This is a genomic window from Flavobacterium psychraerolatum (assembly GCF_025960985.1).
In the GTDB taxonomy this organism is placed as follows: Bacteria; Bacteroidota; Bacteroidia; order Flavobacteriales; family Flavobacteriaceae; genus Flavobacterium.
Genome location: NZ_JAOQMX010000008.1, coordinates 1 through 57,671 on the forward strand (window position 1 = coordinate 1; position 57,671 = coordinate 57,671).

Here is a 57,671-nt window from a genome sequence, read left to right on the forward strand (position 1 = left end):
CAGAGAACTCTATGAGATTTTGACCTTTAAAAATTTCCATTATTTCTATGTTTTTCAATACTTTAAAGATATGAATTTAACTGCTTACCTCAAAACAATTATTAGATTTACCTCTACTAATTCTGTATGTAAACAACAAATTAATTATCTTCTTTGGCGATACTATCTCCCTCGAATTCGATGATATAAATATCCTCACTATCCTTTTTCATAAAATATTTTTCACGAGCGTACTTCTCAATTTGTTCTGGATTTTTGAGTTGTTTTATTTGCTTCTCATCCTTCTTTATTTCTTCTTGGTAGTAAGTCCTATTTTCTTCTAATTCCGTAATTTGATTATCCAAAATACGGTGATCGAAAAAAGAATAGTTATCTAAAAAAACCATCCAAATACCAAAAAACAACAATACCCACATGTATTTATTGCTAAGAAACTTAAACCATGCTTTATCTTTGTAGGGATTGGCCATTGTACAGATTTTATTGTCAAAAAACAGCTGTAAATAAATCATCAAAATGATATAATTACTAAATGCTTTTAAACTTACTAATTGGATATAAAATTACAATAAATTAGAGTAATTTTTGATTTATTAAGGCACGAACTACTTCGATTGCAACACGATTGTGTCTATCATTCGGGATAATGATATCTGCAAATGCTTTTGTTGGTTCAATAAATTGCTGGTGCATTGGTTTTAAGGTATTTTGATAACGACTTAATACCTCGTCCATATCCCTACCTCTTTCTGAGATATCACGTTTCAAACGTCTAATTAATCGTTCATCCGAATCAGCATGAACAAAGATTTTTACATCGAATAAATCACGAAGTTCTGGATTGGTAAAAATCAAAATCCCTTCTACAATTAATACTTTACGCGGATGAGTACTCACATAATCCTCTGTCCTATTATGCGTCACAAAAGAGTAAATAGGTTGATTAATCGTTTCTCCTGCTTTCAAACCTTTTAAATGACTTACTAAAAGTTCAAAATCAATAGCTCGTGGATGATCAAAATTTATTAAAGCACGCTCCTCAAAACTTAGATGATGGGTACAATTATAATAAGAATCTTGGGAAAGAATGCCTACTTCTGCCTCTGGAAATTGATTTATAATTTGATTAACAACAGTTGTTTTTCCACTTCCTGTTCCTCCGGCAATTCCAATAATTAGCATATTTTGTTTATTTTCTGGTAATAAAGCACAAAAATAAGAATTAAAATGAATGCCCTTTTACTTTTACAATAAACATTTCAACAAGATTAATTTTAACATCAACTAAGAAATAAATATCCAAAGACTATATCTACAAAACATGGTTGACTTGTACTACACGTTTTGCGTAATAACTTTCTTTTACTGATGAAATGATCACACCTGAATTAGAGGCATGAATAAACTTAACATCTCCATCTATAGCTTCTACGACCATACCAACATGATTGATTCGACTCCCACCTCTGGTTTTAAAAAAGATAAGGTCTCCTTTTTTGGCATTATCAACCTCTACTACAGTACCATAGCGTGATTGCTCTAAAGAAGTTCGCGGTAATTGTATATCGTGGGCTGCATAGGTAACACACATTAAACCCGAACAGTCAAAACCATCTCTAGTCGTTCCGCCCATACGGTAACGAATTCCCAAGTTATCAGAAGCTGTAGAAACTAACCCATCAGCAAACTCAACACCATAATTGAATCCAGGTTTTTTATCCTCGGCCGCAGCAATTTCCATATTTCGCTGTTTTTCTTCTGAAGAAATATTCACCACAGTCGATTTTTGAATAGTTAGAACAGAACCTACAATCAATTTCCGATGTATTTTAGGATTCATTTCCTCTAATTCTTTAACTGTAATTCCAAAATCAGTAGCAATTCCGTACTTAGTTTCTTTTGCTAAAACAACATGCGTAATAAGAGCATCCGTTTTACTTTCAATAGTAGGATCAATAATCGGTTCTTGTGTAGCATTTTGATTTAACGTCTTTTTATCTTGAATAGTCGCAGTTAAATTCCCTGATGGAATAATCAACTTTTGCCCTATTCTAAGACCCTGACCATCAAATAAATAATTTGCTTTATCTAGATCCTCCACCGTAATACCATACTCTTTTGCAATACCATATTTTGTTTGCTTTGCTAGTACCTCATGTTCAATAATTTCACTTGGAGTAATTAATTGTTTTGAAGCTATAGTCTCAATTGTTTTTTCTGCCGTAATTTTCTTTTCAATAATAGCAGGTTTTATAACCTTAACCTCTTCAACAGCTTTTGTATCTACTACTAATTCTGGAATATATTTCTTGACTGGTATAACAATTTTTTGTCCAACTTTTAATTCTTCTGTTTGTAAAACTGGATTTGCAACATCCAATGCCGCTACAGTAATCCCATGTTCTTTAGCAATATTGTATTTGGTATCCTTAGGAAGAACCTCATATTCTATTCCGCTAACCGCCCCTACTATTTTTTCATCCGTTTTAACTACCGACTTATTTTCTATTTTCACGGGAATTTTAGCTGCTTCAGCAATAACTACTTCTTGATTTGGGACATACTTTTTCACTGGAATTAGTATTTTTTGGCCTACTTTCAAGTCTTGGGTTTGCAAAATAGGATTTGCTTTATCTAAGTAAGCAACGGTTATCCCATAATCTTTAGCAATACTGTATTTAGTTTGTTTAGGCAACACTTCATAATCAATTCCCTCAAAAGAACCCACAACTACCTCATTATTAGTCGGTTTTAGTGCAGGAACTTCAGTTTTTACTTCCTTACCACCTGAAATAATTATTTTTTGTCCGATTTGCAGCCCTGCATCTTTAATTGATGGGTTACTTTTGTACAACTCATCAACCGTTACTCCATACTTTCTTGCAATACTGTAAGGTGATTCTTTGGCTTCAACTACATGAGTAGTTTCATTAGAAATACTGGAACCCGTTTTAGCCGTAACAAAAGGAATTAATAATGTGGATTTAAATTTTATTCCTTTTTTAGCTTCGGGATTAAGCTCATAAATCTCTTTTATAGTAACATTATATTGTTGTGCTATTTTTGAGATTGTCTCACCTTTCGAAACAATATGTTCTGTAGTTTTTTGCTGTGAAAATGCCGTAAACCCTATTAATGAAACCGAAACTAAAATCCAACTATAACACTTCATACAATTAATTCGTTTTTATTATAAAAAAAATGGCTAAAACTAATACTACTTAAAAAGAAAGATTATAGTTTATTATTTAAACTTATTCTCGAAAAAATAAATTAACACCATTCACAGAACGCAAAATTAGCCCATTTATGCAAATATCGCACTTTTTTTAACAACTCTTTATAGTCCTTTTAATAATAATAAATTAAAAAAGCGCCCTGTTTACACAGAGCGCTTGAGAAATATAATTTAAAAAATATCTATGCTTCAGCAGCAATTAAGTTCAAAGCTGATCCCGCAACATACCAACCAATTTGACCTGCATTATAGGTATGGTTTGCTAAGATTAAATCTTTAGTTCCATCAGCATGTACAAATTCGATTGTCAACGGTTTACCTGGAGCAAAATCAACTAAATCAACAATATTAATAGTATCATCCTCTTGAATTTTATCATAATCAGATTCTGTTGCAAATGTCAATCCAAGAAGTCCTTGTTTTTTAAGATTAGTTTCATGAATACGTGCAAAAGATTTCACCAATACTGCTTTCACTCCTAGAAAACGAGGTTCCATTGCAGCATGCTCACGAGAAGAACCTTCCCCGTAATTATGATCTCCAACTACTATAGAAGGAACTCCTGCAGCCTTGTATGCACGGGCTACAGCGGGAACAGCATCATAAGTACCTGTTAATTGATTTTTCACAGAGTTTGTCTTTTGATTGAAAGCATTAACCGCACCAATCAACATATTATTCGAAATATTATCTAAATGCCCACGGAAACGCAACCATGGTCCAGCCATAGAAATATGATCTGTTGTACATTTACCAAATGCTTTAATCAACAACTTAGCACCTGTAATATTTTTACCATCCCAAGCTTCAAAAGGAGCTAATAATTGCAAACGATCAGAAGATGAATCAACTTCAATCTTTATAGCAGAACCATCTTGTGCCGGAGCTTGAAAACCATTATCATCTACCTCAAAACCTTTTTTTGGTAATTCATCACCATAAGGTGCCGTTAACTTCACTTCTTCCCCATTATCATTTAATAGAGTATCTGTAAGTGGATTAAAATCTAACCTTCCTGCAATTGCTAAGGCCGCAACCATTTCTGGCGACGTCACAAACGCATGCGTATTCGGGTTACCATCTGCCCTTTTAGAGAAATTACGATTGAAGGAATGTACAATTGTATTTTTTTCTTGTTTATCAGCACCTGCTCTATCCCACTGTCCAATACATGGCCCACAAGCATTTGTAAATACTTTAGTTCCCATTTTTTCAAAAGCGGCAATCATACCATCTCTTTCTATAGTGTAGCGTATTTGCTCAGAACCAGGATTAACACCAAACTCCGCTTTAGGAGTAATACCATGTTCTACAGCTTGATTCACAATTGACACTGCACGAGCCATATCTTCATAAGAAGAGTTGGTACAAGATCCGATTAATCCCCATTCCACTTTTACTGGCCATCCATTAGCTTTTGCTTCAGCTTTCATTTCAGAAACAGGAGTACCTCTATCTGGCGTAAAAGGGCCATTAATATGTGGTTCTAATTCTGATAGGTTGATTTCGATCACTTGATCAAAATATTGTTCTGGATTAGCATATACATCATCATCTCCAGTTAAGTAAGAGGCAACCTTATCAGCTGCATCTACAACATCTTGACGACCGGTTGCAGACAAATACCTTCTCATTGAATCATCATAACCAAATGTAGAAGTTGTTGCACCAATTTCAGCACCCATATTACAAATGGTACCTTTACCCGTACATGACATATTTGTGGCACCTTCACCAAAATATTCAACAATAGCTCCAGTTCCTCCTTTTACAGTAAGAATATCGGCTACTTTTAAAATCACATCTTTTGGTGCAGTCCAACCAGATAATTTACCTGTTAACTTCACTCCTATTAATTTAGGAAACTTCAATTCCCAACCCATTCCAGACATGACATCAACGGCATCAGCTCCACCAACACCAATTGCCAGCATCCCTAATCCACCTGCATTTACTGTATGCGAATCGGTTCCAATCATCATTCCTCCAGGGAAAGCATAATTTTCTAACACAATTTGATGAATAATTCCCGAACCTGGTTTCCAGAAACCAATACCATACTTATCTGAAACAGACGAAAGAAAATCAAAAACTTCACTGGATTGTTTTTTCGCAAATGCTAAATCTTTTTCGGCACCTACTTTTGCCAAAATTAAGTGATCACAATGCACAGTTGTAGGAACAGCAACATTTTTCTTACCTGCATGCATAAATTGCAACAAAGCCATTTGTGCAGTTGCATCTTGACATGCTACCCTATCTGGTGCAAAATCCACATAGTCAACTCCTTTTTTGTACGCTACTTGGGCTTTACCTTCCCAAAGGTGACTATATAAAATCTTCTCTGTCAAAGTAAGTGGACGACCTACAATCTCACGTGCTGCATCAACACGACTTGTCATGTTGTCGTACACTTTTTTTATCATTTCAATATCAAATGCCATATGTGTAGTTGTTTTTTATTATTGTATTTTGATACCACAAGATACAAAAAATAAAAAAAGCCTGAGTCATAGACTCAGGCTTTTTGATATAATTAACAATTCTTACTAATTATTGAACCAATAATTTATGAGATGGAGCAAATTGCGTTAGGTTAATTCCTTTTACAGCTGCTTTATATTCTTCCATAGTTGGTGTTCTACCTAATATAGTAGACAATACCACTACTGGAGTAGAAGATAATAAAGATTCTCCTTTTTTACCTTCAGAATCTTCCACTACACGCCCTTGAAAAAGACGAGTTGAAGTTGCCATTACAGTATCTCCTTTTGCTGCTTTTTCTTGGTTACCCATACATAAGTTACAACCAGGACGCTCTAAGTAAAGAATATTTTCATACCCAGTACGCGCAACCCCTTTTGGAGCATTATCATCAAATTCGAAACCAGAATATTTTTGCAACACTTCCCAGTCACCTTCTGCTTTCAACTCATCAACAATGTTGTACGTTGGTGGAGCAACAACTAATGGTGCTTTAAATTCTACTTTACCAAATTGTGCATCAATATTTTTAAGCATTTGCGAAAGGATTTTTAAATCTCCTTTGTGAACCATACATGATCCAACAAATCCTAAATCAACTTTTTTAGTTCCACCATAAAATGATAGTGGTCTAATAGTGTCGTGTGTATATCTTTTAGAAACATCTGCATTATTAACGTCTGGATCTGCAATCATTGGCTCTTGTACAATGTCAAGATCAATAACAACTTCTGCATAATATTTTGCATTAGCATCTGGGGTTAAAGCTGGTTTAGCACCAGATCTAATATCAGCGATTCTATTATCAGCGATAGCGATCAAACCTTTAAGAACTTGTTTCGCATTATCCATCCCTTTATCAATCATGATTTGGATTCTTTTCTTAGCAATCAACAATGATTCGATCAAAGTTTCATCCTCAGAAATACAGATAGAAGCCTTTGCTTTCATCTCTGCTGTCCAGTCTGTAAAAGTAAAGGCCTGATCTGCGGTAAGTGTACCTAAGTGTACTTCGATAATCCTACCTTGAAATACATTTTCCCCACCAAATTGTTTCAACATTTGAGATTGAGTAGCGTGAACTACATCACGGAAATCCATATAGGTTTTCATATCCCCTTTGAAAGTCACTTTTACTGACTCTGGAATTGGCATTGAAGCTTCACCAGTAGCCAATGCAAGCGCAACTGTACCTGAATCGGCACCAAAAGCAACACCTTTTGACATTCTTGTATGAGAGTCACCACCGATAATGATAGCCCACTCATCAACAGTAATATCATTCAATACTTTATGAATAACATCTGTCATTGCAAGGTATTCTCCTTTAGGATCACGTGCAGTAATCAAACCAAAGTCATTCATGAATTTCATCAATCTAGGAATATTTGCTTTCGACTTATTATCCCAAACCGATGCAGTATGACAACCTGATTGGTAAGCACCATCAACAATAGGAGAAATAACTGTAGCAGCCATAGACTCTAACTCTTGAGAGGTCATCAAACCTGTAGTATCTTGAGACCCTACAATGTTCACCTCTACACGTACATCTGATCCTGCGTGTAACACTTTACCAGGCGTTGTTCCAACTGCATTTTTATTAAAGATTTTCTCCACAGCAGTAAGTCCTTGTCCTTCAACAGAAACTTCTTTTGAAGCTGCAAAAACTGGAACAATAGCAATACCTAAAGTTTTTGAGGCAAAAGTTTGTAATTTTTTACCAAAAACAATAGCGTAAGAACCGCCTGCTTTTATAAATTCCATTTTTTGAGGAGTAAAAGCTTTTGAAATATCTTTTAGCTCCTTATCCCCATTGTATAATTTTTTTGTTTTAGTATTGATCGTAAGCACAGTACCTGTAGCGACAGAATATGCTTCTTCTAGAGCAACATCTCCGTTTTCATTACGAACGGCATTTCCTTTTTCATCAACTACTTTAACCCAGTTTTGAAGGTCTAACCCAATTCCACCAGTAACATCAACCGTAGTCAAGAAAATTGGAGAAATTCCGTTTGTACCCGCTACAATTGGAGCGATATTAATAAAAGGAACATAAGGACTTGCTTTTCTACCTGTCCATAATGCTACGTTATTCACACCTGACATTCTTGATGATCCAACACCCATTGTCCCTTTTTCAGCAATTAACATCACACTTTTATCCGGATGTTGCGCTTGCAAAGCTTGAATTTCAGCTTGTGCTTCAGGAGAAATCAAACATTTTCCATGTAATTCACGGTCAGAACGAGAGTGAGCTTGGTTTCCTGGAGACAATAAATCTGTAGAAATATCTCCTTCACCCGCTACATAAGTCACTACTTTAATTTCTTCAACAACTTCTGGAAGTTTTGTAAAGAATTCTGCTTTCGCATAACTTTCCAAAATTTCTTTTGCAACAACGTTTCCAGCTTTAAATGCAGCTTCTAAACGATCTGTATCTGCTTCGTAAAGGAAAAATTGTGTTTTAAGTACTTTCGCAGCTTCTGTAGCAATTGTAACATCATTACCTAGAGCCAAATCAAGCAAAACTTCCATTGAAGGTCCACCTTTCATATGTGATAATAATTCAAAAGCAAAAACAGGAGTAATTTCGTTCACAACAGATTCACCAAGAATAATTTCTTTTAAAAACACAGCTTTTACCGCTGCAGCTGGAGTAGTTCCAGGAACAACATTATAAGTAAAAAATTTAAGAGAATCTACGCGATCTGCGTGACCTGAATCTTTTATTTGTGCAATGATTGCGCTTAACAATTCAGCACCATCAATTGGTTTTGGATTAAGTCCTTGACCTTTTCGTTCTTCGATTTCTTGTAGATAATCGTTATAAATGTTCATAATAGATTTCTTTTCAATGTTAAAGGCTATTTATCTTGATCAACTCAATACAAAAAGCCATACTGTCTAGGTGTTTTTATTTATTTGTGTCGCAAATTTAGTTATTTAAGATGATATTTAAAAAAAATTAATTAATGTGATTTTTTTTATAACCAAATATTGCAAAATAACAATTTTGACTGTTTAAAATTATCAAATAATGCCTTTTTAACAACAATACTAATTAATCAATAATCAGTATCGTTTTTTCTAACAAAGTAGAAATGGAATGTTACATCAAAATACAAATCCACCACTCTAATTTACCTAAATATGATACTTCTTAAATAATTTTATTTTAAAGCAACTTCCCGATAATCATTTCTTCAGTAATCCCCTCAGCGTCTGCTTTGTAGTTTTTAATTATTCGGTGGCGTAATATCCCAACTGCGACTGCCTTAACGTCTTCAATATCAGGAGAAAACTTACCCTGAAAAGCTGCATGAGTTTTGGCTGCCAAAATTAAATTTTGTGAGGCTCTTGGCCCAGCTCCCCAGTCCAAATAGGTATTTACATACTCTGCAGCTAATACACTTTTAGGTCTTGTTTTACCCACCAAAGTCACTGCGTACTCAATCACATTATCTGCAACTGGAATACGACGTAATAATTGTTGAAAATCGATTATTTCTTGAGCTGTAAACAATGGCATTATTTGACTAACACTATCTGTCGTGGTTCTTTTCACTACTTCGACCTCTTCCAGAAACGAAGGATATTCTAGCTTTACTGCAAACATAAAACGGTCTAGTTGAGCTTCTGGTAGCGGATAGGTTCCCTCTTGCTCAATTGGGTTTTGCGTAGCCAAAACAAAATAAGGTAAATCCAATTTATAATTATGACCTGCAATTGTAACCGAACGCTCCTGCATAGCTTCTAGCAAAGCTGCCTGAGTTTTTGGTGGTGTTCTATTGATTTCATCTGCTAAAACAATATTAGAAAAGACAGGCCCTTTAATGAATTTAAAATGCCTATTTTCATCTAATATTTCACTTCCTAAAATATCCGAAGGCATCAAATCGGGTGTAAACTGAATCCTTTTAAACCCCAATCCCAATGCTTGGGAAAGTGTATTTACCATCAACGTTTTTGCTAATCCAGGAACCCCAACCAATAAAGCATGGCCACCAGAAAAAACACAAATCAATATTTGATCTACCACTTCATCTTGCCCTACAATTACTTTTGCGATTTCTTTTTTTAGCTCATTACGTTTCTGAACTAAATTATGGATTGCAGCTACATCTGACATTTGCGATATATTTTAAATTAAAAAAGAGTTAGTATTATGAAAACATAAAACTAACTCTTTTTATCTATTCAATAAAATTATTTCTTCAACCAATTGTTTGTAAAATCACAATCTCTATATTCTCCCAAAACCTTCACATAGGTTTCGCCGATTTTTTCATCAAACCATTTTCCGATTGCTTTGATTTGCTTTTCTTTCAAAGCCAAATCTTTGATTTTAATATAATCTTTTCCGTAATCTGCGGCATGCTCATTAATACGATTTGTTACCGTAATAAGCTTGTATTTTTTCTTTCCTTGTTTCTCTTCATCCATAATAGGCTGAGAAATCTCATTATCTTTTAAACTCGAAACTTCACCATACAAAACAGGATCCATTTTTGTTAATTCAAAACGAGTGTCCTGCGTCTTGGGATTAATCAAAACCCCTCCATTCGCTCTTGTTTCTTTTTCGTCAGACATTGTTCTTGCTGCATCAGCAAAAGTAATTTCTTTATCGATTATTCTTTTTCTAATTAAAGAAATTTTCTCTTTTGCCTCATCCAAAGAAGCTCTCGTTACTGCCGGAGCCAATAAAATATGACGTAATTCTAAATCTTGACCTTTAATTTTTTCTACTAATATAATATGATAACCAAACTCAGTTTCAAATGGCGCAGATATCTCCCCTTCTTTCAAAGCAAAAGCAATGTCTTTGAATTCCTTTACGAAAGGTGTTTTTCTATTCATTTTATAAAAGCCTCCACTTGATCTAGATCCCGGGTCTTCTGAATACAAAACTGCTTTTGTAGCAAAACTAGAACTTCCTGATATTATTTCGTCTCGAAAGGCATTCAATCTATCAATAACTTTTTGCTTATCTGCTTCAGAAACTTTAGGAGTTACTACAATCTGAGCTACTTCCATTTCTGCACCAAATAATGGCAATTCATCTTTAGGTATCCCTTTGAAAAAATTACGAACCTCTTCTGGTGTAATTTCTACTGCATCTACAATTTTCTTTTGCATTTCTGAAGTCAACTTATTTTCCTTCAAAATATCAAAGAAATAGGTTTTAAAATCTTCTTCAGAATCTTTTTTATAATATTGTACTACTTTTTCAATTGAGCCGATTTGTTCTACCATATAGTTCAATCGCTCTTCCATCATCCCTTTCACTTCAGCATCAGTTACCTTGATACTATCCTGAACGGCTTGATGAGCATATAACTTATCCTCCATTAATTTACCCAACATTTGACATCTTGTAATGTCTTTTGTAGAGTTCCCTTGGCTTGAAAGTTCCAAGAAGGACTTGTCTATATCTGAATCTAAAATAATATAATCACCAACAGTTGCGATAATACCGTCAATCTTTTGTCTTCCTGTTTTTACAGGCACTTTGACATCAACAGTATCTGTCTCTTTGATGATTTCTTGTGCACTAACAGAAAGGCTAGTAAACAACATTACAAAAAACAACAAGAGGGCTTTACTATTTATAAACTTCATTCGAATGATTTTAATTGGTATAATTTTAATATTAAAGTTGCCATATTGCTTTATCTCTACTATTATAAATTCACGACTAGCAACTAGCATCGTTAATGCGTTCAAATATACGGGATAACTATCGGTAAATAAAAATTTCCCCAATTTGATTTATAAAATAAAAACGAACAAAAATAACAATTCGTACTTATAATACAAGTTTAGCTACTACTATTAACATAATATTATCGAGAGCGTTTATTTCTTTTTTAAAAAAACTTACTAAGTAATTAAAAACATCTAACTAGCCCTGATGGAAGTGGCATCCTCTTGTGAAACGATAGTGTAACAAGAGAATAATGGACAGCAGGAAGGATCTTGATCGAAAAAAAGGATTTTCTGCTCCTAAAACTACTCCTATATATGCAAGGTCATTGTAAAAGAATCACCTTTTTTTTTTAATCGCATTTATAAATAGTACTTTTGCAATCCATTTACAAGAAATATGAGCTTTTTAGAAGAAATACAAAAAAGAAGAACTTTTGGAATTATCTCGCATCCTGATGCAGGTAAAACGACATTAACAGAGAAACTATTGCTTTTTGGTGGTGCCATCCAGGAAGCAGGTGCTGTAAAAAATAATAAAATTAAAAAAGGAGCTACGAGTGACTTTATGGAGATTGAGCGTCAGAGAGGAATCTCTGTTTCGACTTCTGTACTAGCTTTTATTTATAAAGACAAAAAAATCAATATTCTGGATACACCAGGACACAAGGATTTTGCCGAAGACACATTTCGAACACTTACTGCGGTAGACAGTGTGATTGTAGTAATTGACGTCGCAAAAGGGGTTGAGGAACAAACTGAGAAATTAGTTTCGGTTTGTAGAATGCGTAATATACCGATCATCGTTTTCATTAATAAAATGGACCGTGAAGGAAAGGACGCATTTGATTTGATGGACGAAGTGGAGCAAAAACTTGGTCTAACGGTTACACCATTGAGTTTTCCTATTGGAATGGGATACGATTTTCAAGGGATTTATAATATCTGGGAGAAAAACATCAATATCTTTAGTGGAGATAATCGAAAAAATATTGAAGAAACAATTGCGTTCTCTGATGTTCAGAATCCAGAATTAGAAAAGATTATTGGCGAAAAGCCTGCTACAACTTTACGTGAAGAATTAGAGTTGATCGACGAGGTGTACCCTAAGTTTAATCGCCAAGATTATTTGGACGGAAAATTACAACCTGTATTTTTCGGGTCTGCTCTTAACAATTTTGGTGTTCGCGAACTGTTGGATTGCTTTGTTGAAATTGCACCATCACCAAGGGCAAAAGAATCAGAAACTCGATTGGTTGATCCAAAAGAGGAAAAACTTACTGGTTTTGTTTTTAAAATTCACGCCAACATGGACCCTAAACACAGAGACCGTTTGGCATTTATCAAAATTGTATCAGGAACTTTTGAAAGAAACAAACCGTATTATCATGTAAGACAAAAGAAAAATTTAAAATTCTCTAGTCCGAATGCTTTTTTTGCTGAGAAAAAGGAAATTGTTGACATCTCGTATCCAGGTGATATTGTAGGTCTACACGATACCGGGAATTTCAAAATTGGAGACACACTTACAGAAGGTGAAATCATGAGTTTCAAAGGAATTCCAAGTTTCTCTCCAGAACACTTTAGATACATCAACAATGCCGATCCAATGAAAGCTAAACAGCTTGACAAAGGAGTGGACCAATTGATGGATGAAGGAGTGGCGCAGTTATTCACCTTAGAAATGAACAACCGTAAAATTATTGGAACTGTTGGAGCATTACAATATGAAGTTATTCAATATCGTCTGGAGCATGAATACGGTGCCAAATGTACGTATGAAAACTTCCCGGTTCACAAAGCATGTTGGGTAAAACCAGACGATGCCAAGAACGATCAGTTCAAGGAATTCAAACGTATCAAGCAAAAATTCTTAGCTAAAGATAAATATGGACAATTGGTTTTCTTGGCTGATTCAGATTTCACTATTCAGATGACTCAGAATAAATACCCTTCTGTGAAATTATTTTTCACTTCGGAGTTTGAATAAAATCAATTATTATTTCAATAAGAAAGCCGTCTCAAAGTCAACTTGAGACGGCTTTCTTGTATTATTACCAACAAATTTTAATTTTTTTACAACTTAAAAGTATAAAGTTATACTCTTTAAATATTCTTTACCAGATAAAGAAATCCACTTAAGAATATCCTATCTACATCAATTGAACTATAAAATATTCACTAAAGAAAAAAGCCAACTCAAAAATTGAAATGGCTTTTAAAATATTTTTTTTTTAAAATGGATTAAACCATTGAACTTTCAAAACTGACAGCTTTCTTCAAAAAAGCTTTTATTAACAAACGATTTGGAGCTAATCCTGAAGTAATAATTTGATTTCTCGTACTTGTATTTGATTCTGTAGAAATAGTTGTATTTGGATTTTGTTTAGAACCCATAAACCATAAAACAAACTCCATATTAGTTGATGATTTAGAGGTACTAACCTGACTTGAAGTTGAAAGTGGTGCACTTTCTTCTGACAAAGAATTACTAACATTAGATTGACTATAAGCTGAAAAGCAAGTTAAGAAAACTATAGATATCACTAAGGTGTTAAATGAATTTTTTAATTTGCTTGTCCTATCTGATTTAGTCATTTTCTTTGTTTTAAATTAAAAGAAGCATATACTTCTCTTATTCTGACACAAAAGTATAGTAACATTGGAGTGTTAAAAAATTAATTCGATAAACAACCACTAAACTCGATAATTCACGAATCGGAAAGAATAAAGAGCTATATTTAAAAAAAAGACTCCATAAATGGAGTCTTAAAAATAAATTACGCTTGACCTGCTGGGCCAAAGTTAAGAGGAATAGGAACTTGCTCCGTGTCCTTAATTTCACCATGAGTAGCTTCAAAACGTTGAATGTTTTCACCAATTGCTTTTAACAAACGCTTAGCATGTTGTGGCGTTAATACAATTCTTGATTTCACTTTGGCTTTTGGAACACCTGGCATGAGGCACACAAAATCCAAAACAAACTCTGAAGCAGAATGATTGATAATAGCTAGATTAGAATACGTCCCTTCGGCAGTTTTCTCATCTAATTCAATGTTAATTTGATCTTGTTCTTTCATAATTATTAGTTGTAAGATGAACCTATTTTAAACTAAAATAGAAAGACTACACAAGGTAATCTTTCTATTTATTTTAGTTCAAAACATATTCTTTATTAATAAATATATTCTTCTTTGTTAGCCATCATGTCGTTGTAATCTTCTTTAGATCCAACAATAGCATTATCATATTCTCTCATACCTGTACCTGCTGGTATTCTATGTCCAACAATTACATTTTCTTTCAAGCCTTCTAAGTAATCAATTTTACCTGCTACAGCAGCTTCATTTAATACTTTAGTAGTCTCTTGGAACGATGCCGCAGAGATAAATGATTTTGTTTGAAGAGAAGCTCTTGTAATACCTTGTAAAACAGGAGTAGCAGTAGCTGTGATAACATCACGTGCAACCACAATATTCTGATCATTACGTTTCAACAATGAATTCTCATCTCTCAACTGACGTGGAGTAACGATTTGACCTTCTTTTAAGTTAGAAGAATCTCCTGCATCCTCAACCACTTTCATACCGTATAGTTTATCGTTTTCAACAATAAAATCTTTAGTATGGATCAATTGGTCTTCTAAGAATAAAGTATCACCTGGATCCTGTACTCTTACTTTACGCATCATTTGACGAATAACAACCTCAAAGTGTTTGTCATTAATTTTTACCCCTTGCAAACGGTATACCTCTTGAATCTCATTTACCAAGTACTGTTGAACAGCAGCTGGTCCTTGAATTCTTAAGATATCGTCTGGTGTAATAGCTCCGTCAGATAAAGAAACTCCAGCTCTTACGAAGTCATTTTCTTGAACAAGAATTTGACTAGATAATTTAACTAAGTACTTTCTAACATCACCAAATTTAGATTCAATGATAATCTCACGGTTACCTCTTTTAATTTTTCCAAAAGAAACAACACCATCGATTTCAGAAACTACAGCTGGGTTAGATGGATTACGAGCCTCTAACAACTCTGTAATTCTTGGTAAACCTCCTGTAATATCTCCTGATTTAGAAGAACGACGAGGAATTTTCACCAATACTTTACCTGCTTTAATTTTCTCACCATTATCAACCATCAAGTGGGCTCCAACTGGTAAGTTGTAAGAACGAATCAATTCACCATCATTACCGTAAACCAATAATGTTGGGATTAATTTTTTAGCTCTTGATTCAGAAATTACTTTTTCTTGGAAACCAGTTTGCTCATCGATTTCAACCATGAACGATTGTCCTTGCTCTAAATCTTCGTAAGCAATTTTACCAGTAAACTCAGAAACGATAACTCCATTATAAGGATCCCATTTACAGATCGTATCTCCTTTAGCGATTGACATTCCATCTTTCACAAAAATACTAGAACCGTAAGGAATATTATGAGTATTTAAAACAATACCTGTTTTTTCGTCTATCAATTTCAATTCTGTTGAACGAGAAACTACGATATCCACTTGGTTACCTTCGTTATCTTCACCTTTTACAGTTTTCAAATCTTCAACTTCAAGTTTACCTGCAAATTTAGCAACAATACTAGACTCTTCAGATATACCTCCCGCAACCCCTCCAACGTGGAAAGTACGTAAAGTTAACTGTGTACCTGGCTCTCCAATTGACTGTGCAGCAATTACACCAACAGCTTCACCTCTTTGAGTCATTTTACCAGTTGCTAAGTTACGACCGTAACATTTAGCACAGATTCCTTTTGGTGCCTCACATACAAGAGGAGAACGAACTTCAACTCTCTCTAACGGAGACGCTTCAATTACCTTCATAATAACCTCTGTGATTTGCTCACCAGATTTAACTAAAACTTCATTAGTTAAAGGATTAATAACATCTTGCAATGCAACACGTCCTAAAATTCTCTCCCCTAATGATTCAACAATTTCTTCATTCTTTTTCAATGCTGAAACTTCAACACCTCTTAATGTTCCACAGTCTTCGATGTTAACAATAACATCTTGAGAAACATCATGCAATCTACGAGTTAAGTAACCAGCATCTGCCGTTTTCAAAGCCGTATCCGCAAGACCCTTACGAGCACCGTGCGTAGAAATAAAATACTCTAAGATCGAAAGACCTTCCTTAAAGTTGGAAAGAATTGGATTTTCAATAATCTCTCCACCACCAGCAGTAGATTTTTTAGGCTTAGCCATCAAACCACGCATACCAGTTAACTGACGAATTTGTTCTTTAGATCCCCTTGCACCAGAGTCAAGCATCATGTACACTGAGTTAAAACCTTGTTGGTCTTCTCTAATGTTTTTCATTGCTAATTCTGTTAATTGAGCATTTGCAGAAGTCCATACATCAATAACTTGGTTGTAACGTTCATTATTTGTAATAAGACCCATGTTGTAGTTAGCAGAAATTCCTTCTACCTGTACCCTTGCATCTGCAATCAATTTAGGTTTTTGGTCTGGTATTCTAATATCCCCTAATGAGAATGATAATCCTCCTCTAAAGGCAAATTTATACCCCATATCTTTCATGTTGTCCAAAAAGGCAGCCGTTTCCGGAACACTAGTTGAATTCAAAACGTGACCGATAATATCTCTAAGGTTTTTCTTAGTCAAGACCTCATTGATATAACCTGCTGCTGGTGGTACTACTTCATTAAATAATACACGTCCGGCAGTAGTTTCAATAATTTGATACACTAATTCTCCAGCATCATTAAAATCTTTTGCTCTAATTTTCACACGAGCATTCAATTCTAATCTTCCTTCATTTAATGCAATATTTGTTTCTTCTGCAGAATAGAATACTAGATCTTGACCTAAAATTTTCTTTTCTGGAGTAGACAATCTCTCTTTGGTCATATAATATAGACCCAAGACCATATCCTGAGAAGGTACCGTAATTGGAGCACCATTTGCAGGGTTTAAGATATTATGAGAAGCCAACATTAATAATTGTGCTTCAAGAATAGCTTCTGGTCCTAATGGCAAGTGAACTGCCATTTGATCCCCATCAAAATCCGCATTAAATGCAGTACAAACTAAAGGGTGCAATTGGATTGCTTTTCCTTCAATTAATTTTGGTTGGAACGCTTGAATACCAAGTCTGTGCAAAGTAGGAGCTCTATTCAGTAATATAGGGTGACCTTTAATTACGTTTTCAAGGATATCCCAAACTACAGGCTCTTTCTTGTCTATTATTTTCTTAGCTGATTTTACTGTTTTTACAATTCCTCTTTCGATCAATTTACGGATCACAAAAGGCTTGTATAATTCGGCTGCCATATCTTTAGGGATACCACATTCGAACAATTTCAATTCAGGTCCAACAACAATTACCGAACGAGCAGAATAATCCACACGTTTTCCAAGTAAGTTTTGACGGAAACGTCCTTGCTTACCTTTAAGGGAATCAGATAATGATTTTAATGGTCTGTTTGACTCTGTTTTAACAGCAGATGCTTTTCTTGTATTATCAAATAATGAATCTACCGATTCTTGCAACATACGTTTCTCGTTTCTTAAGATTACTTCTGGAGCTTTGATCTCCATTAATCTTTTCAAACGGTTGTTACGAATGATTACACGACGGTATAAGTCATTTAAATCTGAAGTTGCAAAACGACCTCCATCAAGTGGCACAAGTGGACGTAATTCTGGTGGAATAACTGGAACCACTTTCATAATCATCCATTCAGGACGGTTTTCACGGTTTAAGTTAGACTCACGGAAAGACTCCACAACTTGCAATCTTTTTAACGCTTCAGTTTTACGTTGTTTAGATGTTTCGTTATTAGCTGAGTGACGTAATTGGTAAGACAATTGGTCTAAATCAATACGAGCTAATAAGTCCATAATACACTCTGCTCCCATTTTGGCAACAAATTTATTAGGGTCAAAATCATCTAAATATTGGTTATCAGCTGGAAGAGTATCCAAAATATTCAAGTATTCTTCTTCTGTCAAGAAGTCCAATCTTTGAACTGATTCACCTTCTGCATTTTTAGCAATACCAGCTTGAATTACTACGTATCTTTCGTAGTAAATAATCATATCTAATTTCTTAGATGGAAGACCTAAGATATAACCAATTTTATTAGGAAGAGAACGGAAATACCAGATATGAGCAATTGGCACAACAAGGTTGATGTGACCTACTCTATCTCTACGTACTTTTTTCTCCGTTACTTCAACACCACAACGGTCACAAATGATCCCTTTGTAGCGAATTCTTTTGTATTTCCCACAAGCACATTCGAAATCCTTTACAGGTCCAAATATTCTTTCACAAAAAAGACCGTCACGCTCAGGTTTGTGCGTACGGTAGTTAATTGTTTCAGGTTTTAAAACTTCACCTCTTGACTCTTTCAAGATAGATTCAGGAGAAGCAAGTCCTATAGATATTTTACTGAATCTTTTTATAGGATTCTTATCTTTATTATTATTGTTGTTATTTCTATTATTCATCATAGTTTTTACTACTGATTTATTTGCAATTAAAAAAATTGATTTTGGCACTTCCACAGTATTACTGTAATATTACCTACCTCGGATTACTTCTCTAAACTTTAAACTTTTATTAAAGTGCTAATTATAAAAAAAATTAATATAAAAAATCGGAACGGTTGACCGGGCTAAATCCTAAAAACATATATTCTTTGTAAACAGCTTCAGTCTCAGCATTCAATTTTAAACTGAATACTGAGACTGTTACTGCAAACTTTATTATTCTTCTAATCGAATGTCTAATCCTAGACCTTTCAATTCATGCATCAATACATTGAATGATTCAGGTAAACCTGGTTCTGGCATAGACTCTCCTTTTACGATAGCCTCGTAAGTTTTAGCTCTTCCAATAACATCATCTGATTTCACTGTTAAGATTTCACGAAGTGTACTAGACGCTCCATAAGCCTCAAGTGCCCAAACCTCCATCTCTCCAAAACGCTGACCTCCAAATTGAGCTTTACCACCCAATGGTTGTTGCGTAATCAATGAGTATGGTCCGATAGAACGTGCGTGCATCTTATCATCAACCATGTGTCCTAATTTTAACATATAGATCACACCTACTGTTGCTGCTTGATGGAAACGTTCTCCTGTACCACCATCATAAAGATAAGTATGTCCAAAACGAGGAATTCCAGCTTCGTCAGTCAATTCATTAATTTGGTCTAATGAAGCTCCATCAAAAATTGGAGTAGCATATTTTCTACCTAAATTTTGACCAGCCCATCCAAGTACCGTTTCATAAATTTGACCAATGTTCATACGTGAAGGTACCCCTAGTGGATTCAATACAATGTCAACAGGTGTTCCGTCTTCCAAGAAAGGCATATCTTCATGACGAACAATACGAGCAACAATACCTTTGTTACCGTGACGTCCCGCCATTTTATCACCAACTTTCAACTTACGTTTCTTAGCAATATATACTTTAGCCAATTTCAAAATTCCAGCTGGCAATTCATCTCCAACAGTAATGGTGAATTTTTCTCTTCTAAGCGCACCTTGTAAATCGTTCAACTTAATTTTATAGTTATGAATTAAATCATTAACCATTTTATTAGTTGCGTCATCAGCTACCCATTGACCTTTGCTTAAGTGAGCAAAATCTTCAACAGCATAAAGCATTCTTTGAGTGTATTTTTTACCTTTTGGTAAAACTTCTTCACCCAAATCATTCATTACACCTTGCGATGTTTTTCCGTTTACAATTAAGAAAAGTTTTTCGATTAACTTGTCTTTCAATTCTGAAAACTTAACTTCAAAATCCATTTCAAGAGAACCTAAAGCATCTTTATCTTGAGTACGTTTACGTTTATCTTTTACTGCTCTTGCGAACAATTTTTTATCCAATACAACACCATGAAGTGATGGAGAAGCTTTCAATGAAGCATCTTTCACATCTCCTGCCTTATCCCCGAAAATTGCACGAAGCAATTTCTCTTCTGGAGTAGGATCAGATTCTCCTTTTGGTGTAATTTTACCAATTAGAATATCGCCAGGTTTAACCTCTGCACCAATTCTAATCATACCGTTTTCATCTAAATCTTTAGTAGCCTCTTCAGAAACGTTAGGAATATCATTCGTTAACTCTTCGTTACCCAATTTCGTATCTCTTACTTCTAATGAGTAATCATCTACGTGGATTGAAGTAAAGATATCATCACGAACCACTTTTTCAGAAATAACAATCGCATCCTCAAAGTTATATCCTTTCCATGGCATAAACGCTACTTTAAGGTTACGACCTAAAGCAAGTTCACCATTTTGAGTAGCATACCCTTCAGACAATACTTGACCAGGTATAACTCTGTCCCCTTTTCTTACGATTGGTTTCAAGTTGATACTTGTTCCTTGATTGGTTTTTCTAAATTTAATTAGATTATATGTTTTATCATCTGATTCAAAACTTACCATTCTTTCTTCTTCAGAACGATCGTATTTGATTGTGATAATATTAGCATCTACATATTCTACAGTACCATGCCCTTCAGCATTGATCAATACTCTAGAGTCAGAAGCAACTTGACGTTCAAGACCAGTACCTACAATTGGAGCTTCAGGACGTATTAATGGAACGGCCTGACGCATCATGTTAGATCCCATCAAGGCTCTATTCGCATCATCATGTTCCAAGAAAGGAATCAAAGATGCAGATATAGAAGCGATCTGGTTTGGTGCAACGTCTGTATAATGAACTTCTGATGGAGTAATTACTGGGAAATCACCTTCCTGACGTGCAATTACAAAGTCAGAAGTCATTTTTCCTGAATCATCCATTTCGATATTTGCTTGCGCAATCATCATACCTTCTTCTTCTTCAGCAGATAAGTAAATTGGAGTAGATACTAAATCAACCACACCTTCAGTTACCTTACGGTAAGGTGTTTCAATGAATCCCATCCCGTTTACTTTAGCATAAACACCTAGAGATGAAATCAAACCAATGTTTGGTCCCTCTGGAGTTTCAATAGGACACAAACGTCCGTAGTGCGTATAGTGAACATCTCGAACCTCAAAACCAGCTCTCTCTCTCGAAAGTCCACCTGGTCCTAGGGCAGATAATCTTCTCTTGTGTGTAATCTCAGCTAATGGATTCGTTTGATCCATAAATTGGGACAACTGGTTCGTACCAAAGAAAGAGTTGATAACTGATGATAATGTTTTCGCATTAATCAAATCAATTGGTGTAAACACCTCGTTATCTCTAACGTTCATTCTCTCACGAATAGTTCTCGCCATACGTGCTAAACCAACACCGAATTGTTGAGATAATTGTTCTCCAACTGTTCTAACACGACGGTTTGATAAGTGGTCAATATCATCAATATCTGCTTTCGCATTAATCAATTCAATTAAATACTTCACGATAGTTATGATATCTTCTTTGGTAAGCACTTGCTTCTCCATTGGGATATCCAACTGTAATTTTTTGTTCATTCTATAACGACCTACTTCACCTAAGTTGTAACGTTGGTCAGAAAAGAACAATTTATCTATAATACCACGAGCAGTTTCTTCATCAGGCGGTTCTGCGTTACGCAATTGTCTGTAGATATGCTCAACAGCTTCTTTTTCAGAGTTTGTTGGATCTTTTTGTAACGTGTTATGGATGATGGCATAATCAGCTTGATTTGCATCTTCTTTATGTAACAAAATAGATTTAACGTTAGAATCGATGATTTCTTCCACATTATCTTTATCGATAATTGTATCTCTATCAAGGATTATTTCGTTACGTTCGATAGAAACTACTTCACCAGTATCTTCATCTACGAAATCTTCATGCCATGTATTTAATACACGAGCAGCCAATTTTCTACCGATATATTTTTTAAGTCCTGTTTTAGAAACTTTAATTTCTTCTGCAAGGTCAAAAATTTCAAGAATATCCTTATCTCTTTCGAAACCGATTGCACGGAATAAAGTTGTAACAGGTAATTTTTTCTTTCTATCGATATAAGCGTACATTACACTATTAATATCTGTAGAAAATTCTATCCATGAACCTTTAAAAGGAATTACTCTGGCAGAATATAATTTTGTACCATTTGCATGAAAAGATTGACCAAAGAAAACCCCTGGTGATCTGTGCAATTGAGAAACTACTACACGCTCTGCTCCATTGATAACAAAAGTACCACTTGGTGTCATGTAAGGAATTGTACCAAGATAAACATCTTGAACAATAGTTTCAAAATCTTCGTGTTCTGGATCTGTACAATATAGTTTTAGCCTTGCTTTTAAGGGTACACTATGTGTTAAACCTCTTTCTATACATTCTTGAATTGTATAACGTGGTGGATCTACAAAGTAGTCAAGGAATTCCAATACAAAGTTATTTCTTGTATCTGTAATTGGAAAATTTTCCATGAAGGTGTTATAAAGTCCTTCATTGCCTCTTTCATCAGATTTAGTTTCTAATTGAAAAAAATCTTGAAAAGATTTAACCTGAACATCAAGAAAATCTGGATATGCAGGAATATTTTTAGTAGAGGCAAAATTCAATCTTTCGGTCTGATTTGTAATCATCAATGGACAAAATTTTGATTATAAAAGTAATTGTTTTGTACAAAATAAATATTTTATACTTTTCTTTTACAGCCATTACATCTTTAAAAATCAATTTAGGATAACTACTTTCTTATTATCTGTTAATTTTTTTTCCTCGTAATGGGTAAAATGAATTTAATATCAAAAGCTATTATATAATAATACAATCTAGGCTTTTGTTATACGAAAAAATGGTTTAGGTCTTTAGGTGATTAAACCCAAGACCTAAACCTTATTTTTTAAACCTAGTTTAACTATTTAAGTTCAACTACAGCTCCAGCTTCTTCTAAAGATTTTTTCAAAGCTTCAGCTTCGTCTTTAGTTACACCTTCTTTAACGTTACTTGGAGCGCTATCAACTACATCTTTAGCTTCTTTCAAACCTAAACCTGTAAGTTCTTTTACCATTTTCACAACAGCTAATTTAGAAGCACCAGCTTCTTTCAATACAACTGTAAATTCAGTTTGAACTTCTTCAGCAGCTTCTCCACCACCTGCAGAAACTACTACAGCTGCAGCAGCTGGTTCGATTCCGTACTCATCTTTTAATATTGTTGCTAATTCGTTAACTTCTTTAACAGTTAAGTTAACTAATTGTTCTGCGAATTGTTTCAAATCTGCCATTTTTTCTATCGTTTTAAAATGATTTGTAAAATTATATTTTGTTTATTGTGCGCTTATTTAATAATATAAACAGAGAGAATCTCTATAAATATTAAGCTTCTTCAGCCTGAACTTCTTCAGCTTGCTCTTCTCCAGCGAATTTGTTTTGAAGTGCAGCGATAACTCTTTGAGCTGGTGATTGAAGTAATCCAATAAGTTCTCCAAGTAATTCTTCTTTAGATTTAATTGTAGCCAACATATCTAATTGGTCGTCTCCAATATAAACTTCAGCATTCACATAAGCACCTTTTAAAACTGGCTTACCTGATTTTTTACGGAAATCCTTAATGATTTTACCTGGAGCATTAGCTACATCTGAAATAAAGATAGCTGAATTCCCTACCAATACAGAAGGTAATTCACCATAACTATTTTCAGAAGTTTCCATTGCTTTTGCAAGTAATGTATTTTTTACAACTTCTAATTTAATACCTGCTTTATAACAAGCTCTTCTCAAGTTTGAAGTAGTTTCTGCATTTAATCCAGAAATATCTGCTACATAAACAATATTTGTACCAGCTAACTGTGCAGTTAATTCTTCAATCGCGATTGATTTTTCTTCTCTAGTCATACTAAAAATTATTAACTACCAATTATACTGCTTTAGGATCCAACGCAATTGCTGGACTCATAGTGCTTGTAAGGTGCATACCTTTAATGTAGGTACCTTTAGCAGCAGTTGGCTTAAGTTTGATTAATGTTTGAATAATTTCGTGTGCATTGTCATAAATTTGCTCAGCTCCAAAAGAAACTTTACCAATTCCTGCATGTACGATTCCAGTTTTATCAACTTTAAAGTCGATTTTACCAGCTTTCACCTCTGCAACAGCTTTAGCAACATCCATTGTTACTGTACCTGTTTTAGGGTTAGGCATTAAACCTCTAGGTCCTAAAATACGACCTAATGGACCTAATTTACCCATAACTGCTGGCATAGTGATGATAACATCAACATCTGTCCAACCGTCTTTTATCTTTTGTAAATAGTCATCAAGACCAACATAGTCTGCACCAGCTGCCAAAGCTTCCGCTTCTTTATCTGGAGTAACCAATGCTAATACTTTTACATCTTTACCAGTACCATGAGGTAATGTTACTACACCTCTTACCATTTGATTCGCTTTTCTTGGATCTACACCCAATCTAATTGCGATATCAACAGACTCATCAAATTTTGCAGAAGCAAGAACTTTAATCAATGCAGATGCATCTTTTAAAGAATATAACTTGTTCTTATCAATTTTTGAAGCAGCCTCTTTTTGCTTTTTTGTCAATTTTGCCATGTCTTTCTCTTAATTAAAAAGGAGCGTCTCCTGATACAGTTATACCCATAGATCTAGCTGTTCCAGCAATCATACTCATCGCAGCTTCCATTGTGAAAGCATTTAAATCTTGCATCTTGTCTTCAGCAATAGCTCTAATTTGTTCCCAAGTAACACTAGCTACTTTTTTACGATTAGGCTCACCTGAACCAGATTTTAGCTTTGCAGCTTCCAACAATTGAACTGCTGCAGGAGGAGTTTTAACGACAAAATCAAATGATTTGTCTTTATACACAGTAATTTGTACTGGGCATATTTTGCCAGGTTTATCTTGTGTTCTAGCATTAAACTGCTTACAGAACTCCATGATGTTTACCCCAGCAGCTCCTAAAGCAGGTCCAACCGGTGGCGATGGATTCGCAGCACCTCCCTTAACTTGTAGTTTAACTACCTTACTAATTTCTTTAGCCATTTTTTAAAAATTTAACATAACAAATTGTGGAAGCAATTGTTATGATTTATTATAGTGTAACAAAAATTATACTTTTTCAACTTGCATAAAACTCAATTCTAATGGAGTTTTTCTTCCAAAAATCTTAACCATTACTTCAAGTTTACGCTTTTCATCATTAATTTTCTCAACAGTACCGTTGAAACCATTAAATGGACCATCAATAACTTTGATTGTTTCTCCTAGAGTGAAAGGAATTGCATGATTATCAGTATTAACTGCTAACTCATCTACTTTCCCTAACATTCTATTTACCTCTGAAATTCTTAATGGAACTGGCTCACCTCCTTTAGTTTCACCTAAAAAACCAATTACAGATGTAATAGATTTAATAATATGAGGAACCTCACCTACTAGATTTGCTTCAATCATTACATAACCAGGAAAGTAAACTTTTTCTTTTACCAACTTCTTTCCGTCCTTTACAGTAACTACTTTTTCAGTAGGAACAAGAACTTGAGAAACATAATCTTCCATCCCTAATCTAGTGATTTCAGTTTCGATATAAGCTTTCACTTTATTCTCTTGCCCACTTACCGCTCTAACGACATACCATTTTCTTAAATTATTCTCTGCCATGTCAAATATTAAGCTTTAATCCAATTAAAAAATCCTGCTAATGCTTTTGCAAAAACTTCATCTACTCCCCATGTCGCCAAGGCAAACAATACTGAAAAAACAGCCACCACAATAGTTAGTCGCTGCACCTCAGCCCATTCCGGCCAAGTTACATTTGATTTTAATTCTTCAAATGCTTCTGAAATGTAATTAACAATTTTTGCCATTAGATCTAATTTTTTTATAGCACGGGCGGAGGGATTCGAACCCCCATCAACGGTTTTGGAGACCGCTATTCTACCCTTGAACTACGCCCGTAGAATTAACCAGCAACAACATAAGAAGTTGCTGGTTATATAATTTAATTTGAATTATGCTACAATCTCAGTTACCTGACCTGCACCTACAGTTCTACCACCTTCACGGATAGCGAAACGTAATCCAACATTCATTGCGATTGGGCTTAACAAAGCAACATTGATTGTTAAGTTATCTCCTGGCATTACCATCTCTACACCTTCTGGCAAAGTAATAACTCCTGTTACGTCAGTTGTACGTACGTAGAACTGTGGACGGTAGTTGTTATGGAATGGAGTATGACGTCCACCTTCTTCTTTTTTCAAGATATAAACCTCAGCTTTAAAAGTATTGTGTGGTTTTACTGAACCTGGCTTAATAATAACCATACCTCTTTTGATATCAGCTTTATCAATACCTCTTAACAATAACCCAACGTTATCTCCTGCTTCACCTCTATCAAGGATCTTACGGAACATCTCAACTCCTGTAATAGTAGAAGTTAATTTTCCAGCTCCCATACCGATGATTTCAACTGGATCTCCAGTATTAGCAATACCTGTTTCGATACGACCTGTAGCAACAGTTCCACGACCAGTAATTGTAAATGAATCCTCAACTGGCATCAAGAAAGGTTTTTCAGTATCACGTACTGGCTCTTCGATCCAAGCATCAACAGCTTCCATCAATTCAAGAATTTTCGGTACCCATGCAGCATCATTATTCAATCCACCTAAAGCAGATCCTTGAACAACTGGACAGTTATCACCATCATATTCATAGAAAGACAATAAGTCTCTGATTTCCATTTCAACAAGTTCCAATAATTCTTCATCATCAACCATATCCACTTTGTTCATGAATACAACCATTCTAGGAATACCTACTTGACGACCTAATAGGATATGCTCACGAGTTTGTGGCATTGGCCCATCAGTTGCAGCAACTACAAGGATAGCACCATCCATTTGAGCAGCACCAGTAACCATGTTTTTTACGTAATCGGCGTGACCTGGACAGTCAACGTGAGCGTAATGACGATTAGCTGTTTCATACTCTACGTGAGATGTATTAATTGTAATACCTCTTTCTTTTTCTTCAGGAGCATTATCAATTTGATCAAAAGATTTCGCTTGACAGTAACCAGCATCAGATAACACTTTAGTTATTGCAGCAGTTAATGTAGTTTTTCCGTGATCTACGTGTCCGATTGTACCAATATTTAAGTGTGGTTTCGAACGGTTAAAGGTTTCTTTTGCCATTTTACTTAGATTTTAATCTTTATTAATTTATTAGTGTTCAAAATTTTTTATTGAGCCAACTACGGGAATTGAACCCGTGACCTCTTCCTTACCAAGGAAGCACTCTACCTCTGAGCTAAGTCGGCAGAGAAATCTCTTTTTCAAGCTTAAAGTAACATAATCAACTTTAAACTCAAAACTTTCTTTCGTGGGGAGAGCAGGATTCGAACCTGCGAAGTTCACACAGCAGATTTACAGTCTGCCCTCGTTGGCCGCTTGAGTATCTCCCCTCTTTTTTATCTTATTACAATCTTTCAAAAACCTCAGTTTCATTAGAGCCGGCGGAGGGACTCGAACCCACGACCTGCTGATTACAAATCAGCTGCTCTAGCCAACTGAGCTACGCTGGCAATTCAATAAAAAAGTCCGCTATTTCTAACGGACTGCAAATGTATAGATTTTATCTCTGAATTAAAACATTTTTTTTAATAAATTTTCAAATTATGCTTGACTTCGTGTTTTTTCCTTCGTTTTAACTAGTAAACGCCCCAAAGAACCTGACGAAAGATCTATCGCCTCCTCAAAAGACTTACATTGTTTCTTTACCAAAAATTCATTGCCAGGTACATTTACCTTCAGCTCAACAATTTTATTTTCTTTATCACTAGTCTTAACGACTTTCAAATAAACATCAGAAGAAACTACTTTACCATAATATCGCTCCAACTTATCCATTCGCTCTTGAACAAAATTAACTAATTTTCCATCAACATTAAAGTTGACTGCATGAATACTTACCTTCATAATCAAAACTTATTTAATAGTTAAACTTAAAATTGCTCTTTATTCCTTGGGTGCGATTTCTGATACACTTTTTGAAGCTCTGATAAGCTACTATGTGTATACACCTGAGTCGACGCCAAACTAGAATGCCCTAACAATTCTTTTACTGAATTCAAATCTGCTCCATTATTCAATAAATGAGTAGCAAAGGTATGTCTTAACACATGAGGACTCTTTTTTACCTTCTCTGAAGCTTGACTAAAATACGAATTTATCAACCGATAGACAAGTGAATTATTCAACTTTTCTCCTTTTTTTGTTAGAAAAAAATAATCACCCTCTACAACCTCTCCCAAGCACATCCTTTCCTGCTTATACCGCTCCAAAGACTCCTTAACAGCAGGCAGAATCGGAACCAACCGCTCTTTATTACGCTTACCAAGCACCTTAAGCGTATTATTCAACAAGTCGACATCTACACACTTTAACTGAATCAATTCTGCCCTACGCATTCCTGTCGCATAAAACAATTCTACTATCGTATAGTCGCGGATACCTTCAAAACCCGTCCCCACCTCCATACCCTCCAATACAGCATTCATTTCTTTCTCAGAAAACGGAATCTGCAACGTCTTAGGAACTTTCAATGATTTATGTTTTAACATAGGGCTCACCTCTATCTGTTTTGTCTTTAACAAAAAACGATAGAAAGCCTTAAGCGAAGCCGTTTTTCTATTCACAGTAATCACCGACAAACCCTCCTCTACCAACGACACGATCCAAGATCGAATTTGACTATAATTAACCAAATCAATACTATCCTGCTCAAAATTCATACAATTAAAAACTTTGAAATTTAGTAAATCAGCCTCATATGCCATCAAGGTATGAATAGAATAATTCTTCTCTTTCTGTAAATAATCCTTAAAAGCGATGATAGTTGCATCCATAAAAATAAAAAAAACCATTAATACCCAAAGTTACTAAACTTTAGACATTAACAGTAACTATCCAAAATAACATATACTGTTATTTTTTTTATCAATAAAAACATTCACAAACTCATACAAAATAAATACCAACCTAATGCACTTACTATCAACAACCAACGAGAGAACTAACTAAAGAAAGAAGAGAGAAAAAATAGAAACAAAAAAAATAGCATTGAAGTTAAAACCTCAATGCTATTCTTATTTATTTCTATCAAGAAACTACTAACTCTCTAAACCATCTTTCATGTTTTGAATGTAAGCTGCTTTCTGAATTTTGATTCTATTTCTAACAGAAGGCTTGATAAAAGCTTGACGAGCTCTTAATTGACGCACTGTTCCAGTTTTATCAAATTTTCTTTTATAGCGCTTTAGTGCTCTATCGATATTTTCCCCGTCTTTAATTGGTATAATTAACATAATTTTGACACCCCCTTTCGTTAAGTACGCAAAGGTAATCATTATTTTGAATTGACCAACCAGAAGGTTAAAAAAATAAAAAAATATCTAATAGCTTATTATTTTATGAGAATAAAAGTACCCTCCTCCAATAAAACAAAATAACCTTACACTCCTTTTGCGTGAGGGATCAAAGCGGCATCCTTTTGTGAAGCGTTAGCGGAACAAAAGATACAGCGAAAAACCCGACCCGTGTTTTTTCTCACGGGTCACGCCCAATAGAATACATCATAAAAAAAGGAGTTAAAACGACGTTCTAACTCCCTATATATTATGGTTGCTCTATTATTTATTTCAATATATTTCGTGTAATCACTACTTTCTGAATCTCGGTAGTACCTTCACCTATTGTACATAACTTAGCATCTCTATAAAATTTTTCTACTGGAAAATCTTTAGTATATCCGTATCCTCCGTGAATTTGAATGGCTTCGTTTGCTACTTTACAACATACTTCAGAGGCATACATCTTGGCCATCGCCCCCATTGTAGTAACTGGTCTATGTTGTTGTTTTAAGAAAGCAGCTTTATGTAATAATAATTCCGAAGCTTCTATTTCAGTCACCATATCAGCAAGTTTAAATGAAATACCTTGAAAACTACTAATTGGTTTACCGAATTGGTGTCTTTCTTTAGAATACTTCAAAGCAGCTTCATAAGCTCCTTTAGCAATCCCTAGAGATAGTGCTCCGATAGATATTCTCCCACCATCTAAAACTTTCATGGCTTGAATAAAACCATCACCAACTTCACCTAAACGATTTGCATCTGGAATACGACAATTATCGAATACTAATTCAGCTGTTTCACTGGCACGCATTCCCAATTTATTTTCTTTTTTCCCAGAAGTAAAACCTTCCATTCCTTTTTCGAAAACGAAAGCTGTCATTCCATGAGAGTCCCCTTTTTCACCGGTACGTACAATTACTACAGCCACATCACCCGAAACAGCATGTGTTATAAAGTTTTTGGCTCCATTGACAATCCAGAAATCACCCTCCTTTTTTGCAGTTGTATTCATTCCACCGGCATCAGAACCCGTATTATGCTCCGTTAAACCCCAAGCACCAATATACTCGGCTGTGGCTAATTTTGGAATCCATTTTTTCTTTTGCTCTTCGTTTCCAAACATCAAAATATGATTGGTACATAATGAATTGTGAGCTGCTACAGATAATCCTATGGAAGGATCGACCTTTGAAATCTCTTCTATAATGGTAATATATTCATGATACCCTAAACCAGAACCACCAAGCTCCTCAGGAACTAAGACCCCCATAAACCCCATTTCTCCCAATTTCTTGAATAAAGGGACAGGAAAAGTTTGTGCTTCATCCCATTCCATTATAAACGGACGTATGTTTATTTCTGCAAAATCTCTTATGGATTGCGCAATCATTGACTGCGTTTCGTTATAATCAAAGTTCATCGTAAAGCTTTTGTGTTTAGAAGGTCAAATATAAGGCTATAATATTGGCTTTTTCAATAGACAAGCCTTTAATTTTTGTTAAATCACTTGCATTTTTAAAATCTCCATTCATGCTCCTGCAAGTCACTATTTCTTTCGCTAAAGAGTATCTAAAATATGGAAATTGAGCAATTTCTTTAACGGAAGCATTATTAATATCTAATTTTCTGAAAGTAGGTTGGCTTGAAACTTTAAAACTCACATTCAATTTAGTTATTACTTCTGGCGGTAACCCCCAAATATCTTCCATTTGTTGCATGGAAACAAAACCTCCTAAGCTTTCTCTAAATATAATAATTCGATCAGAGTATCCTGCTCCTATTCCATTTATCCTCATGAAATCTTCCGCACTTGCAGAATTCACATCTAAAATTGGAATTTTTCCTTCTGTAGCAAAAGTTTTTTTTTCATATTTCACAAAACCTTTAGTATCTTTTTTATGAGTTACCCAATCTGGAAATTTAAAAAAAGGGGACAAAATAGCAAGTAAAGAATCTGACACTTTAGTTACATTTTGAAAATCGGCAGCAGAATTTACATATTGGTTTGTTCTCCTGAATGCCAATAAGCGATCAATTTCTTGAAGAGACATACCTAATTTATAACCTTTGTAATCTGTTATAAAATTGGGATTATAAGGTTTGAGTTCATAACCATAAACAGTTGATGCTCCTTTCAGTTTATCAATATCTGCTTGTAAGGTCAACCACTGTACTTCGACATTGGACTTTGTCACTTCAGCAGTATGATTCACACCAAAGAACCATGCTGTTTGTAAACCTACAACAAGAAGTATTAACACAAAAATCCCATTTCGCTGTTCTTTGGAAAACTGGAAATAGGATTTTATAGGATTCATATTTTTAGATCTTTATAATTTACATTCAAAAACTATTCTTTTGGCTGCCTATCAACCACGTCATCATTCTCAGAAAAAGAGTCTGGCTCTTGCTTGGGTTTAATGGTTAAAACTTTATAAAAGAAATATACTGCGAAACTAACCACAACTCCCTGTGTCGTCACCATCATTATTAAAGCTTCTGTATTCATACTACTAATGTATTATTTATTTATCAAATGAGATGTAGAATTAAAATACATCTCAATTTAATTACTTTATTATTATAATGTTTTTATAACGTAGCTCTACCTTCTCTTTTTCTTTTTAAATAAGCTAAATAGACTAAGCTACAAATAAAAAGAAATAAGGATACTAATAAAAGTCTAGCCGAATTAAGATAGAAAATCTTATCCTCCAATTTGGTAATTAGCGCAAGATCTGTTGTAGCAGCAATCTCCTCTCTAATACCAGCATGCATCACTTTTTTGATAATCGATCCGTTATCTAATACCCAAGAATGACCCGAAAATAAATTATTCAAGTTTCCAGACCAATCATTATCTTTTGGCTTAAACAATGAACCTACAAAGATGATGATCAACATCATTGGCGTAATATATTTTATAATAAACTTATAAATAATTGGTACTTTTATATCTGCTCCACTTGTAATTGCTGGCCAACCTTTTTCCAAACCGAAAACCCACGAAAACAAGATGGTTTCAAGCATTGCAAAAACCACTAAGCTAACTGTTCCTGCCCAATAGTCATATTCATCAAAAACACCTTCTTGAAAATAAATAACCGTTGGCAGCCCTAAAATCAAAGCAATTAAACCAAAAGACCAAGCTCCTTTATTTTGATTCCAGCCAAACTCATCACGCATGAACCCAATCCAAGGTGTACCCATTGCAAGTGATGAAGTAATTCCTGCAAAAAACAACAATCCGAACCAAAGGACTCCAGCTATAACCGCAATTACACTTCCCCATTGTTGAAATAAATAAGGCATTGTTTGAAATGCCATACCGAAACCTGCATTTTGAATTACCCAATCCAAACCTAAATATCCAGCAGCAATTGGAATAACAATTAAACTCCCAAGAACTACCTCTACAAACTCATTCATAAACCCTGCAGAAACTGCATTCAAGGCAACATCATCTTTTTCGTCCAAATAAGCAGCATAGCAATGTACTGTACCCATCCCTACCGATAAAGTAAAGAATATCTGACCAGCCGCAGCCATCCATACTTTTAAATCTAACAACGAACTATATTGAGGAGTCCATAGAAAATTAAGGCCATCCCAAGCATTAGCATCCGGAAAAATATCCGAAGCTCCTGATGTTCCCAAAGTCAAACCCTTGATTGCCAAAATAGCCCCGAATAAAATCAAAAGAGGCATACCAATTTTGGCTACTTTTTCTATCCCTTTCAATCCCTTAGATAAAATATAGGTGTTAATTACCAAACAAATAATATAAAAAAATACTGACTCATAAGGGATTCCTGTTGTAGAATGTTCAATATCTACGTAATCACTAAAAAAAGTGGCTACGTTGGCCTGACTCATCCCCTCAAAAGTACCAACCAGCGAGTGATAGACATACGACATTGTCCAAGATTCGATATAACAATAATAGGCAGCAACAGCCATATTGGTAAATATACCAAAAACACCTATGTACTTTAATACCCTACCTTTGACCATAGAGTCCAAAATATAAGGAGTACTATGATTACCGAACTTACCTCCAAATCGTCCCGAAGACCATTCTATAAAAAGTAACGGAATACCCATAATCAAAAAACAGATTAGATACGGAATGATGAAGGCTCCCCCACCATTTTGTACTGCTTGAACTGGAAATCTCAAAAAATTACCCAAACCAACAGCATTTCCTGCCATTGCTAAAATTAAACCTACACGTGAACCCCAAGCATCTGATTTTTCAGCCAAAATATTTTTATTATGATTAGTATTGATTAAAAAAAGTGATCTATAAGTCGAAAACAGAACTGCGTTTGGCGCGTATCAAATCTTTCAAACGAATCCAAAATGCTAGGATAAGATATACTCCAAATCCCAAACCTACCGTAACAAATGAGATGTAAATAAAAAAGAGTCGAACACTGTTGGCTCGCATCCCCAATTTATCAGCTAGACGAGAAGAAACATGAAAGCCATGTTTTTCCATGAAGAATTTAAGGTGTAGAATTGCTGACATCATTTTCACTAATTAAAATTCATTTCCAGTGACTTTACTGAATGAATTTAACATTTTGGTTACTTTTTTGTGTAAAACTACAAAAAAAATGAATACTCCATTAAAAGACACCCTTTGTTTTCAACAAGTCTACCCCAATAGCACATTCTAAGCATTTACTTTTCGTACAATATTCGTTTTTCAATTGTAGTAAAGACTGTGAATCATAAGCATTTTGTGATTTTATTCCGAATGAAGTAAATTTATCCAAAATACTATTTTTTTCTGCTTGAACCTCAGACAACAGTTGAATCAAATTTTCAGCATTCTCTACCCCTAGACTTTTAGCATAAGCAAATTTCAAAGGGATGATTGTATTGATAATTATTAAATCTATAAAAGAGTGTGATAGTCTTTTATTCTTCTTTGGACTTTGTTTATCAAAGTTGTAATGATCTTGCCAATAAGTGGTTGTTTCTATTTGCAATAAATCATAAACCTGTTGAACGGTATTTAAACTAATGATTTTTGAAAACAAGTTTTGGTGCAAATGATACAAATTGGATAACTGTGACAACCGAATAGTTGGAAAATTATCAGGTCTATGTTTAAAAAAAGCAACCGGAATTGTATGTGAATTATCAATTTGGTGTTTATGTAGCAAATAATAGTATCGGAAATTGAGGTCTTTATAATAATTATCTTCTTTATCTGAATCTAGCAGCCCTGCAGTTCCAAAAAGGAGACATTCTAAGTTTTCTACTTCAAAACTTTCTTTTCGGATAATTGAAAAAGGAATAGCTTCTGTTATTTGTAAAAATGCTTCACCATTGGTATTGAGACCAAAATTCTTGCCTAGAAGACGAAATAAAACGCACTCCCAATCATTATTGGTCTTTATAAGTAATTCATGAATAAGTTGTGACTTGCGCTCCAAGCGTTCAAAAAACAAGCGTTCTTGCCAATTTTGAAGTACAAACGGATCGATTGCTTTGAGTTCTTTTTCACAAAATATCCAAGATTTGGGAGTAAGCAAAGATTGATAATTATTCAAAGTACTTTTATCCACATAATTTTTGAGTTCCAATACTGGAATCTCACTATTATCTAGTCTAAAAATAGCAGCATCATGTTCCCATACTACATGTAAAATCACACTATCATAAGCTTGATCACGTTCATGATGATGTGCATACCAATCAGATGATTTGATATGAATCTCGACATTACCAGCCCACTTTTGATTACCAATAGTTATTTGTGCATTAAAAAAATCAGGTCCTGACAATTCTAAATAGTGCCCTTGGTGGTGAATGGTTACTAGCTGTTGCTGTGTAGTATGAAGGTCAAGCGTGTTAAACTTTTTATACTTCCAGAGGTAATGTAAAAAATCTTCTTTCATAGTAATAGCCTTTTAGACAGTAACTAAAGTAAGAAATATTACTATACCAAATAAAACTATTTCAACAGATATAATTTGGCACATGCTCTAGCGTCTGAAAGTGCTTCATGATGATTGAGCTTAATATTCATCGCACGACAGCAATCACTTAACTTAGTCGGTTTTAAACCTTTGGCTTTATAAATTTTCACTGTACACTCCCAACGTATTCCAATATTGAGCTCTTGATAATCAAAGCCATATAGAGCCATTGATTTAATCAAAACATTTCGGTCAAAACTCTCGTTATGAGCAACCACCACTTTATTTTGCAATCTTTTTTTGATTTCGGGATATACTTGTGCAAATGATTTTTCATTTACTGTATCACGTGGATAAATACCGTGAACTTGGATAGTAAATGGACTGTACACATTATTGGGTGGTTTGATTAAGGTAACAAACTCATCGGTAATGACACCATTTTCTACGGTTACAATCCCTACAGAACATGGATGGAAGGACGTTGCAGTTTCAAAATCTATAGCAGTAAAGGTCAATGTAAAATATTTTAAATTTAAAAAGGTTTGATTATTATTTTTTACAATTCTCCAATAGGAGAAAGGTTTTTCTCTCTAGCCCCGATCGCAGCAAAGTATCCTTTTATAGTGTGATGCGTAGCTAATCACCTTATAAAAGATACTGTGTAGAGCGGGACACATTTTCTTGAAAACGCAAATTTTATTGCTCCTGAAAGTATTAATTGAAAAAATTCCATACCAGTCCAAAACGAATAGCCATATCGCGAAAAGGTGTGTTTGGTGCAGAATAAAAGTTATTACCTGAAAAAGAGGAATTAAAATGTTCTGCTTTTAAATAAATGCGGGTTCTTTGAATTTTTGCATTTACAAAGAAATCCAAATTGGGATAATTCCCAATTTGTTTTTGATTTTGCACAAAAAATTCTCCTATAACAGGATTATAATCGTTTGCAAAATAGTTAGTAAAATAATTCAAGACAATTCCAGTTTGCAAAAACAAAGCTTTCTTGAAAAAGTAATTGGTGTAATATATCGTATTACGAGTTACGATTTCGGGAACATTGAGCACTGCATCATCCTGCCCTACCTTTTGGTATAAAATAGTATTATCAAAACCAAATTTCCCAAACTTAATATCCTTACTAACCTTCAATGAAATATAGTTAATGGTTTTATTATACTGTTCTGGTGAAATAATTTGCTGTGTAGTACTTGTTGCTATATCTTTGAAATACAAATGATCGTTGAGCGTTAACAATGTTAGAGAAGCATTTAACCAAGGTGTCACAGCATTGGCCGCAAGACGATTTATCTTTTCGTTATTAAAATTTTTACTCCAATTGTAATCAATGAAACTACTTTGATATAGGTTATAATTATCTGTAGGTAACTTATTAATGTTTTGGTACTGAAAATCAAATTGAAAATCATCATTCAAATCTAATTTCATTTTAGCATCAAGATTAGAAAGTGATTGATTGGTAATTGACCTAGAATAAAGAAATTTACCCTTCCATTTATTTTTTCGATAGTCGTATTGTCCACCGGCTGTATTGATATTTCGTGTTAACGAAGCTGGAATAACAGTTCCATCTGCTTTAATCAAAATTCTATAATAGTAAAAATTACTTCGGAAATCATCTACAAAAAACTGGAACTTCCCTAAGGTTGTATTCTCATAGGATAGTCCTACTTTATTATACATTTTATTGTAATGCGTTTGATCTTTGATATCAGCCGTTACAAATGAATCTCCAAAACGATTTACAGTTGTAGTTCCTATGGTTGAAGCAAGAGTTGGTTGCTTGTACTCAAAGAACTTATTTTCGTAGTTAAACTGGTGATGAAGATAGAGATTATTTACTCCTTTTGAAGGATTAATTTGAAAACTATGATCTACAAAAACACGTTTACCTTTTAAGAATGACTCAGCATCTGTCAAATACACTTCCAAACTTTGACGTACACTAAAATCGGGATCTTTACTTTCAAAATCTGAAATTGTTGTAATCCCACCGTTTTCTTCATTCAAGATATCTTGAGAGACAAAATGTGCATTGGCAATATATCGCTGATTCTTGGAACTGTAACTAGTTGTGAATCTAAAATGACCTGAATTGGCAAACTGATTAATGTATTTTCCCTCTGAACGAATACCTTTATAAGCAATAGAAAAGTTAAGTCGTGGATGAATGTTTAGCGAAAAATAAGAATCTACTAACTGTCCTTTTCCTATAATCGAATTAAAAAACAACTCGGTTACTGGAGTTGCTACCGATGCATATCTTACTTGCCCTGCTTCAATAAAGCTAAAATGCTTCCCTTTTAACCCCATTTCTGGATAAGGTGAAAAATCGGTTAAGCTATATTGTAAGGTATTATATGTTTGCCCTTCATTTGGAAATGCCAACAATCCAAAAGTGTCTTTGCGTAGATAGTTATGACTGTACTCACGTTGAATTGTAAGTGAGGTATCAATATAAGTAGTATCACGCTCCAAAGAAACAAAACGATACATATCGATTGTCGCTACTTTGGTAGTATCATTAGGGTCTGCTCCTTGATCCACAAGACTCTTTTTGGGAGCCTCTCCTCTTGGTTCTTTTTGAGCAAACAACAAGGTAGGCAATAAACATAAAAAAAAGAGTATTCTCATTTGGACAACTGATTTGGCAATTTTTGAATTGATTAATAATTGGGTCAAAGGTAATTGATAAAAAGCTATAAAAAAAAACAAACCTAAAAGTAGCTTATCAAATAAGACCCCATTACTAACGAAAGTCGTAAACTGATTATTGTTTCTTGATCGAGTACCAATTCACTAAAAAATTGCAATCTTTGTTTTTTCAAAATTTATAATTATGCTCAAAAGACAATTCTCTACTTTTATCTTAGAATCTGGAACTGATGAAGCCGGACGTGGGTGCCTTGCAGGTCCTGTAACTGCAGCAGCAGTTATTTTACCATTGGATTTTGAAAATGAAATATTAAACGACAGTAAGCAATTATCCGAAAAAGTACGAGAAAAATTAAAACCTCTTATCGAAGCGAAAGCTGTTACTTTTGCTGTTACTCATTTGTATCCTAAAGAAATTGATGAAATCAACATCTTGAATTCTTCAATGAAAGCCATGCAAGAATGCATTTTAAAACTCAACCCTTCTCCCGAATATATTATCGTGGACGGAAACAGAGCGATCAATGCAAAAATAGGGCAAAAAAGTAAATCAGGAAAAAAACTCACAAAAGAGGAAATAGAAAAATTAAAAGCGATACCGAATCAAAGCATTATTAAAGGAGATTCAAAATATTTGAGCATTGCAGCAGCTTCTGTATTGGCCAAAACCTACAGAGATGAATATATGAATATAATTCACGAAGAGTTTCCGATGTACAATTGGAAAAAAAACAAAGGCTATCCTACTAAAGAACATCGTGAAGCCATTAGAAAATATGGACCAACAAAATACCACCGAATGAGCTTCAGGCTTTTACCAGAGCAATTAAAATTGGACATATAGTTTAACAAACCTATCACTATTATCCCTGACTTTTGAACTATCAATAAACTTATCTTCAAAGAGCAAGCCTTCTTAGCAATAAATCTAAAATTTGATCAAACAATTTCACACTCAAACAAAGCTTTAAAATGCTTCACAATTTTATTCTTCACTTCTTGTTCGTCAACTTTATCTATACCCAATTCCACATTTAAGGATGTAACTGCTTTACCTCTTATCCCACAAGGGATGATGTTATCAAAATATCCTAAATCTACATTGACATTCAGTGCAAATCCGTGCATAGTTACCCAACGTGAAGCACGTACACCTAAAGCACAAATTTTTCGCGCAAAAGGAGTGCCAACCCCAAGCCATACACCTGTTTCTCCTTCACTTCTACCGCATTCCAAACCATATTCTTGGAGCGTTAAGATAATGGACTCTTCAAGAAAACGTAGGTATTTGTGAATATCTGTAAAGAAATTATCTAAATCAATAATGGGATATCCTACAATTTGACCAGGACCATGATAGGTAATGTCTCCACCACGATTAATTTTATAAAAAGTAGCTCCTTTAGCTTCCAATTGTTTTTCTGACAGCAATAGATTACCCAAATCACCACTTTTCCCTAAGGTATATACATGTGGATGTTCCACCAATAATAAATAATTAGGTGTTATTATAGCGGTTTCTTCTCTTCTATTTTTAATTTTTAAATCCACAACGGCTTTAAACAATTCTTCTTGGTATTCCCAAGCAGCTTTGTAATCAAGGCAACCTAAATCTTGGAGTTGGACGTATTTGTTCATTTTATTCAAAGACTACATTAAGATTAAGCTTCTCTGGATTATCCATATATTCTGAAAATGGATAACGCACCGTTATGGTTTGTCTATCCCCACTAAAAAGTGCTTCAGGATTTGAAGTTGATTTTACTGGTTTTGGAAAATGGTATTTTAATGTATAAGTTGAAGACGCAAACAACATTTTGGACATACCCGTTGAATCTGCCACAACTTGTTTCTCTTTGATTAACTCGACATTTCGGCTAAAAGTTTTCCCATCATATGAGAAACTCAATTTTGAATTATTATCTCCAAACCCTCCACCAAAAGGACTTTTACTAGATTGGCTCGTTTTTGATTTTTTTAAGTCTTGCAACACGGTAAAACCTTCCATTAAATTTTGCAGTTCGGTAATCTTCTCAAAAGGAGAATTCATAGCAATTAAAAATTCTTTTTTATTAGGATCCATTTTCATGTGCATCACCGTATTCTCCAAGCCTTTTAGTGCGGCCTGCTTTTCTGGACTTAATAGTGCAATACTATCCTTTTTATTTTCGAAAATAGTCTTAAAACTTATCACAGAATCCAATACCTTATTATCTCCTTTGAGTCCAATTTTATCTCCAATTTTATCCCCACCCATGGCTAGCAAGCCAGAGGCATCAACTTCTACAGCATATTTACCTGAACCATCATCTTGTATATCAATACTTTCTGTAAAATTACAAGAAACTAAAAATAGAATAAAAAAAAGTAGAGTTGTCTTTTGAAAAAATTGTTTCATCTGAAGTTTTTTTTCAAAGATACAAACTTTGAATAACTATGCATATTGATATTTAATTTTAAGAGTTTTCATTTTTCACTGATTGACACCGTTTTAAATTAAACTAAAAAAAAATCAAGATTTACTTAGCTTTTTTCATTTCAATAATATTTCAAAATACTCTATAATTAGTAAAATATCACGCTTATAACTTTCGGTTTTTGTATGGTCCAGGTTCTCAAAAACCAATTGTATAGTTTCCAAATTTGTTCCACGCTACTACCAGAATATATTTATTATTTTATTTTCAATTCCCATTATGATTTAAACAGCTATTTAATCTAATAATATAATGAATTAGAATTTTAAAACTTTCTTTAAGCTTCGTTTCAAATCCTATTTAGATGAACTATATCATTACAAAAAAAACATCAAAAATTAGAAGTCACCTTTTAACTGCAACAAATTTAAAATCACATCTGCAAATTCTCTTTAACGATGATTTCAAGTGGCATGTACTGCGTTTCCAATACGAATTCTTGAAGTACTAATTGCTTATACAAAGAAGCTATAGCGGTAAAACCTTGTATTTCCGGTTTTTGATTAATTAAAAATTCAATCATTCCTTTTTTTAAATATTCTTTATTCAAATCTAAAAGATCGTAGCCGATGATTCTAATGCCAATGATGTTGTTTTTTTCTAAAAAATTAGCTACTAAATAAGCTCTAGAATTGGGTACAAAAACACTTTGTATAGTAGCAAACATATCAATGGTCAGTAATTCTTCGCCAGAATCTTTGATAGTAACTTCTTTAAACTTAAAATGATTTAAATTATTATTATTTTCAAAAAAAGAATAAAATCCTGCAATACGTTGCAAATAAACAGAGGTAGCTTCAATCTCACGAGTAATTTTAACAATTAAAACTTGATGTTCTTCCTTGACTACCAAACTGATTAATTTACCAGCGAGTACGCCACTTTTGAAAGCATCCTGACCAATATAAGTATGCTGAACTTTCGTTTCAATATTAGAATCAACCATGACAATAGGTACATTTTTAAGTTCACATTTATTCAAAAAATCGATCGATTCTTTATGAAAAGTTGGTGTGAATAAAATTCCATCATAAGTAGACTTTAATACCTCTTTTGCTTTTTCTTTAAAAGAAATAGAATCAAAATCATATAAATGATATTCTAAAATCACTCCAAAATTACGATACTCCTCTTCTGCTTTTTCAATACCCTGAACTTGAGCTCTCCAATATTCTATTGTATCATATTTGGGTAGAAAAACAGCAAAAACAAACCTTTTATTGAAGGCCAAATTACTAGCAAAAACATTTCGTTTATAATCATGCTCTTTAATAATAGCATTCACCTTATCAATATTTTCTTGTGCCACTTGCCCACGTTTGTGAATAATTCTATCTACTGTTCCTGTAGAAACGTTGGCAAGTCTTGCAATCTCTTTAATTGTTATAATAATCTTAGCTCTTTAAATTATTGTTTTTTTGCGTCTAAATTCATTTCTGTTATCAAATTTAGTAATTCAAACTGAGTTATTATCTATAAATTAGCAATTGCATGTTCGAATACATTTGAAATATTATTTTTTAATTTAAAATTCATAACTATATTCGTTAAATTCAAAAAAACTTATCTTTAAATAAATTCAAAAAAAAATATTATGATAATAGATTCATTAACAAATGCTGATAAATATTTCCAATTAAACCCTAATTTCAAAACTGCTTTTGATTTTATCGCACAAAACAATGTTGCAAACCTGCCCGATGGAATTACACAAATATCAGAAAGCTTGCGTGTTATCATAAATACTGCCCAAGCAAATAATAATACCGAAGAAGCTTTACAGTTCTTTGAATGCCACGATAAACATATAGACATTCAAGTTTGTATTAATGGGCCGGAAACTTATGCTTGGAAACCTAGAGAAAAATGTACACATCCAAACGGTGATTATAGTTCAGAAAAAGATGTACGTTTTTGGAAAGACAGTCCCGATACTTTTTTTGAATTAAAAAATAATCAATTCACCATCCTTTACCCTGAAGATTGCCATGCTTCAATGATGGGAAAGGGAGAAGTCAAAAAGTTAATTTTCAAAGTTCTTATTTAAATACAAGACGATTATTACTATTGCAAGTTATCCATTCAAATAATTAAAATACTTTCAAAGCAACTATCACTTATTAATACCTAGTACTATTTCTTTTTTAGGGTACTTAAAAAAGATCATTTATAGATAAATCGTTATTTAGATTACATAATAAAATCATCCAAAAAAAAGGTCTCCTTGAAATATTCAAGGAGACCTTTTTTATGAAAAATTATTTCTATTATTTCCAGAAGAATGCATACGCTGCCGCTATTAATATCAGTATAACAAAGGAACCAATATTGAATAGTGGACTTGTTTTGAAAAACTCTTTACTAATAGGAATTCCTTTTGAATCATTTTGACCTTTATTTTGAATCAAACTTAAGACAATAATCACCAACATTGTTAACAATGTAGTGTATCCCATTTGATCCATCCATGGCAAAGTAGGGAACATACCTCCTTCGATCCATCCTTTTGGACCGATTTTAAAGAACAACGCAATTGGAATAGAAACTAAAGCTCCCCAAATTGCAGCCTTATTAGTTGTTTTTTTCCAAAACAAACCGAGTAAAAATACCCCTAAAATACCTGGACTTACAATCCCTGTATATTCTTGAATAAATTGGAATGCTTGATCAATTCCTCCTAAAAGTGGAGCTGTTATTGCAGCAATAACCAATGCAACTGCACCAGAAAGACGTCCTACATTTACAGTAACTTTGTCACTAGCAGTTGGGTTGATATATTGTTTGTATATATCCATTGTAAAGATTGTTGACGTAGAGTTCAACATTGAAGCCAAAGAGGATACAATTGCAGCAGCAAGAGCAGCAAAAGCTAATCCTTTTAATCCAGAAGGCAAGAAATGTAACAACCAAGGATATGCTCTATCTGCACTACCAATACCTGGTAAGTTTTCTAAAGCAGAAGCACCTAATCTCTCCATAATTGCGGGATCATTTACCATTACATAGGCAGCAATTCCAGGGATTACAACGATAAACGGAATTAGTAATTTTAAAAATGCAGCTAATAAAATTCCTTTTTGAGCTTCACGCAAAGACTTTGCAGCCAAAGTTCTTTGAATAATATATTGGTTAAAACCCCAATAGTAGATATTTGCAACCCAAAGACCTCCTACTAAAACTCCAATACCTGGTAAGTTCATGTATTCTGGATTTGACTCATCCAAAATCATCACAAAACGATCTGGTGCAGCGTGATAAACAGTTTTCATTCCTTCCCACATACCAGCACCATCAGAAACAGTATTTAATGCTAAATATGTTGTCACTATTCCACCTAAAACTAGGAAAACAACTTGAATAACATCCGTCCAAGCAACTGCTGATAAACCACCATACAAAGAGTAAGCTGCAGAAAAAAGTGCTAAACCAACAATGGCATACATCATATCTACACCCAAAATAGTTTGAATGGCTAAACCACCTAAATATAAGACTGTAGTAAGATTAACAAATACGTATAAAGCAATCCAAAAAACAGCTAAAATAGTTTTAAGATTGGTAGAGAAACGTTGTTCAACAAATTCAGGAATCGTATAAATTCCTTTTTCGATAAAAATCGGCAAGAAATACTTACCCACAATAATTAAAGTAAAAGCAGCCATCCATTCATAAGAGGCAATTGCTAATCCTAAAGCAAAACCAGAACCTGACATTCCAATAAATTGTTCTGCAGAAATATTTGCTGCGATCAAAGACGAACCGATTGCCCACCATGGTAATGATTTACTCGCCAAAAAGTAATCTTCTGCATTTTTTTGTTCTCCATCTTTATCTCGAGATACCCATAGACCAACGCCTAAGATTAAAACAGCATAAGCTGTAAAGACTGCGTAATCAATAAATCCGAATCCTGTCTCCATAATTTTTTTTGGTTTTTAGTTTTTAGTTCAATTTTATTTAGTTCAATTTTTAGTTTTATACGTAACATTTTACCTCGACATACTATTTTACAGTGCTTAAAAAATCACCCTTTCACAGTATTAATTGTTTATGAATTTTTAAACAAAAAGACATATATCAAAACATGATACAGAGAGTAATAACACAAAAAACTTTTTGTTCTATATGAGGATTTTTTTTATTTTATGAAGATTCAAATACTATAATTTGAATGAAAAATTATTTATTACTTCTAATTTTAGTTTCCCATTTCCAAGCACTGTCAATTGCTTCGTCAAGTGTAGATTTGGTTTTCCAACCTAACACATTATTTGCTTTATCCGTACTGGCATATGCCATCGTCACATCACCTTCACGTCTATCAACAATTTTATAAGGAAAAGGTTTTCCGCTTGTTTTTTCAAAACTCTTAATTACCTCAAGAACAGAACTTCCAACACCTGAACCTAAGTTAAAAATCTCTATCTTATCTGCATTTTTCTTATTCAAAAGACGTTGCAATGCTACCACATGAGCTTTTGCTAAATCTACAACATGAATGTAATCACGAATACAAGTTCCATCAGGAGTAGGGTAATCGTCACCATAAACCATTAATTCTTTACGCAAACCAATTCCTGTTTGAGTTATAAAAGGCACTAAGTTTTGAGGAACACCAATTGGTAATTCTCCAATTTCTCCAGAAGGATGCGCTCCAATTGGATTAAAATAACGCAACAAAATAGCACTAATCCCACTTACTTTAGAAACATCCGTTATTACTTCCTCTCCTATTTGCTTTGTATTTCCATAAGGAGACATTGCAGGCTTGATAGCAGCATTTTCATCAATTGGCATTACATCGGCCTGACCATAAACAGTACAAGATGAACTAAAAATAAAATTAGCCTCGTCCTTTTTCTGTAATTCTTGTAATAAATAAATTAGTGACGCAATGTTATTCTCATAATACAATAATGGATCAGTTACACTCTCACCTACAGCTTTTGATGCTGCAAAGTGAATCACACCTTCAATATCGGTATACTTTTCAAAAAAACTTTGAACAGAAGTTTTTTCTCTTAAATCTAATTTTTCAAAAATAGGTGTTTTTCCTGTAATTGCTACAATCCCTTTCATAACATCCTCCGATGAATTTGATAGGTTATCTATAATAACTACCTCATAGCCTTCATTTTGCAATTCAACTACTGTATGAGACCCAATGAACCCTAAACCACCTGTTACTAATATTTTCATATTTTGTTCTTTATTTATTTTTACTGTCGTATATAATTCATTTATCGTCATTCCAAATAAATTGCAATGACGACAAACTTACTACATGATTATTTAATTTTATAATGAACTTCTGATAAGTCTCTAAGCATCTGAGCACTTTTTTCTGCTGTAATATCTCTCTGAGACTCTCCCATCATTTCATACCCTACCATGAATTTTTTAACTGAAGCTGAACGCAACAAAGGTGGATAAAAATGCATGTGAAATTGCCATTCTGGGTGGTCTTTACCATCTGTTGGAGCTTGGTGAATACCTGATGAATATGGAAATGAAGTTTCAAAGAGGTTATCATACCTCACTGTTAAACTTTTCAAAATCATAGCATAAGCAGCAACTTCATCAGCTGTAAAATCGCTAATCTTAGTCACATGACGTTTACTGATAATCATTGTCTCAAAAGGCCAAACTGCCCAAAAAGGAACAAGAGCTGCAAAATGTTCGTTTTCTACAACAATACGTTCACCCAATAATAATTCTTTTTGCAAATAATCAACTAACAGGTTACTACCGTGTTTCTTGTAGTAATCTAGAAGGTTGTTTTGAGTTTTCTCTACTTGAGTTGGCAAAGAAGATTGCGCCCAAATTTGACCGTGAGGATGTGGATTACTACATCCCATTACGCTCCCTTTATTCTCAAAAATCTGTACGTGGTTAATGTAGTCAATTGCACCAAGTTCTGTATACTCTCTCTGCCAAGTTTTAATTACGTCTTCAATCGTGGCTAAATCCATTTCTGGTAAAGTCAAATTGTGCTTTGGCGAGAAACAAACTACCTTTGAAATTCCTTTTTCCGGCTTTGCTTTAAAGAAAGTATCACTCCCATTATCCTCAAAATGAAGTTCTTCTTGTTTTAAAGCAGCAAAATCATTTTCAAATACAAAAGCACTTTTATAGTCATCATTTGAAACACCATTTGCTCTTACATTTCCTGGACATAAGTAACATTCTGGATCATATTCTGGTCTTTCATCATTGGCAATTGCTTCTTTTTGTCCTTGCCATGGTCTTTTTGCTCTGTGTGGTGAAACTAAAACCCATTCGTTAATTAACGGATTGTATCTTCTGTGCGGATCTTCGTTGATATCAAAATCTCTCATTTTCTTTTAGTTTTTATAAAGTGATGTACCGTTTGATACTTTTACGTCATGTATTTTTAATTCAATTCCAAATTTATCTAAATATAACTTAGAAAATTTCGCTTTTACCGCTTCTTCGCTTCCCTTTTTAACTAATGTAATAGTGCAACCTCCAAAGCCTCCACCCATTAATCTGGACCCAATTACAGTTTCTTCTGCTTTTGCTAGTCCTACCAAATAGTCTAACTCGGAACAACTTACTTCGTAATTTACAGATAGGCCATCATGCGTTTCAAACATTAATTTCCCTAAAGTCAAAATATCTCCACCATCCAAAGCTTCACAAGCTTGCATAACTCTTTTGATTTCTTTTACAACATATAAACATCTTCTATATACATTGTCTGTCATTTTAGATTGTAGGCTTGTTACATGATTCACATCGCAATCTCTAAAACTTGTAATCTCTGGATAATTTGCTTTTATAATATCCAAACCTTCACCACATTCTATACGACGTGTATTATATTCAGATGTAAACAAGGAATGTTTTACATTACTATCAAATAAGATCAAAGAATAATCAACAAAATTCGCATCATGATAAGTATAGTCTAAAGTTTTACAGTCAATTTTTATTACTTTATTTTCTACTCCCATTACACTAGAGAATTGATCCATGATCCCACAATTGATTCCTACCCAATGTTCAGCGCTTTGTCCCATCAATGCAATATCAATTGGTTTAATCCCTAAATTAAATAGTTCATTGATTCCGTATAGAAAACCACATTCTAAAGCTGCAGAAGAAGACAAACCAGAACCTGAAGGAATGTTACTGCTAAAAGTACAGTTGAAACCTTCAAGAGAGAATCCTTTTAGATGTAATTGATTCAAAACACCACGAAGGTAATTTGTCCAAACACTATCTGTAAGTTCTTGTTTTGATGTTACATCAATTTCAAAACTTTCCCCTAGGTCAATAGCGTGAATATTAGCAATTTTTGTATTATTTTTTTCGAAAGCAAAACAAATTATTTTATCAATTGCTGCTGGCAAAACATATCCATCATTGTAATCAATATGCTCTCCAATAATATTAATTCTTCCAGGTGAAAGAACTATTGTTCCAGCGGCAGCATTAAATGTTTTTTGATAAAATGCTTTAGTGTCTTTAATTAAAATCTCATTCATTATCATCCTATTTGAAGTTAGTTAAAATTTTACATTCTGTTTTTATAAAACTACAAAAATTAAAATTCTTGTAATTTATAAATAGTTTTTTGTTTATAAGTTTCCAATGGCTTTAAAACTGCATTAGGAAACTGAGATTGATTGGGAGCATCGGGAAAATTCTGGGTTTCAAAACATATTCCACTTTGAGAATGGTATTCTACAGCATCTTTATTTTCAAGGATCACATCCGTTTTCCCGCCAACATATATATGTACACTGGGCTGATCGGTAATCACTTCCATTTTCAGGTTATTTTTACTACTCTTTAATGTTGCCACAACAACTTCATTATTATCAATTACAAAACTATTATCGATACTCGCAGGACAAGATCGAGTTGTGGTAAAGTCAAATTCTGTATTGGCAACCTCTATGATTTTTCCTGTTGGTACCCCTTCGTTAGTAATTTCAACCGTTTTCTTTGATGGTAATTGTAATTCTTGATTCAGAACCGAACCTTCATGACCATCTAAATTAAAGTAAGTATGGTGTGTCAAATTAATTACAGTATCTTCAGTTGTAGTGGCAGAATAATCCAAAACCAATTCATTTTCCTCAGTTAAGGTATAAGTGATTTCTACATTTAAATCTCCTGGATAATTTTCTTCACCAGATATACTAAAATAAGTCAACGTAATCGATGGATTTTCCCCAGCCTTTACATTTTTAATAGTCCAAATTTTTCTACTAAAATTATCGATTCCACCGTGCAAAGAATGATTTGAATTATTAGCACTCAATTGGATTTTTTTTCCGTTTAATTGAAAGACACTATCCTTAATCCTCCCTGCATAACGTCCGACAATAGCACCAAAATAAGGAGCTCCTTCTATCTCAAAGGATTTAATATAAGATTCTAAGTTATCAAAGCCCAAAACAACATCTACCACATCACCATTTTTTAATGGCATTTTCAAAGATGTTAAAGTGGCACCTAAAGAAATAACTTGAATTGTAACACCATTTTTATTCGTCAATTCGCAAGAATCAACAACTTGACCTTTTGCAGTAGAACCAAATGATTTGATTACAAAATTAGGAGTAAATTGCGATATATGTTTAATTTCCATTTTATTTTTATTAAATACTGAAAACAAATTTAAGATAATATTTCACATCTACACACCAGTACCTACCAGTTTTTATTATATTGCACAAAAATATCTTTATGAAGCTAATTGCCATCGAAAATAATTCAGGTATTCCTAAATATAAACAAATCATTATTTCCATCGAAAGAACCATCGATAACGGAAAACTAAAAAAAGAAGATAAACTCCCCTCTATCAACAAAGTATGCATTGAATTCTCTCTTTCAAGAGATACTGTTTTACAAGCATATGACGAATTAAAAAAACGTGGAATTATCTATGCTATACCAGGAAAAGGCTATTATATTAGAAGTACCCAAGTATCTATCCAGCAAAAAATCTTCCTCTTGTTTGACGAATTAAATATTTTTAAAGAAGACCTATATAATTCCATCTTACTAAATATAGGTAAAAACGCACAAATAGATATATTTTTTCATCATTTTAACAGTAAGGTATTCGAAAAACTAATCGATGACGCTAATGGAAACTACACCAAATACATAATTATGCCTACCAGTTTACCAAATGCGAGTACCTTTATTAAAACCCTACCAGTTAATGATGTATATATATTAGACCAAACTAATAAAGAGCTCAGAACTTATCCAGGTGTATATCAAAATTTCACTAAAAATATTTACGACGGTCTAATCAAAGGAAAAAATAGATTAAAAAAATACAATAAATTAATAATGATATTCCCTGGCTTTAAAGAACCCATAGGAATGAAAATCGGTTTTGAAAAGTTTTGTATTGATTACCAATTTGAATATGAAGTAATACTCGAATTTAAAACCCGAAAAATCCACAAAGGCGAAGTTTATATTATCCCAAATGATCGTGATCTGGTAAGTGTAATCGAAAAATCCAAAGTTCAGGGTTTCAAAATAGGGGAAGATTTTGGCGTAATATCGTATAACGAAACTCCATTAAAAAAAATTGTTGGAAATGGCATAACCACTATTTCAACCAATTTTGAAGAAATGGGGAGAATTGTAGTCCAAATGATTCTGACTGATAAAAAAGATCAAATCGAAAATCGTTCTTCTTTAATCATACGAAATTCACTTTAAAAACAATAGTTACTTAATACAATAGTACTTCTGATTATATTTTTAATAAAAAAATCCTGTAATTTCAATTTGACTTTACAGGATTTTTTTTTGCATTTACAAAATTCATTTATAATGAGTAGTTCAGGTTTACTCCCAATCGATAATTGGATTTCATTAAGCCGCTTGCCAAATTTTGATTGATAGGCAACATAACATTTACTCCAAAACTGAATTTATCACGCCCGATTTCTACTCCAATTTTACTAAAGAATATATCACCTGCCGTGTTTGGTAATTTTTGACCACGTTGCCAATTGGTTTTATAGACTTCACCAGCTATCCCAAGTTGTGGCACATAGGTCATACGATCTGATTTTAACATATAAAATAAAGTTGATCCGTAGTTGAATTGATTTCCGTATTTATAATCCTTTTTATTTTCGGATTTGATATTATAATTAATCATTGTATTAAGCCCCCATTTACCCCAACTCAATTGATGTTCAGCAAGCAACAAATAGTCCAAACTCCCCGTCCCTACTTGAAACCCTTGATTTACAGAACCCGTGTTGCTTATAGCATCAAATTTACCAGTTGGTAATTTAAAACCACCACCCAATTGCACACGATTGTACAAGACAACAGAATCTTTTATACTTTCTAGCACGGTATAGGTAGCCATTATAGTAACATCTCCCAAACCACTAATATTCTCTGGACCAGCCGCATACTGCCTAGTATGATCTTGATATGGTAGTAGTGCCGTTAATTGAATTTTTGATCCAATTGGAATACGTGCCCAAATTTGAGTGGTATGAAAATTTTCGTCAATCCAAGGCGAATTATTAAAATCCCCATCTCTACTGGTATAACTTTGATAAAAATAGCGCACTCCAACAAAGTTATTGTTCAACATGGAGCTGAAACCCATGCTTCCGCCCGCTGCAGAACATCCACAAGCATCACAATCTTCTTCCATCATAGATGCTTCTAATTGCATTTTCTGGAAAGTAAACTGACTTATTTTATTTTTTGGAAGTGGTGTCGCAATTATATGTTGGCCCACAAGGATAACTAATAAAAGAATTTTATTTTTCATACTGTTTAATTTTCACCGAAACGTCTATCGGTTAAGTATTGATCATCAGTTAATGTTTTGAGAAAAAGAATTAATTGGTCTTTTTCTATTGTAGAAAGCGAGATACCTAGCTTTCCGTTTTGATTGAGTAAAGGATCTAATGTAGCCGAAAGTAAAACTCCTGAACTATAATGATCCAAAACAGCATCAAGAGTCCCAAAACGTCCATCGTGCATATACGGAGCCGTTTTGTCAACATTGCGTAAGCTAGGCACTTTGAATTTGTAATAATCAGTAGCAATTTCGGTTACGCGGTACCTCCCTACATCATTTATTTTTGGATTCAAAGCCAAACCATTATTTCTAAAACTATGATCTGTCATTAAATCTGTCGCATGGCACGAAGCACATTTAGCATTAAAAACAGTATAACCTGCTTGCTCATCTGAGGTAAATGCTCCACCAGTTTCATTTCTTCTGAACTTATCAAATCTAGAGTTGGATGACATCATCATAACCATAAATTGTGACATAGCTTTAAGCATATTTTCGGCATTAATTTCACCATTTTCAAATGCTTGTTTGAACAACCGTTTATAGTCTGCATCAGCTTTCATCATTGCCATAATGGTCGTCAAATCACCATTCATTTCTATTTGGCTTAATAAAGGAATTATAGGTTGTACATCCAAATTTGGTGCTGCCCCATCATACATAAATATATTTTGAAAAGCCAAGTTTTGAATAGAAGGTGTATTTCTTGTTCCAATTTCATTGTTAACACCATGACTAAAGGTATGGCCGTGATGCGTAAACGCAGTTGCTTGCTCATGACAAAACCCACATGAAATTAATCCATCCGAAGACAATCTACCATCATAAAAAAGCTTTTTACCTAATTCAAAACCTTTTTCAGTGGGTGGATTCAGACTAATATTATAGGCTAATGCAGGAAAATTGGATGGGATTTGAAATGCCAAAGGAATATCTTGATATTCATTATCATCATTATCTGTACAACTAACTACCGTTAACAACAAAACGAAAAATAAAATTTTAAATTTCATCCTATTTGTTTTAAATTATACTTTACCCATGGATATAGAACTTACATCCATGGTCAAGTAAAATTATTATAAAAATAAATTAGTCGTTATGAACGTGTGCTACAGTAAACATTTCAGTAATATTTTTAGTAATATTTACTAAATCACTCCCTCCCATAATCATGGGATTATCACTAAGTTTAAATTTTGTAGAACCGTCAATTATTTTATCAACATCAACAAATAAATGAATCTCTGGAGTTACAGTAGTTCTTACTTGTGCTTTGGTAGGTAAAGCAAGACTAACCTCAGCGTAATTATAATTTCCTGTTGATTGACCGTTATGAATCATAAATGCAGTATCAGTAGTCACTGTTGGAGACGTAAAAGTCCCCTCAAAAGCTAAGTATTTGTAACCTGCAGACCAAGTCCACGTTAACCCTGCAGCTTGTGCTCTTGTATAAAGATCCCCTTGACCTGTAAGACCTAGGTCATATTGTTCCTTATCAACTCCTATTCCAAATTTAACATTGGTATAATCGCCAGCAGGAATTCCTTTAAGGGTAATAACTTGTCCGTCTGTGCTAGACTCATCAATTATAAAGTAGCTATCACTTTTTGGATAGATAAATTCTGTACCATCCGATTTTGTCAATACTATATTACTAACAATATATTTTATTGTACTTATTTTTAAGACTTCATTATTTGATGAAGTATAAGTTTGAGAGTTTAAAATCAAATCATTAGAACCAAAAGACTGATCGTATTCTATTTCCAAGTTTCCTATTCCCGAAACAGGATCTTTATCATCATTTGAACAAGAAACCGTTAATATACTTACTGCCAAAACTGCTAAACCCTTATATATTGTATTTTTCATTTTTATTTTATTTCGTAATTTAATTTAATGTTGAATTATTTTTGCGCACAATCTACCCTTTTTTATGAAATATTCATAAAAGAGCACAAGTCGCAATTATCCTAAAAATTAAATTATGAAATGGGAGGGTGAAATACCAATGCGGTATCTATGTAGGAATAAAAATTAAGATATAAAGCTGTATTCTTTTGTCTGACTATCAAAATTGATTTATCGAAAACAAAAACACTTAAGTCCTCTAAGAAAAGTTCTCCTGTTGGTTTTAAATTTTGTTTCTTATCGGAAGTTTTTTGTTGATTCTCGTCTGCAGCTTTAGAAAGTTCCTTCATCAAATGACACTTACCATTACAATGAAGTGCTGGCTTTGCTTTATTTTCACAAAGTACTTTTGAAATATAATCGTAATTTACAATATAATCTACTACCGGCAAAAATGGTTTTGCTAGAACAAAAAGGATTAATATGATTACGACTTTTTTCAAGCCGCAAAAATACATTTATAAAATAAGAGCACCAACTTTAACATATAAAACATTTTTATATGTTAAAGCAAAAAGTGAAATTTTACTTTTTTTAACAACCAATAACAATATGGATTAAATATTATTCGATAAATGCATAAATAAACACAAAAAACTAAACTAAACACAAATAAAATTGAATAACAAACAAAATAAACCTACAAATTATCATAATTTATAAAATAAAAAATTAACACCTATTTTAATTTTTCAATTCAAAATATCAATACATTTATCCCGATTTTTAGATGAATGAAAAATAACATATTCGAATGAAAAATCAATAACTGAAAACACAAAAACAAAAATGAAAAAATTATTTATCGCAGCTTTATTAGTTGCAAGTTTAACTGGATTTGCTCAAAAGAAAAATGGAGCTGAAAAGATGCTAGACAAGATGACAACTGAATTATCATTAACAGCTGACCAGCAAGCACAATTAAAACCAATTTTTGAAGAACAAGCTGCTCTTCAAAAAGACAACAAAGAAAATCCAGATAATGTAGATGCAAATAAGGATAAAGCTAAAGAAATAGGAAAAAAAATCAATGGTATTTTAACTCCTGAACAAAAAAAATTAAGAAAAGAATTTCAAGAAAAAGCAAAAGCTGAAAAAGATGCTTTAACTCACTAATCATTTTTTTTTATTTTAATAAAATCTCGTTTTATAGCGAGATTTTTTTTTTGAAGCTAATTCTCTAAATGATAACAAATTTGTTAAATAAAACTTAATCATTAAACCTTTCAAACCTTCAATCGTCTAATCTAAAACAAACAACTTAAAACAATTAGAATGAAAAAATTAATTATTGTTGCTTTATTAGCAATTGGAATTACAGGATTTGCACAAGAAGGAAAAAAGAAAAAAGGTCACGAAGTAAGCACCGAAATGCGCCTTAAAAAAATGACTGAAGAGTTATCATTGAATGCAGACCAGCAAAAGCAATTGATACCAGTTCTTGAAGAGCAAACATCAATTAAGAAAGCGATTAAAGAAAACCCCGAAACTAAAGAAGAAAATAAAGTTAAAATGAAAGAAAACGGGAAAAAATTTAAAGGAATTTTAACCCCTGAGCAATTCGAAAAGTGGAAAGGTACTACAGGAAAAGGTAAAGGTCATGGAGAAGGAAAAAAGAAAAATGCAGCTGATGAATCAGAAGAATAATTAAATTCAAAATGCTTACTAATGAAAAAACTTCCGGTATTACCGGAAGTTTTTTCATTAGTAAGCTAAAAAGTTTTTGATACTTTATCAATTGCTTGAATGGTAAAATCTAAATCTTCATACGTAAGTGCATCGGTAATAAACCAAGTTTCGTATGCAGATGGTGCGATATAAATCCCCTCTTGCAACAAACCATGAAAAAACTTCTTAAAAGTTTCATTATCTCCATTGGCAGCAGATTTAAAATTGACTACAGGATTTGCATCAAAATGCACCGATATCATCGAACCAATTGTATTGATGGTAAACACTACTTTATTTGCTTTCAAAACTTTATCTATTCCTGCAGCTAGGTAAGCTGTTTTATCTTCTAGTCGTTGAAAAATAGTTGCATCTTCATTCAAAGTTTGCAACATTGCTAATCCTGCCGCCATTGCCAACGGATTTCCAGACAAAGTACCTGCTTGATAAACAGGACCAAGAGGTGCGAGATAATTCATAATTTCGGCACGAGCAGCAAAAGCACCTACTGGCAAACCACCACCGATAACTTTTCCAAAACAAACAATATCTGCATCAACATCGAATAATTCTTGTACACCACCTTTTGCCAATCTAAAACCAGTCATCACCTCATCAAAAATAAGTAAGATTCCGTTTTCGGTACACAACGTTCTCAATCCTTCTAAGAATCCATTTACTGGCGGAATACACCCCATATTTCCAGCCACAGGCTCTACTATAATGGCTGCAATTTCATTTTTATTGGCTTCAATGACTGCCTTTACGTTTTCTAAATCATTATATGTCGCTAGCAAAGTATCTTTGGCTGTTCCTGCTGTAACACCTGGACTGTTTGGTGAACCAAATGTAATCGCACCACTACCCGCTTGAATTAAAAATGAATCTGAATGTCCGTGATAACAACCCGCAAACTTGATAATTTTATCTCTTTTGGTAAATCCACGAGCAAGACGAATGGCGCTCATACATGCTTCTGTACCTGAATTCACAAAACGAATTTTATCAATATTGGGTACCATGGCCACCGCCAAAGCTGCAATTTGTGTTTCCAATTCTGTTGGCATACCGAAAGATGTTCCAAGTTTGGCTTTTTCGATCACGGCATTTACAACCGGCTCAAAAGCGTGTCCCAAAATCATTGGCCCCCATGAATTGATATAATCAATTAAACGATTTCCGTCCTCATCATATAAGTAGGCTCCCTTGGCACTTTTTACAAAAATAGGTGTTCCTCCTACGGCTTTGAATGCTCTCACAGGTGAATTGACACCACCAGGAATTACTTGTTCTGCTTCAGCAAAAAGCTGACTACTTCTTTTGTATAACATTACTTGAAAGTTATTTTAGTTTATCTTTATTTTTTGTCCAATGGATATTGTATTATCCGAAAGGTGGTTTTTTCGAATTAAGTCATCAACCGATACATTGTATTTTTTGGAAATAGAATACAAGGTATCCCCTTTTTCTACTTCATGCGTACTACCATTTCTGGAGCTACTGTTTGAGCTTGGCTTGTAGTTTTTACCTAAAACTTGCGCATCATATTGATCCAAATCATAGGTTTCGATATAAGAGATCAATTTGTTTGGATACCTTGGATCGGTGGCGTAACCAGCAGCACGAAGACCTTGAGCCCAAGCCTTATAATCATCCTTTCTTAAATCGAATAAACTAGCGTAGCGACTTCCGCTTGTCAAAAAAGCAGCGTGATCTTCGTATGAATCAGCCGCGTTTCGATATTTTCTAAAACATTCTTGACTTTTATCATCATCGTGATAAACTGTTTCACCAAGCCAAGTAGAATGGCATTTGATTCCGAAGTGGTTGTTGGCTGTCTCAGAAAGTTCACTTCTACCTGCACCCGACTCTAAAATTCCTTGAGCTAAAATGATGCTGGCAGGAATACCGTGCTTTTTCATATTGGTCATGGCAACCCACTTAAACTGATTTACATAGGCATTCACTACTTCGTTGCGAGACATTCCATTGGAACTAGAGCTCTTTCGTGAAGAAGACGATGTTGATTTTGAAGAATGGCAACTTACAAAAGCTACTAACGAAAGGACTAAAACTATTTTCTTAATCATGAATTTGTATTAAAGGTAATTTTTTGTTTTTTAGTTTTGTATTCATTCCTGCTACTCCCTGTAGGCCACCTGTATGTATAAGGAGTATATTCGAGTTCTCCGGAAAATAATTATTTTGGATTAGATCTAAAACTCCTACTACCATTTTTGCTGTGTAAATGGGATCCAACGGAATTTTGGTTTCTTTATAAAAATCATTGATAAAAGAAATTAACTCTGGTGTTACTTTACCATAACCACCAAAATGATAGTCATGTATCAATTCCCAATGTTTGCTGTTTACAAAAGTACAAATT

Annotated in this window: 50 protein-coding genes and 4 tRNA genes (1 of these 54 running past the window's edge); 6 read left to right on the top strand and 48 right to left on the bottom strand. The window is 33.8% G+C overall.

Annotated features, from left to right (window positions below):
- Window positions 1-140: 140 nt before the first annotated feature.
- From M2326_RS04760 to M2326_RS04790, 7 genes are all read right to left on the bottom strand, one after another.
- Window positions 141-470, bottom strand: coding sequence for an FtsB family cell division protein (locus M2326_RS04760; RefSeq protein ID WP_264618410.1), 330 nt, complete (start codon window positions 468-470; stop codon window positions 141-143).
- 103 nt (window positions 471-573) lie between these two features.
- Window positions 574-1,182, bottom strand: a complete 609-nt coding sequence (udk, locus tag M2326_RS04765) for a uridine kinase (RefSeq protein WP_264618411.1) — start codon at window positions 1,180-1,182, stop codon at window positions 574-576.
- 130 nt (window positions 1,183-1,312) lie between these two features.
- Window positions 1,313-3,172, bottom strand: a complete 1,860-nt coding sequence (locus M2326_RS04770; protein ID WP_264618412.1) for a peptidoglycan endopeptidase — start codon at window positions 3,170-3,172, stop codon at window positions 1,313-1,315.
- A gap of 248 nt (window positions 3,173-3,420) precedes the next feature.
- Window positions 3,421-5,682, bottom strand: a complete 2,262-nt coding sequence (locus tag M2326_RS04775; protein ID WP_264618413.1) for an aconitate hydratase — start codon at window positions 5,680-5,682, stop codon at window positions 3,421-3,423.
- A gap of 109 nt (window positions 5,683-5,791) precedes the next feature.
- Window positions 5,792-8,563, bottom strand: a complete 2,772-nt coding sequence (locus tag M2326_RS04780) for a bifunctional aconitate hydratase 2/2-methylisocitrate dehydratase (RefSeq protein ID WP_264618414.1) — start codon at window positions 8,561-8,563, stop codon at window positions 5,792-5,794.
- A 337-nt stretch (window positions 8,564-8,900) separates the two neighbouring features.
- Window positions 8,901-9,854: an AAA family ATPase gene (locus M2326_RS04785; protein WP_264618415.1), complete on the bottom strand. Its 954-nt coding sequence runs from the start codon at window positions 9,852-9,854 to the stop codon at window positions 8,901-8,903.
- 77 nt (window positions 9,855-9,931) lie between these two features.
- The gene (locus M2326_RS04790; RefSeq protein ID WP_413603258.1) at window positions 9,932-11,344 is read right to left on the bottom strand and encodes a peptidylprolyl isomerase; all 1,413 of its coding nucleotides are present in this window, start codon (window positions 11,342-11,344) and stop codon (window positions 9,932-9,934) included.
- Window positions 11,345-11,828: 484 nt separating this feature from the next.
- Between M2326_RS04790 and M2326_RS04795 the strand changes: the two genes are divergently transcribed.
- Entirely contained in the window at window positions 11,829-13,418 is a 1,590-nt protein-coding gene (locus M2326_RS04795) for a peptide chain release factor 3 (protein ID WP_264618416.1), read from the top strand.
- A gap of 254 nt (window positions 13,419-13,672) precedes the next feature.
- On the opposite strand, the gene M2326_RS04800 is transcribed toward M2326_RS04795, so the two are convergent.
- The 26 genes from M2326_RS04800 to M2326_RS04925 all read right to left on the bottom strand — a co-directional run bounded on the left by M2326_RS04800 (window position 13,673) and on the right by M2326_RS04925 (window position 38,371).
- Window positions 13,673-14,026, bottom strand: a complete 354-nt coding sequence (locus M2326_RS04800) for a hypothetical protein (protein ID WP_264618417.1) — start codon at window positions 14,024-14,026, stop codon at window positions 13,673-13,675.
- A 182-nt stretch (window positions 14,027-14,208) separates the two neighbouring features.
- On the bottom strand, window positions 14,209-14,508 hold the full coding sequence (locus tag M2326_RS04805; protein ID WP_264618418.1) for a DUF3467 domain-containing protein: 300 nt from the start codon (window positions 14,506-14,508) through the stop codon (window positions 14,209-14,211).
- Window positions 14,509-14,603: 95 nt separating this feature from the next.
- Window positions 14,604-18,923, bottom strand: coding sequence for a DNA-directed RNA polymerase subunit beta' (rpoC, locus tag M2326_RS04810; RefSeq protein WP_264618419.1), 4,320 nt, complete (start codon window positions 18,921-18,923; stop codon window positions 14,604-14,606).
- A gap of 255 nt (window positions 18,924-19,178) precedes the next feature.
- A complete protein-coding gene (gene rpoB / locus M2326_RS04815) occupies window positions 19,179-22,991 on the bottom strand; it encodes a DNA-directed RNA polymerase subunit beta (RefSeq protein ID WP_264618420.1) in 3,813 nt (1,270 codons plus the stop codon).
- Between the two features lie 275 nt (window positions 22,992-23,266).
- The gene (rplL, locus tag M2326_RS04820; protein ID WP_264618421.1) at window positions 23,267-23,635 is read right to left on the bottom strand and encodes a 50S ribosomal protein L7/L12; all 369 of its coding nucleotides are present in this window, start codon (window positions 23,633-23,635) and stop codon (window positions 23,267-23,269) included.
- 91 nt (window positions 23,636-23,726) lie between these two features.
- The gene (gene rplJ / locus M2326_RS04825; RefSeq protein ID WP_264618422.1) at window positions 23,727-24,245 is read right to left on the bottom strand and encodes a 50S ribosomal protein L10; all 519 of its coding nucleotides are present in this window, start codon (window positions 24,243-24,245) and stop codon (window positions 23,727-23,729) included.
- Window positions 24,246-24,267: 22 nt separating this feature from the next.
- Entirely contained in the window at window positions 24,268-24,957 is a 690-nt protein-coding gene (gene rplA / locus M2326_RS04830; RefSeq protein WP_264618423.1) for a 50S ribosomal protein L1, read from the bottom strand.
- A gap of 13 nt (window positions 24,958-24,970) precedes the next feature.
- Complete coding sequence (gene rplK, locus M2326_RS04835; RefSeq protein ID WP_264618424.1) at window positions 24,971-25,408, bottom strand: 50S ribosomal protein L11; 438 nt, start codon at window positions 25,406-25,408, stop codon at window positions 24,971-24,973.
- Between the two features lie 66 nt (window positions 25,409-25,474).
- Complete coding sequence (nusG, locus tag M2326_RS04840; protein ID WP_264618425.1) at window positions 25,475-26,026, bottom strand: transcription termination/antitermination protein NusG; 552 nt, start codon at window positions 26,024-26,026, stop codon at window positions 25,475-25,477.
- Between the two features lie 8 nt (window positions 26,027-26,034).
- Window positions 26,035-26,232 (bottom strand): preprotein translocase subunit SecE, encoded by a 198-nt coding sequence (secE, locus tag M2326_RS04845; protein WP_264618426.1) that lies wholly within the window; start codon window positions 26,230-26,232, stop codon window positions 26,035-26,037.
- Between the two features lie 20 nt (window positions 26,233-26,252).
- Window positions 26,253-26,323 (bottom strand) — tRNA-Trp (locus M2326_RS04850).
- 53 nt (window positions 26,324-26,376) lie between these two features.
- Entirely contained in the window at window positions 26,377-27,564 is a 1,188-nt protein-coding gene (tuf, locus tag M2326_RS04855) for an elongation factor Tu (RefSeq protein WP_264618427.1), read from the bottom strand.
- Window positions 27,565-27,617: 53 nt separating this feature from the next.
- Window positions 27,618-27,689: transfer RNA gene (locus tag M2326_RS04860), tRNA-Thr, on the bottom strand.
- A gap of 63 nt (window positions 27,690-27,752) precedes the next feature.
- Window positions 27,753-27,833: transfer RNA gene (locus M2326_RS04865), tRNA-Tyr, on the bottom strand.
- 46 nt (window positions 27,834-27,879) lie between these two features.
- Window positions 27,880-27,953 (bottom strand) — tRNA-Thr (locus M2326_RS04870).
- Between the two features lie 91 nt (window positions 27,954-28,044).
- The gene (hpf, locus tag M2326_RS04875) at window positions 28,045-28,347 is read right to left on the bottom strand and encodes a ribosome hibernation-promoting factor, HPF/YfiA family (RefSeq protein ID WP_264618428.1); all 303 of its coding nucleotides are present in this window, start codon (window positions 28,345-28,347) and stop codon (window positions 28,045-28,047) included.
- Window positions 28,348-28,373: 26 nt separating this feature from the next.
- Window positions 28,374-29,294: a tyrosine-type recombinase/integrase gene (locus M2326_RS04880; RefSeq protein ID WP_264618429.1), complete on the bottom strand. Its 921-nt coding sequence runs from the start codon at window positions 29,292-29,294 to the stop codon at window positions 28,374-28,376.
- 246 nt (window positions 29,295-29,540) lie between these two features.
- Window positions 29,541-29,735, bottom strand: coding sequence for a 30S ribosomal protein S21 (gene rpsU / locus M2326_RS04885; protein WP_264618430.1), 195 nt, complete (start codon window positions 29,733-29,735; stop codon window positions 29,541-29,543).
- A gap of 328 nt (window positions 29,736-30,063) precedes the next feature.
- Window positions 30,064-31,203, bottom strand: a complete 1,140-nt coding sequence (locus M2326_RS04890; RefSeq protein ID WP_264618431.1) for an acyl-CoA dehydrogenase family protein — start codon at window positions 31,201-31,203, stop codon at window positions 30,064-30,066.
- A 16-nt stretch (window positions 31,204-31,219) separates the two neighbouring features.
- Window positions 31,220-32,101 (bottom strand): ComEA family DNA-binding protein, encoded by an 882-nt coding sequence (locus M2326_RS04895; protein WP_264618432.1) that lies wholly within the window; start codon window positions 32,099-32,101, stop codon window positions 31,220-31,222.
- Window positions 32,102-32,133: 32 nt separating this feature from the next.
- Entirely contained in the window at window positions 32,134-32,292 is a 159-nt protein-coding gene (locus M2326_RS04900) for a hypothetical protein (RefSeq protein WP_264618433.1), read from the bottom strand.
- A gap of 83 nt (window positions 32,293-32,375) precedes the next feature.
- Window positions 32,376-34,046 (bottom strand): SLC5/6 family protein, encoded by a 1,671-nt coding sequence (locus M2326_RS04905; protein ID WP_264618434.1) that lies wholly within the window; start codon window positions 34,044-34,046, stop codon window positions 32,376-32,378.
- Window positions 34,047-34,086: 40 nt separating this feature from the next.
- A complete protein-coding gene (locus M2326_RS04910; protein ID WP_264618494.1) occupies window positions 34,087-34,314 on the bottom strand; it encodes a PspC domain-containing protein in 228 nt (75 codons plus the stop codon).
- Between the two features lie 100 nt (window positions 34,315-34,414).
- Window positions 34,415-35,695, bottom strand: a complete 1,281-nt coding sequence (locus tag M2326_RS04915) for a DUF2851 family protein (RefSeq protein WP_264618435.1) — start codon at window positions 35,693-35,695, stop codon at window positions 34,415-34,417.
- Between the two features lie 56 nt (window positions 35,696-35,751).
- Window positions 35,752-36,234 carry a 3'-5' exonuclease gene (locus M2326_RS04920; RefSeq protein ID WP_264618436.1) on the bottom strand — a complete coding sequence of 161 codons (483 nt, stop codon included), beginning with the start codon at window positions 36,232-36,234 and terminating at the stop codon, window positions 35,752-35,754.
- 199 nt (window positions 36,235-36,433) lie between these two features.
- A complete protein-coding gene (locus M2326_RS04925) occupies window positions 36,434-38,371 on the bottom strand; it encodes a putative porin (RefSeq protein ID WP_264618437.1) in 1,938 nt (645 codons plus the stop codon).
- 205 nt (window positions 38,372-38,576) lie between these two features.
- Between M2326_RS04925 and M2326_RS04930 the strand changes: the two genes are divergently transcribed.
- Window positions 38,577-39,236: a ribonuclease HII gene (locus M2326_RS04930; protein ID WP_264618438.1), complete on the top strand. Its 660-nt coding sequence runs from the start codon at window positions 38,577-38,579 to the stop codon at window positions 39,234-39,236.
- 95 nt (window positions 39,237-39,331) lie between these two features.
- On the opposite strand, the gene lipB is transcribed toward M2326_RS04930, so the two are convergent.
- The 3 genes from lipB to M2326_RS04945 all read right to left on the bottom strand — a co-directional run bounded on the left by lipB (window position 39,332) and on the right by M2326_RS04945 (window position 42,262).
- A complete protein-coding gene (lipB, locus tag M2326_RS04935; RefSeq protein WP_264618439.1) occupies window positions 39,332-40,030 on the bottom strand; it encodes a lipoyl(octanoyl) transferase LipB in 699 nt (232 codons plus the stop codon).
- A gap of 1 nt (window position 40,031) precedes the next feature.
- Window positions 40,032-40,790, bottom strand: a complete 759-nt coding sequence (locus M2326_RS04940) for a hypothetical protein (RefSeq protein ID WP_264618440.1) — start codon at window positions 40,788-40,790, stop codon at window positions 40,032-40,034.
- 452 nt (window positions 40,791-41,242) lie between these two features.
- Window positions 41,243-42,262, bottom strand: coding sequence for a substrate-binding domain-containing protein (locus tag M2326_RS04945; protein WP_319800822.1), 1,020 nt, complete (start codon window positions 42,260-42,262; stop codon window positions 41,243-41,245).
- 201 nt (window positions 42,263-42,463) lie between these two features.
- Here M2326_RS04945 and M2326_RS04950 point away from each other — a divergent pair, with 201 nt between their 5' ends.
- Window positions 42,464-42,916 carry a NanQ anomerase/TabA/YiaL family protein gene (locus tag M2326_RS04950; protein WP_264618441.1) on the top strand — a complete coding sequence of 151 codons (453 nt, stop codon included), beginning with the start codon at window positions 42,464-42,466 and terminating at the stop codon, window positions 42,914-42,916.
- A 220-nt stretch (window positions 42,917-43,136) separates the two neighbouring features.
- Here M2326_RS04950 and M2326_RS04955 read toward each other — a convergent pair whose 3' ends face one another.
- The 5 genes from M2326_RS04955 to M2326_RS04975 all read right to left on the bottom strand — a co-directional run bounded on the left by M2326_RS04955 (window position 43,137) and on the right by M2326_RS04975 (window position 49,492).
- Window positions 43,137-44,789: a sodium/sugar symporter gene (locus M2326_RS04955; RefSeq protein WP_264618442.1), complete on the bottom strand. Its 1,653-nt coding sequence runs from the start codon at window positions 44,787-44,789 to the stop codon at window positions 43,137-43,139.
- Window positions 44,790-45,048: 259 nt separating this feature from the next.
- On the bottom strand, window positions 45,049-46,068 hold the full coding sequence (gene galE / locus M2326_RS04960) for a UDP-glucose 4-epimerase GalE (RefSeq protein ID WP_264618443.1): 1,020 nt from the start codon (window positions 46,066-46,068) through the stop codon (window positions 45,049-45,051).
- Window positions 46,069-46,157: 89 nt separating this feature from the next.
- Window positions 46,158-47,207 carry a UDP-glucose--hexose-1-phosphate uridylyltransferase gene (locus tag M2326_RS04965; RefSeq protein ID WP_264618444.1) on the bottom strand — a complete coding sequence of 350 codons (1,050 nt, stop codon included), beginning with the start codon at window positions 47,205-47,207 and terminating at the stop codon, window positions 46,158-46,160.
- A gap of 6 nt (window positions 47,208-47,213) precedes the next feature.
- Window positions 47,214-48,380, bottom strand: coding sequence for a galactokinase (gene galK, locus M2326_RS04970; protein WP_264618445.1), 1,167 nt, complete (start codon window positions 48,378-48,380; stop codon window positions 47,214-47,216).
- Window positions 48,381-48,439: 59 nt separating this feature from the next.
- Entirely contained in the window at window positions 48,440-49,492 is a 1,053-nt protein-coding gene (locus M2326_RS04975) for an aldose epimerase family protein (protein ID WP_264618446.1), read from the bottom strand.
- Between the two features lie 98 nt (window positions 49,493-49,590).
- On the opposite strand from M2326_RS04975, the gene M2326_RS04980 reads away from it, so the two are divergent.
- On the top strand, window positions 49,591-50,589 hold the full coding sequence (locus tag M2326_RS04980) for a GntR family transcriptional regulator (RefSeq protein WP_264618447.1): 999 nt from the start codon (window positions 49,591-49,593) through the stop codon (window positions 50,587-50,589).
- Window positions 50,590-50,698: 109 nt separating this feature from the next.
- Here M2326_RS04980 and M2326_RS04985 read toward each other — a convergent pair whose 3' ends face one another.
- From M2326_RS04985 to M2326_RS05000, 4 genes are all read right to left on the bottom strand, one after another.
- The gene (locus tag M2326_RS04985; RefSeq protein WP_264618448.1) at window positions 50,699-51,670 is read right to left on the bottom strand and encodes a transporter; all 972 of its coding nucleotides are present in this window, start codon (window positions 51,668-51,670) and stop codon (window positions 50,699-50,701) included.
- 5 nt (window positions 51,671-51,675) lie between these two features.
- Window positions 51,676-52,716, bottom strand: a complete 1,041-nt coding sequence (locus tag M2326_RS04990) for a cytochrome-c peroxidase (protein WP_264618449.1) — start codon at window positions 52,714-52,716, stop codon at window positions 51,676-51,678.
- Between the two features lie 79 nt (window positions 52,717-52,795).
- Window positions 52,796-53,578 carry an MbnP family protein gene (locus tag M2326_RS04995; protein ID WP_264618450.1) on the bottom strand — a complete coding sequence of 261 codons (783 nt, stop codon included), beginning with the start codon at window positions 53,576-53,578 and terminating at the stop codon, window positions 52,796-52,798.
- A gap of 113 nt (window positions 53,579-53,691) precedes the next feature.
- Complete coding sequence (locus M2326_RS05000; protein ID WP_264618451.1) at window positions 53,692-54,060, bottom strand: hypothetical protein; 369 nt, start codon at window positions 54,058-54,060, stop codon at window positions 53,692-53,694.
- Between the two features lie 346 nt (window positions 54,061-54,406).
- On the opposite strand from M2326_RS05000, the gene M2326_RS05005 reads away from it, so the two are divergent.
- Together M2326_RS05005 and M2326_RS05010 are read left to right on the top strand one after the other, a co-directional pair.
- Window positions 54,407-54,733: a hypothetical protein gene (locus M2326_RS05005; protein ID WP_264618452.1), complete on the top strand. Its 327-nt coding sequence runs from the start codon at window positions 54,407-54,409 to the stop codon at window positions 54,731-54,733.
- A 159-nt stretch (window positions 54,734-54,892) separates the two neighbouring features.
- Entirely contained in the window at window positions 54,893-55,264 is a 372-nt protein-coding gene (locus M2326_RS05010) for a hypothetical protein (RefSeq protein ID WP_264618453.1), read from the top strand.
- A gap of 65 nt (window positions 55,265-55,329) precedes the next feature.
- On the opposite strand, the gene hemL is transcribed toward M2326_RS05010, so the two are convergent.
- The 3 genes in view from hemL to M2326_RS05025 are tightly spaced (at most 15 nt apart) and all read right to left on the bottom strand, a layout consistent with a single transcriptional unit that may run on beyond the window.
- Window positions 55,330-56,616 (bottom strand): glutamate-1-semialdehyde 2,1-aminomutase, encoded by a 1,287-nt coding sequence (hemL, locus tag M2326_RS05015; RefSeq protein WP_264618454.1) that lies wholly within the window; start codon window positions 56,614-56,616, stop codon window positions 55,330-55,332.
- Window positions 56,617-56,631: 15 nt separating this feature from the next.
- A complete protein-coding gene (locus M2326_RS05020; RefSeq protein WP_264618455.1) occupies window positions 56,632-57,375 on the bottom strand; it encodes a glucosaminidase domain-containing protein in 744 nt (247 codons plus the stop codon).
- A protein-coding gene (locus tag M2326_RS05025) for a 1-aminocyclopropane-1-carboxylate deaminase/D-cysteine desulfhydrase (protein WP_264618456.1) crosses the window boundary here: on the bottom strand, window positions 57,368-57,671 show its final stretch. 593 nt of this gene lie beyond the right edge of the window; only the last 304 of its 897 coding nucleotides appear in the window; its start codon lies off the right edge, out of view; the stop codon is at window positions 57,368-57,370. Before M2326_RS05025 ends, M2326_RS05020 begins: the two co-directional genes overlap by 8 nt.

Bases quoted from the DNA above. Each gene is read 5' to 3' on its own strand.
- M2326_RS04760 (WP_264618410.1), bottom strand. From the start codon at position 470: ATGGCCAATCCCTACAAAGATAAAGCATGGTTTAAGTTTCTTAGCAAT.
- udk (WP_264618411.1), bottom strand. From the start codon at position 1,182: ATGCTAATTATTGGAATTGCCGGAGGAACAGGAAGTGGAAAAACAACT.
- M2326_RS04770 (WP_264618412.1), bottom strand. From the start codon at position 3,172: ATGAAGTGTTATAGTTGGATTTTAGTTTCGGTTTCATTAATAGGGTTT.
- M2326_RS04775 (WP_264618413.1), bottom strand. From the start codon at position 5,682: ATGGCATTTGATATTGAAATGATAAAAAAAGTGTACGACAACATGACA.
- M2326_RS04780 (WP_264618414.1), bottom strand. From the start codon at position 8,563: ATGAACATTTATAACGATTATCTACAAGAAATCGAAGAACGAAAAGGT.
- M2326_RS04785 (WP_264618415.1), bottom strand. From the start codon at position 9,854: ATGTCAGATGTAGCTGCAATCCATAATTTAGTTCAGAAACGTAATGAG.
- M2326_RS04790 (WP_413603258.1), bottom strand. From the start codon at position 11,344: ATGAAGTTTATAAATAGTAAAGCCCTCTTGTTGTTTTTTGTAATGTTG.
- M2326_RS04795 (WP_264618416.1), top strand. From the start codon at position 11,829: ATGAGCTTTTTAGAAGAAATACAAAAAAGAAGAACTTTTGGAATTATC.
- M2326_RS04800 (WP_264618417.1), bottom strand. From the start codon at position 14,026: ATGACTAAATCAGATAGGACAAGCAAATTAAAAAATTCATTTAACACC.
- M2326_RS04805 (WP_264618418.1), bottom strand. From the start codon at position 14,508: ATGAAAGAACAAGATCAAATTAACATTGAATTAGATGAGAAAACTGCC.
- rpoC (WP_264618419.1), bottom strand. From the start codon at position 18,923: ATGATGAATAATAGAAATAACAACAATAATAATAAAGATAAGAATCCT.
- rpoB (WP_264618420.1), bottom strand. From the start codon at position 22,991: ATGATTACAAATCAGACCGAAAGATTGAATTTTGCCTCTACTAAAAAT.
- rplL (WP_264618421.1), bottom strand. From the start codon at position 23,635: ATGGCAGATTTGAAACAATTCGCAGAACAATTAGTTAACTTAACTGTT.
- rplJ (WP_264618422.1), bottom strand. From the start codon at position 24,245: ATGACTAGAGAAGAAAAATCAATCGCGATTGAAGAATTAACTGCACAG.
- rplA (WP_264618423.1), bottom strand. From the start codon at position 24,957: ATGGCAAAATTGACAAAAAAGCAAAAAGAGGCTGCTTCAAAAATTGAT.
- rplK (WP_264618424.1), bottom strand. From the start codon at position 25,408: ATGGCTAAAGAAATTAGTAAGGTAGTTAAACTACAAGTTAAGGGAGGT.
- nusG (WP_264618425.1), bottom strand. From the start codon at position 26,026: ATGGCAGAGAATAATTTAAGAAAATGGTATGTCGTTAGAGCGGTAAGT.
- secE (WP_264618426.1), bottom strand. From the start codon at position 26,232: ATGGCAAAAATTGTTAATTACATTTCAGAAGCATTTGAAGAATTAAAA.
- tuf (WP_264618427.1), bottom strand. From the start codon at position 27,564: ATGGCAAAAGAAACCTTTAACCGTTCGAAACCACACTTAAATATTGGT.
- hpf (WP_264618428.1), bottom strand. From the start codon at position 28,347: ATGAAGGTAAGTATTCATGCAGTCAACTTTAATGTTGATGGAAAATTA.
- M2326_RS04880 (WP_264618429.1), bottom strand. From the start codon at position 29,294: ATGGTTTTTTTTATTTTTATGGATGCAACTATCATCGCTTTTAAGGAT.
- rpsU (WP_264618430.1), bottom strand. From the start codon at position 29,735: ATGTTAATTATACCAATTAAAGACGGGGAAAATATCGATAGAGCACTA.
- M2326_RS04890 (WP_264618431.1), bottom strand. From the start codon at position 31,203: ATGAACTTTGATTATAACGAAACGCAGTCAATGATTGCGCAATCCATA.
- M2326_RS04895 (WP_264618432.1), bottom strand. From the start codon at position 32,101: ATGAATCCTATAAAATCCTATTTCCAGTTTTCCAAAGAACAGCGAAAT.
- M2326_RS04900 (WP_264618433.1), bottom strand. From the start codon at position 32,292: ATGAATACAGAAGCTTTAATAATGATGGTGACGACACAGGGAGTTGTG.
- M2326_RS04910 (WP_264618494.1), bottom strand. From the start codon at position 34,314: ATGTCAGCAATTCTACACCTTAAATTCTTCATGGAAAAACATGGCTTT.
- M2326_RS04915 (WP_264618435.1), bottom strand. From the start codon at position 35,695: ATGAAAGAAGATTTTTTACATTACCTCTGGAAGTATAAAAAGTTTAAC.
- M2326_RS04925 (WP_264618437.1), bottom strand. From the start codon at position 38,371: ATGAGAATACTCTTTTTTTTATGTTTATTGCCTACCTTGTTGTTTGCT.
- M2326_RS04930 (WP_264618438.1), top strand. From the start codon at position 38,577: ATGCTCAAAAGACAATTCTCTACTTTTATCTTAGAATCTGGAACTGAT.
- lipB (WP_264618439.1), bottom strand. From the start codon at position 40,030: ATGAACAAATACGTCCAACTCCAAGATTTAGGTTGCCTTGATTACAAA.
- M2326_RS04940 (WP_264618440.1), bottom strand. From the start codon at position 40,790: ATGAAACAATTTTTTCAAAAGACAACTCTACTTTTTTTTATTCTATTT.
- M2326_RS04950 (WP_264618441.1), top strand. From the start codon at position 42,464: ATGATAATAGATTCATTAACAAATGCTGATAAATATTTCCAATTAAAC.
- M2326_RS04955 (WP_264618442.1), bottom strand. From the start codon at position 44,789: ATGGAGACAGGATTCGGATTTATTGATTACGCAGTCTTTACAGCTTAT.
- galE (WP_264618443.1), bottom strand. From the start codon at position 46,068: ATGAAAATATTAGTAACAGGTGGTTTAGGGTTCATTGGGTCTCATACA.
- M2326_RS04965 (WP_264618444.1), bottom strand. From the start codon at position 47,207: ATGAGAGATTTTGATATCAACGAAGATCCGCACAGAAGATACAATCCG.
- galK (WP_264618445.1), bottom strand. From the start codon at position 48,380: ATGAATGAGATTTTAATTAAAGACACTAAAGCATTTTATCAAAAAACA.
- M2326_RS04975 (WP_264618446.1), bottom strand. From the start codon at position 49,492: ATGGAAATTAAACATATATCGCAATTTACTCCTAATTTTGTAATCAAA.
- M2326_RS04980 (WP_264618447.1), top strand. From the start codon at position 49,591: ATGAAGCTAATTGCCATCGAAAATAATTCAGGTATTCCTAAATATAAA.
- M2326_RS04985 (WP_264618448.1), bottom strand. From the start codon at position 51,670: ATGAAAAATAAAATTCTTTTATTAGTTATCCTTGTGGGCCAACATATA.
- M2326_RS04990 (WP_264618449.1), bottom strand. From the start codon at position 52,716: ATGAAATTTAAAATTTTATTTTTCGTTTTGTTGTTAACGGTAGTTAGT.
- M2326_RS04995 (WP_264618450.1), bottom strand. From the start codon at position 53,578: ATGAAAAATACAATATATAAGGGTTTAGCAGTTTTGGCAGTAAGTATA.
- M2326_RS05005 (WP_264618452.1), top strand. From the start codon at position 54,407: ATGAAAAAATTATTTATCGCAGCTTTATTAGTTGCAAGTTTAACTGGA.
- M2326_RS05010 (WP_264618453.1), top strand. From the start codon at position 54,893: ATGAAAAAATTAATTATTGTTGCTTTATTAGCAATTGGAATTACAGGA.
- hemL (WP_264618454.1), bottom strand. From the start codon at position 56,616: ATGTTATACAAAAGAAGTAGTCAGCTTTTTGCTGAAGCAGAACAAGTA.
- M2326_RS05020 (WP_264618455.1), bottom strand. From the start codon at position 57,375: ATGATTAAGAAAATAGTTTTAGTCCTTTCGTTAGTAGCTTTTGTAAGT.